59 protein-coding genes, 2 tRNA genes and 3 pseudogenes (1 of these 64 running past the window's edge) are annotated in these 54,602 nt (G+C 67.5%); 26 read left to right on the forward strand and 38 right to left on the reverse strand.

Annotation, left to right across the window (positions count from 1 at the left end; all coding sequences use genetic code 11):
- Positions 1-40 precede the first annotated feature (40 nt).
- The 4 genes from OQF71_RS00005 to ugpC all read left to right on the forward strand — a co-directional run bounded on the left by OQF71_RS00005 (position 41) and on the right by ugpC (position 4,513).
- Entirely contained in the window at positions 41-1,255 is a 1,215-nt protein-coding gene (locus tag OQF71_RS00005) for an ABC transporter substrate-binding protein (protein ID WP_280585036.1), read from the forward strand.
- A gap of 31 nt (positions 1,256-1,286) precedes the next feature.
- A complete protein-coding gene (locus OQF71_RS00010; protein ID WP_280584937.1) occupies positions 1,287-2,327 on the forward strand; it encodes a sugar ABC transporter permease in 1,041 nt (346 codons plus the stop codon).
- On the forward strand, positions 2,324-3,271 hold the full coding sequence (locus OQF71_RS00015; protein ID WP_280584939.1) for a carbohydrate ABC transporter permease: 948 nt from the start codon (positions 2,324-2,326) through the stop codon (positions 3,269-3,271). Before OQF71_RS00010 ends, OQF71_RS00015 begins: the two co-directional genes overlap by 4 nt.
- A gap of 96 nt (positions 3,272-3,367) precedes the next feature.
- A complete protein-coding gene (ugpC, locus tag OQF71_RS00020) occupies positions 3,368-4,513 on the forward strand; it encodes a sn-glycerol-3-phosphate ABC transporter ATP-binding protein UgpC (RefSeq protein WP_280584941.1) in 1,146 nt (381 codons plus the stop codon).
- A gap of 49 nt (positions 4,514-4,562) precedes the next feature.
- On the opposite strand, the gene OQF71_RS00025 is transcribed toward ugpC, so the two are convergent.
- The 3 genes from OQF71_RS00025 to OQF71_RS00035 all read right to left on the reverse strand — a co-directional run bounded on the left by OQF71_RS00025 (position 4,563) and on the right by OQF71_RS00035 (position 6,369).
- Positions 4,563-5,243, reverse strand: a complete 681-nt coding sequence (locus tag OQF71_RS00025; RefSeq protein WP_280584943.1) for a DUF4013 domain-containing protein — start codon at positions 5,241-5,243, stop codon at positions 4,563-4,565.
- A gap of 154 nt (positions 5,244-5,397) precedes the next feature.
- On the reverse strand, positions 5,398-5,808 hold the full coding sequence (locus tag OQF71_RS00030; protein WP_280584945.1) for an SHOCT domain-containing protein: 411 nt from the start codon (positions 5,806-5,808) through the stop codon (positions 5,398-5,400).
- 81 nt (positions 5,809-5,889) lie between these two features.
- Entirely contained in the window at positions 5,890-6,369 is a 480-nt protein-coding gene (locus tag OQF71_RS00035; RefSeq protein WP_280584946.1) for a DUF192 domain-containing protein, read from the reverse strand.
- A 61-nt stretch (positions 6,370-6,430) separates the two neighbouring features.
- On the opposite strand from OQF71_RS00035, the gene OQF71_RS00040 reads away from it, so the two are divergent.
- A tRNA-Val gene (locus OQF71_RS00040) sits at positions 6,431-6,504 on the forward strand.
- A gap of 118 nt (positions 6,505-6,622) precedes the next feature.
- Here OQF71_RS00040 and OQF71_RS00045 read toward each other — a convergent pair.
- Positions 6,623-7,552, reverse strand: coding sequence for a hypothetical protein (locus OQF71_RS00045; protein ID WP_280584947.1), 930 nt, complete (start codon positions 7,550-7,552; stop codon positions 6,623-6,625).
- 152 nt (positions 7,553-7,704) lie between these two features.
- On the opposite strand from OQF71_RS00045, the gene OQF71_RS00050 reads away from it, so the two are divergent.
- A complete protein-coding gene (locus tag OQF71_RS00050; protein WP_280584949.1) occupies positions 7,705-8,787 on the forward strand; it encodes a hemolysin family protein in 1,083 nt (360 codons plus the stop codon).
- Positions 8,788-8,844: 57 nt separating this feature from the next.
- Here the strand turns inward: OQF71_RS00050 and OQF71_RS00055 are convergent, their stop codons facing one another.
- Complete coding sequence (locus tag OQF71_RS00055) at positions 8,845-9,654, reverse strand: SDR family oxidoreductase (protein WP_280584952.1); 810 nt, start codon at positions 9,652-9,654, stop codon at positions 8,845-8,847.
- A 6-nt stretch (positions 9,655-9,660) separates the two neighbouring features.
- The gene (locus OQF71_RS00060) at positions 9,661-10,344 is read right to left on the reverse strand and encodes a haloacid dehalogenase type II (RefSeq protein WP_280584953.1); all 684 of its coding nucleotides are present in this window, start codon (positions 10,342-10,344) and stop codon (positions 9,661-9,663) included.
- A gap of 122 nt (positions 10,345-10,466) precedes the next feature.
- Between OQF71_RS00060 and OQF71_RS00065 the strand changes: the two genes are divergently transcribed.
- Positions 10,467-11,567: a HAMP domain-containing sensor histidine kinase gene (locus tag OQF71_RS00065; protein ID WP_280585037.1), complete on the forward strand. Its 1,101-nt coding sequence runs from the start codon at positions 10,467-10,469 to the stop codon at positions 11,565-11,567.
- A gap of 131 nt (positions 11,568-11,698) precedes the next feature.
- Here OQF71_RS00065 and OQF71_RS00070 read toward each other — a convergent pair whose 3' ends face one another.
- From OQF71_RS00070 to OQF71_RS14590, 3 genes and pseudogenes are all read right to left on the reverse strand, one after another.
- Positions 11,699-11,824 carry a hypothetical protein gene (locus tag OQF71_RS00070; protein WP_280584954.1) on the reverse strand — a complete coding sequence of 42 codons (126 nt, stop codon included), beginning with the start codon at positions 11,822-11,824 and terminating at the stop codon, positions 11,699-11,701.
- 353 nt (positions 11,825-12,177) lie between these two features.
- Positions 12,178-12,522 carry a hypothetical protein gene (locus OQF71_RS00075; protein ID WP_280584955.1) on the reverse strand — a complete coding sequence of 115 codons (345 nt, stop codon included), beginning with the start codon at positions 12,520-12,522 and terminating at the stop codon, positions 12,178-12,180.
- A gap of 238 nt (positions 12,523-12,760) precedes the next feature.
- Positions 12,761-13,065: pseudogene (locus OQF71_RS14590) on the reverse strand (putative quinol monooxygenase).
- A gap of 282 nt (positions 13,066-13,347) precedes the next feature.
- On the opposite strand from OQF71_RS14590, the gene OQF71_RS00090 reads away from it, so the two are divergent.
- The 5 genes from OQF71_RS00090 (at position 13,348) to OQF71_RS00110 (ending at position 18,932) form a co-directional block, all read left to right on the forward strand.
- Positions 13,348-14,940, forward strand: coding sequence for a HAMP domain-containing methyl-accepting chemotaxis protein (locus OQF71_RS00090; RefSeq protein ID WP_280584959.1), 1,593 nt, complete (start codon positions 13,348-13,350; stop codon positions 14,938-14,940).
- A 123-nt stretch (positions 14,941-15,063) separates the two neighbouring features.
- Positions 15,064-15,429 (forward strand): hypothetical protein, encoded by a 366-nt coding sequence (locus OQF71_RS00095; protein ID WP_280584960.1) that lies wholly within the window; start codon positions 15,064-15,066, stop codon positions 15,427-15,429.
- 135 nt (positions 15,430-15,564) lie between these two features.
- Positions 15,565-17,991, forward strand: a complete 2,427-nt coding sequence (locus OQF71_RS00100) for a PAS domain S-box protein (RefSeq protein ID WP_280584962.1) — start codon at positions 15,565-15,567, stop codon at positions 17,989-17,991.
- A gap of 91 nt (positions 17,992-18,082) precedes the next feature.
- On the forward strand, positions 18,083-18,514 hold the full coding sequence (locus tag OQF71_RS00105; protein WP_280584964.1) for a helix-turn-helix domain-containing protein: 432 nt from the start codon (positions 18,083-18,085) through the stop codon (positions 18,512-18,514).
- Entirely contained in the window at positions 18,507-18,932 is a 426-nt protein-coding gene (locus OQF71_RS00110) for a helix-turn-helix domain-containing protein (protein ID WP_280584965.1), read from the forward strand. Before OQF71_RS00105 ends, OQF71_RS00110 begins: the two co-directional genes overlap by 8 nt.
- Positions 18,933-18,970: 38 nt before the next feature.
- Here OQF71_RS00110 and OQF71_RS00115 read toward each other — a convergent pair whose 3' ends face one another.
- The gene (locus OQF71_RS00115) at positions 18,971-19,219 is read right to left on the reverse strand and encodes a hypothetical protein (protein ID WP_280584966.1); all 249 of its coding nucleotides are present in this window, start codon (positions 19,217-19,219) and stop codon (positions 18,971-18,973) included.
- A gap of 159 nt (positions 19,220-19,378) precedes the next feature.
- Between OQF71_RS00115 and OQF71_RS00120 the strand changes: the two genes are divergently transcribed.
- The 3 genes from OQF71_RS00120 (at position 19,379) to OQF71_RS00130 (ending at position 20,930) form a co-directional block, all read left to right on the forward strand.
- Entirely contained in the window at positions 19,379-19,723 is a 345-nt protein-coding gene (locus OQF71_RS00120; protein WP_280584967.1) for a thioredoxin family protein, read from the forward strand.
- Positions 19,724-20,044: 321 nt separating this feature from the next.
- Positions 20,045-20,239 carry a hypothetical protein gene (locus tag OQF71_RS00125; RefSeq protein ID WP_280584969.1) on the forward strand — a complete coding sequence of 65 codons (195 nt, stop codon included), beginning with the start codon at positions 20,045-20,047 and terminating at the stop codon, positions 20,237-20,239.
- Between the two features lie 277 nt (positions 20,240-20,516).
- The gene (locus OQF71_RS00130; protein WP_280584970.1) at positions 20,517-20,930 is read left to right on the forward strand and encodes a hypothetical protein; all 414 of its coding nucleotides are present in this window, start codon (positions 20,517-20,519) and stop codon (positions 20,928-20,930) included.
- A gap of 23 nt (positions 20,931-20,953) precedes the next feature.
- On the opposite strand, the gene OQF71_RS00135 is transcribed toward OQF71_RS00130, so the two are convergent.
- From OQF71_RS00135 to OQF71_RS00170, 8 genes are all read right to left on the reverse strand, one after another.
- Complete coding sequence (locus tag OQF71_RS00135) at positions 20,954-21,700, reverse strand: NAD(P)H-hydrate epimerase (protein WP_280584971.1); 747 nt, start codon at positions 21,698-21,700, stop codon at positions 20,954-20,956.
- 69 nt (positions 21,701-21,769) lie between these two features.
- Complete coding sequence (locus OQF71_RS00140; RefSeq protein ID WP_280584972.1) at positions 21,770-22,126, reverse strand: hypothetical protein; 357 nt, start codon at positions 22,124-22,126, stop codon at positions 21,770-21,772.
- A 101-nt stretch (positions 22,127-22,227) separates the two neighbouring features.
- Positions 22,228-22,797, reverse strand: coding sequence for a hypothetical protein (locus tag OQF71_RS00145; protein ID WP_280584973.1), 570 nt, complete (start codon positions 22,795-22,797; stop codon positions 22,228-22,230).
- Positions 22,798-22,877: 80 nt separating this feature from the next.
- A complete protein-coding gene (locus OQF71_RS00150) occupies positions 22,878-24,344 on the reverse strand; it encodes a dihydrolipoyl dehydrogenase (RefSeq protein WP_345781990.1) in 1,467 nt (488 codons plus the stop codon).
- A 180-nt stretch (positions 24,345-24,524) separates the two neighbouring features.
- Entirely contained in the window at positions 24,525-24,818 is a 294-nt protein-coding gene (locus OQF71_RS00155) for a hypothetical protein (protein WP_280584975.1), read from the reverse strand.
- A gap of 3 nt (positions 24,819-24,821) precedes the next feature.
- Positions 24,822-25,253: a hypothetical protein gene (locus OQF71_RS00160; protein WP_280584976.1), complete on the reverse strand. Its 432-nt coding sequence runs from the start codon at positions 25,251-25,253 to the stop codon at positions 24,822-24,824.
- Between the two features lie 284 nt (positions 25,254-25,537).
- Positions 25,538-25,975 carry a hypothetical protein gene (locus OQF71_RS00165; protein ID WP_280584977.1) on the reverse strand — a complete coding sequence of 146 codons (438 nt, stop codon included), beginning with the start codon at positions 25,973-25,975 and terminating at the stop codon, positions 25,538-25,540.
- Between the two features lie 81 nt (positions 25,976-26,056).
- Positions 26,057-26,572 (reverse strand): redoxin domain-containing protein, encoded by a 516-nt coding sequence (locus OQF71_RS00170; RefSeq protein ID WP_280584978.1) that lies wholly within the window; start codon positions 26,570-26,572, stop codon positions 26,057-26,059.
- A 177-nt stretch (positions 26,573-26,749) separates the two neighbouring features.
- Between OQF71_RS00170 and OQF71_RS00175 the strand changes: the two genes are divergently transcribed.
- Positions 26,750-27,535 (forward strand): TSUP family transporter, encoded by a 786-nt coding sequence (locus OQF71_RS00175; RefSeq protein ID WP_280584979.1) that lies wholly within the window; start codon positions 26,750-26,752, stop codon positions 27,533-27,535.
- A 46-nt stretch (positions 27,536-27,581) separates the two neighbouring features.
- Here OQF71_RS00175 and OQF71_RS00180 read toward each other — a convergent pair whose 3' ends face one another.
- Both OQF71_RS00180 and OQF71_RS00185 read right to left on the reverse strand, forming a co-directional pair.
- A complete protein-coding gene (locus OQF71_RS00180) occupies positions 27,582-27,812 on the reverse strand; it encodes a hypothetical protein (RefSeq protein ID WP_280584980.1) in 231 nt (76 codons plus the stop codon).
- The gene (locus OQF71_RS00185) at positions 27,809-28,399 is read right to left on the reverse strand and encodes a DUF547 domain-containing protein (protein WP_280584981.1); all 591 of its coding nucleotides are present in this window, start codon (positions 28,397-28,399) and stop codon (positions 27,809-27,811) included. The genes OQF71_RS00180 and OQF71_RS00185 overlap by 4 nt, the downstream gene beginning before the upstream one ends.
- Before the next feature lie 30 nt (positions 28,400-28,429).
- Between OQF71_RS00185 and OQF71_RS00190 the strand changes: the two genes are divergently transcribed.
- Positions 28,430-28,879 carry a redoxin domain-containing protein gene (locus OQF71_RS00190; RefSeq protein WP_280584983.1) on the forward strand — a complete coding sequence of 150 codons (450 nt, stop codon included), beginning with the start codon at positions 28,430-28,432 and terminating at the stop codon, positions 28,877-28,879.
- 401 nt (positions 28,880-29,280) lie between these two features.
- On the opposite strand, the gene OQF71_RS00195 is transcribed toward OQF71_RS00190, so the two are convergent.
- A complete protein-coding gene (locus OQF71_RS00195) occupies positions 29,281-30,819 on the reverse strand; it encodes a histidine kinase (RefSeq protein WP_280585038.1) in 1,539 nt (512 codons plus the stop codon).
- Positions 30,820-31,104: 285 nt separating this feature from the next.
- A pseudogene (locus OQF71_RS00200) lies at positions 31,105-31,500 on the reverse strand (isochorismatase family cysteine hydrolase); the annotation flags it as partial.
- Between the two features lie 95 nt (positions 31,501-31,595).
- On the opposite strand from OQF71_RS00200, the gene OQF71_RS00205 reads away from it, so the two are divergent.
- The 3 genes from OQF71_RS00205 to OQF71_RS00215 are packed head-to-tail and all read left to right on the forward strand — an operon-like array spanning position 31,596 to position 32,510.
- A complete protein-coding gene (locus OQF71_RS00205) occupies positions 31,596-31,955 on the forward strand; it encodes a helix-turn-helix domain-containing protein (protein WP_280584985.1) in 360 nt (119 codons plus the stop codon).
- A 28-nt stretch (positions 31,956-31,983) separates the two neighbouring features.
- Positions 31,984-32,130, forward strand: a complete 147-nt coding sequence (locus tag OQF71_RS00210; protein WP_280584987.1) for a hypothetical protein — start codon at positions 31,984-31,986, stop codon at positions 32,128-32,130.
- Positions 32,131-32,186: 56 nt separating this feature from the next.
- A complete protein-coding gene (locus tag OQF71_RS00215) occupies positions 32,187-32,510 on the forward strand; it encodes a DUF3179 domain-containing (seleno)protein (protein ID WP_280585040.1) in 324 nt (107 codons plus the stop codon).
- 524 nt (positions 32,511-33,034) lie between these two features.
- On the opposite strand, the gene OQF71_RS00220 is transcribed toward OQF71_RS00215, so the two are convergent.
- The 5 genes from OQF71_RS00220 to OQF71_RS00240 form a co-directional block, all read right to left on the reverse strand.
- Positions 33,035-34,522: a TrkH family potassium uptake protein gene (locus OQF71_RS00220; RefSeq protein WP_345781991.1), complete on the reverse strand. Its 1,488-nt coding sequence runs from the start codon at positions 34,520-34,522 to the stop codon at positions 33,035-33,037.
- 177 nt (positions 34,523-34,699) lie between these two features.
- Positions 34,700-35,410, reverse strand: coding sequence for a TrkA family potassium uptake protein (locus tag OQF71_RS00225; RefSeq protein WP_280584990.1), 711 nt, complete (start codon positions 35,408-35,410; stop codon positions 34,700-34,702).
- Positions 35,411-35,415: 5 nt separating this feature from the next.
- Entirely contained in the window at positions 35,416-37,758 is a 2,343-nt protein-coding gene (locus OQF71_RS00230; RefSeq protein ID WP_280584991.1) for an amino acid permease, read from the reverse strand.
- Positions 37,759-37,821: 63 nt separating this feature from the next.
- Complete coding sequence (locus tag OQF71_RS00235; protein ID WP_280584993.1) at positions 37,822-38,241, reverse strand: universal stress protein; 420 nt, start codon at positions 38,239-38,241, stop codon at positions 37,822-37,824.
- 3 nt (positions 38,242-38,244) lie between these two features.
- A complete protein-coding gene (locus OQF71_RS00240) occupies positions 38,245-38,697 on the reverse strand; it encodes a zinc ribbon domain-containing protein (RefSeq protein WP_280584995.1) in 453 nt (150 codons plus the stop codon).
- A gap of 338 nt (positions 38,698-39,035) precedes the next feature.
- Between OQF71_RS00240 and OQF71_RS00245 the strand changes: the two genes are divergently transcribed.
- Positions 39,036-39,779: an Lrp/AsnC family transcriptional regulator gene (locus OQF71_RS00245; protein ID WP_280584998.1), complete on the forward strand. Its 744-nt coding sequence runs from the start codon at positions 39,036-39,038 to the stop codon at positions 39,777-39,779.
- Positions 39,780-39,936: 157 nt separating this feature from the next.
- On the opposite strand, the gene OQF71_RS00250 is transcribed toward OQF71_RS00245, so the two are convergent.
- Positions 39,937-40,009 (reverse strand) — tRNA-Arg (locus tag OQF71_RS00250).
- Positions 40,010-40,563: 554 nt separating this feature from the next.
- Between OQF71_RS00250 and OQF71_RS00255 the strand changes: the two genes are divergently transcribed.
- The 5 genes from OQF71_RS00255 (at position 40,564) to OQF71_RS00275 (ending at position 46,304) form a co-directional block, all read left to right on the forward strand.
- Positions 40,564-41,901, forward strand: coding sequence for a PAS domain-containing protein (locus OQF71_RS00255; protein WP_280585042.1), 1,338 nt, complete (start codon positions 40,564-40,566; stop codon positions 41,899-41,901).
- A gap of 82 nt (positions 41,902-41,983) precedes the next feature.
- The gene (rimI, locus tag OQF71_RS00260) at positions 41,984-42,457 is read left to right on the forward strand and encodes a ribosomal protein S18-alanine N-acetyltransferase (protein ID WP_280585000.1); all 474 of its coding nucleotides are present in this window, start codon (positions 41,984-41,986) and stop codon (positions 42,455-42,457) included.
- 96 nt (positions 42,458-42,553) lie between these two features.
- Positions 42,554-44,353 (forward strand): oligoendopeptidase F, encoded by a 1,800-nt coding sequence (pepF, locus tag OQF71_RS00265; RefSeq protein WP_280585002.1) that lies wholly within the window; start codon positions 42,554-42,556, stop codon positions 44,351-44,353.
- Between the two features lie 178 nt (positions 44,354-44,531).
- Positions 44,532-44,945 (forward strand): heme-binding protein, encoded by a 414-nt coding sequence (locus OQF71_RS00270; protein ID WP_280585004.1) that lies wholly within the window; start codon positions 44,532-44,534, stop codon positions 44,943-44,945.
- 168 nt (positions 44,946-45,113) lie between these two features.
- Positions 45,114-46,304 (forward strand): aminopeptidase, encoded by a 1,191-nt coding sequence (locus OQF71_RS00275; RefSeq protein ID WP_280585005.1) that lies wholly within the window; start codon positions 45,114-45,116, stop codon positions 46,302-46,304.
- A 129-nt stretch (positions 46,305-46,433) separates the two neighbouring features.
- On the opposite strand, the gene OQF71_RS00280 is transcribed toward OQF71_RS00275, so the two are convergent.
- The 10 genes and pseudogenes from OQF71_RS00280 to OQF71_RS00325 form a co-directional block, all read right to left on the reverse strand.
- Entirely contained in the window at positions 46,434-46,598 is a 165-nt protein-coding gene (locus OQF71_RS00280; protein WP_280585007.1) for a hypothetical protein, read from the reverse strand.
- Between the two features lie 108 nt (positions 46,599-46,706).
- The gene (gene pheT / locus OQF71_RS00285; RefSeq protein ID WP_280585008.1) at positions 46,707-48,506 is read right to left on the reverse strand and encodes a phenylalanine--tRNA ligase subunit beta; all 1,800 of its coding nucleotides are present in this window, start codon (positions 48,504-48,506) and stop codon (positions 46,707-46,709) included.
- Entirely contained in the window at positions 48,506-50,014 is a 1,509-nt protein-coding gene (locus OQF71_RS00290) for a phenylalanine--tRNA ligase subunit alpha (RefSeq protein WP_280585010.1), read from the reverse strand. Before OQF71_RS00290 ends, pheT begins: the two co-directional genes overlap by 1 nt.
- Positions 50,015-50,319: 305 nt before the next feature.
- A complete protein-coding gene (locus tag OQF71_RS00295; protein ID WP_280585011.1) occupies positions 50,320-51,021 on the reverse strand; it encodes a M48 family metalloprotease in 702 nt (233 codons plus the stop codon).
- Between the two features lie 59 nt (positions 51,022-51,080).
- Entirely contained in the window at positions 51,081-51,731 is a 651-nt protein-coding gene (locus OQF71_RS00300) for a chromosome partitioning protein ParA (protein WP_280585012.1), read from the reverse strand.
- A complete protein-coding gene (locus OQF71_RS00305) occupies positions 51,728-52,483 on the reverse strand; it encodes a hypothetical protein (RefSeq protein ID WP_280585014.1) in 756 nt (251 codons plus the stop codon). The genes OQF71_RS00300 and OQF71_RS00305 overlap by 4 nt, the downstream gene beginning before the upstream one ends.
- Positions 52,484-52,535: 52 nt before the next feature.
- Complete coding sequence (locus tag OQF71_RS00310) at positions 52,536-53,306, reverse strand: hypothetical protein (protein ID WP_280585017.1); 771 nt, start codon at positions 53,304-53,306, stop codon at positions 52,536-52,538.
- On the reverse strand, positions 53,303-53,641 hold the full coding sequence (locus tag OQF71_RS00315; RefSeq protein ID WP_280585019.1) for a hypothetical protein: 339 nt from the start codon (positions 53,639-53,641) through the stop codon (positions 53,303-53,305). The genes OQF71_RS00310 and OQF71_RS00315 overlap by 4 nt, the downstream gene beginning before the upstream one ends.
- Positions 53,642-53,809: 168 nt before the next feature.
- Positions 53,810-54,052, reverse strand: a pseudogene (locus OQF71_RS00320) (hypothetical protein); the annotation flags it as partial.
- Positions 54,053-54,602, reverse strand: partial view of an LAGLIDADG family homing endonuclease gene (locus OQF71_RS00325; RefSeq protein ID WP_280585022.1) — the final stretch only. 2,972 nt of this gene lie beyond the right edge of the window; only the last 550 of its 3,522 coding nucleotides appear in the window; its start codon lies off the right edge, out of view; the stop codon is at positions 54,053-54,055. It lies immediately after the preceding pseudogene.

The following is a 54,602-nucleotide window of genomic DNA, read 5'->3' on the forward strand; positions in this document are numbered from 1 at the left end:
CTGCTGCGATGGCAGCGTCGTCTTCGACGTCAGCAAAAGAATCAACAACAGCAACCACAGCGACGGCAGCGACGGCGGCTCCGGCGACCCCGTCGAAGTGCTCCACGGCTGGACCGGCGGCGACGGCGCCGCGGCGGCCGAGGCGCTAGAGGAGGCGTTCAACGAGGCCAACCCCGACGTCGGCCTCGAGATGAACCCCATCGGCGGCGGCGGTAACGAGAACCTCGACGCCGTCGTCGCGAACCGGCTCCAGAGCAGCGATCCGCCGGGAGCGTTCGCCAACTGGCCCGGCCCGAATCTCCTCCGCTACGAGGGCGTCCTCGGCAGCGTTGACGACGTCTGGGAGGAGAACGGCTTCGAGGACGCGATGGTCGACGAAGCGATCGACCTCCACCAGCAGGGCGGCAGCTACCGCGCCGTCCCCCTCGGCTCCCACCGTCTGAACTGCCTCTTCTACAACGTCTCCGTCGTCGAGGACGCGGGGATCGACGTCGACTCGCTGAACAGCCCCTCGGCGCTCATCGACGCGTTCGACACGGTCGCCAGCGAGACCGACGCGACCCCGATGACCCACGCGATGTCCGGCACCTGGACGACGACGCAGCTGTGGGCCGCCGTGATGCTCGGCGAGAACGGCTATCAGCCGTACATGGACTTCATCGCGGGCGACGGCGACGAGGCGGCCGTGCGCTCGGCCTTCGAGCGGACCGCGGAGATGCTGGAGAACTACATCAGCGACGACGCGGCCTCGATCGGCCTGACGGAGTCGAACCAGAAGATCATCAACGGTAACGCCGCCTTCATCCACCAAGGCAACTGGGCGGCCGGCGCGTTCCGGAACGCCGAGGACTTCGAGTACGAGGACGACTGGGGCTTCAAGACGTTCCCCGGCACCGAAGGGATGTACACGCTCCACTTCGACTCGTTCCTCTACCCGTCCGACAACCCGACTCCCGAGGCCTCGAAGACCTGGGAAGCGTTCGTCGGCAGCGAGGAGGCCCAGGTCGCGTTCAACCAGTTCAAGGGATCGATCCCGACCCGAACCGACGTGAGCATGGACGAGTTCGGTCCGTTCCTTCAGGAGACGGCCGAGGACTTCGCCAACGCGGAGTACCGGCCGCCGAACCTCCAGCACGGTCTCGGCGTCACCTCGGAGACGCGGACGGCGCTCAACGAGGTTATCTCCTCGGAGTTCACCGGCCCGTACAACGTCGACGCGGCGACCGAGGGCTTCTTGGACGCGGTGTCGAACTGAGCTCCACGCGATGCTCGATTTTTATCGTCGATTGTACCGGACGATCAGGCCCTCCTCGGGGGACGACGACGAGGCCCGCCCAGGCGACGCCGAGGTCCGTGCCGACGGCGGCGTCGTAAGCGACGGCGCCGCCGGGTCCGCGGCCGAACCGGAGCGGGACCTGGTGACTCGTATTAAGTCGGCGCTGGACCGTCGCTTCGGGAGCGACTTCATGGAGTCGTCCGTCTTCTGGCTCCCGCCGTTCCTGTTGATGGGACTGTTCGTTTACGGTGCGGTCATCTGGAACCTGCTGATCTCGCTGACTGACTACGAGCGCTTCGAGAACGCGCCTGACTACTCGAACCTCGACTTCGAGATGTACACCCGGGCGCTCGCGGACTCCGGTTTCATCGACGCCGCGATCAACACACTCATCCTGCTGATCGCGTTCACCGCCGGGACGCTCGCGGTCGGTCTCGTGCTGGCCATCCTGATCGACAGGGGAATCCGGTTCGAGAACACGTTCCGGACGATCTACCTCCTGCCGATGAGCCTCTCGTTCGTCGTGACGGCCCAGTTCTGGCTGTGGATCTACAACTACAACAACGGGATCGCCAACAGCCTCATCGGAACCGTCGGGCTCGGACCGGTGAGCTGGCTCGGTAATCAGGACATCGTCCTCTACGCGATCATCTTCGCGTTGATGTGGCAGTTCTCGGGGTACGCGATGGTCGTGTACCTCGCCGGCCTCCGCGCGATCCCGACCGAACACTACGAGGCGGCCAAGGTCGACGGCGCGTCGACGCTGAAGATGTACTGGCGCGTGATCATTCCCCAGCTGAAGGGTGCGACGATCAGCGCCGCGGTCGTGCTAATGGTGTTCGGAATGAAGGCGTTCGACTTCCTCTACTCGCTGGTGGGGGGGTACCGACCGCCGAACGGCGCCGACATCCTAGCGACGAAGATGGTGCGCGAGGCGTACGCAAATCTCAACTGGGCATACGGGTCGGCGATCGCCATCGTCCTGTTCGGGATGGCGCTCAGCGTCATCGGCCCCTACCTCGTGTACGAGTACCGGAGGGACAACTTATGAGCGACACAGAACCTCGGACCGACGGCGGCGCAACGGCGACGACGACGGCGCGGCTTCGCCGGAAGATCGACCGGCTGACGGTCGAAGACGTCGGCCTGTACGTCGTTTTGACCCTCGCGGCCGCCTTTTACCTCGTCCCGATCGAATCCGGGCTGGTGACGTCGTTCAAGACCGGCACCGCGATCATCGAAACGGCACCGTTCGCCCCGCCCGGCCCGTCCGGGCTCACGTTCGAGAAGTGGCGGACGGCGATCGACGTCCTGTTGCGCGGCATGGGGAACAGCCTGCTGTACGCCGTGCCCGCGACGGTGATATCGGCGTTCGTCGGGAGCATCACGGCGTACGGCCTGACGATTCCGACCTGGAAGAAATCGTACAAGGCGTTGGTGCTCATGCTCATCATCGCCGGGATCTTCATCCCGTACCAGGCCGTGCTGGTCCCGCTGACCCAGTTCTGGTCGCAGTGGGCCCAGCTCACCGAGGTGTTGTCGTTCGTCTGGGCGCTCGGGATCAACGACGACTACGTCGGTATCATCGAACTGGTGATCACCCACGTCGCCTACGGGATCCCCATCTGTACGCTCCTGTTCCGGACGTACTACAAGACGATGAGCGACGAGATGATCGAGTCGGCCCGTCTCGACGGGGCGACGCTCCGGCGGGTGTACCGCCGGATCGTCCTCCCGCTCTCGGGACCGATGTTCGCCGTCGTGCTCATCTATCAGTTCACTCAGATCTGGAACGACCTCCTCTTCACGCTGGTGATCGTCTCCACGGAGTCGAGCCCCGCGGCGCCCGTCGTGTTGATCCTGGCGGGCCTCGGGACCTCGATGGAGGGGCAGGACTTCGCGCTCCGGATGGCCGGAGCGTTCTTCGCGGCGCTGCCGACGCTGGCGGTGTACATCTTCTTCGGCGAGGAGTTCGCCGAGGGGGTGGCGGCGTGACCCGCACGCCCGCCCCGGCCGGCGGCGGAGACCGTTCGGCAGGAGATTCGGCGCGGCGCACAAACGACCACTCGACACCGACCACAACTCAAAGATATGGCAACGCTTGAACTCGACTCGATAACGAAGACGTTCCAGGACGGCGACGAGGAGATCGTCGCGGTCGACGATGTTTCGCTGTCGATCGACGACGGCGAGTTCCTCGTCGTCGTCGGTCCGTCCGGCTGCGGGAAGTCCACGACGCTCCGGATGATCGCCGGCCTCGAGACGATCACCGCCGGCACGCTCAGCATCGACGACCGCGTCGTCAACGACGTGAAATCCCAGGACCGGGACATCGCGATGGTGTTCCAGTCGTACGCGCTCTACCCGCACATGAGCGTCCGACAGAACATGTCGTTCGGCCTCGAGGAGTCGACGGACCTCCCGGACGACGAGATCAACCGGATGGTGTCCGAGACGGGCGAGATGCTCGGTATCTCGGACCTGCTCGATCGGAAGCCGAGCGACCTCTCCGGCGGCCAGCAGCAGCGCGTCGCGCTCGGCCGGGCCATTGTCCGTGACCCCGAGGTGTTCCTGATGGACGAGCCGCTCAGCAACCTCGACGCGAAGCTCCGTGCGGAGATGCGCACCGAACTCCAGCGGCTCCAGAACGAGCTCGGCGTGACGACGGTGTACGTCACCCACGATCAGACCGAGGCGATGACGATGGGCGACCGGATCGCCATCCTCGACGGCGGCGAACTCCAGCAGATCGCGACGCCGCTGGAGTGCTACCACGAGCCGGCCAACCGGTTCGTCGCGAGCTTCCTCGGCGAGCCGTCGATGAACTTCTTCGACGTGACGCTCGACGGCGATCGCCTCGTCGGCGAGCCCTTCGAGTACCCGATCGACGAGGAGACCCGGTCGGACCTCGGCGGCGTGACCGACCTCGTCCTCGGGATCCGTCCCGAGGCGGTGGAGCTCGTCGACGGCGGGGGCGCCCACGAGTTCGAGACGACCGTCGACGTCGTCGAGCCGATGGGCGACGAGAACACGGTGTACCTCCACTTCGACCCCGACGCGGACCCCGAGACCGCGGCGACGCTCGTCGCGACGATCGACGGGTTCAATCGCGTCAGCGAGGGCGACGCGGTGACCGCGCGGATTCCGGAGGACGCGATCCACCTCTTCGACCGAGCCACGGGCGAGGCGCTCCACAACCGGTCGATGGCGGACGCGGCCGAGCAGATCGACCTCTAAATCCCCGCTCGTCGTCGCCGGTCCGTCTCGTCTCCTCTCTTCTTGCCGCTCACCAGTACCGCGTCCGGTCGACGCCCTCCGCGAGCAGGGCCGCGGCGGCGACGTGGGCGTAGGCGCCCCACGCGAGCGCGAGGAGCGCCGCCACGCTTCTCGCGGCCGTCGCCGCGAGCGCGGTCCACGCGACGACGACGAGGACGGTCGCGCCCACCCACGCGAGGAAGTACGAACTCGAGGCCGTCCCGCGGAGGGCGTCTCGCCGGAGTCCGGCGCGGAGCCCCTCCCGTACGCTCGCGGCAGCCGCCGACGGGAAGAGGTACGCACAGACGACCGTGACGAGCAGCGCGACGGTCGCGAGCGTCGCGAGCGTCACGCCGCCCAACGCGCCCGGGGCCGTCCCCCTCGCCACGACGTAGCTAACGGCGACGACGGTGACGACCGCGGGCGAGAGGTAAACGGCGCCGACGCCGAGCAGGCGGGCGGCGAGCCGCGTCGTGGCAGCCGACGCGACGGGCCCGAACCCCTCGCCCGCGAGGACGCCGCCGACGAGGCCGAGAAACGCGACGAGCGGGCCGACGGCGAGCAGGAGAGGGGCCAGCAGAGCCCAGTCCGGCCAGAGCCCCGCCGCCGTTCGGAGCAACGCGCCGCCGAGCAGCAGCGCCGCGAGGCACTTCGCCGTACCGTTCCGCCGCGCTCGATCGGCGAACGGGTACCGGAGGGCATCGAGGAACATCACTCGCCCTCCGTCCGCTCGACGGCGGCGCATCTCTGTCGCTCGTCGGCGCCGCGTCCCGACCGGCCGGCCGTCGATATCGACGCGTCCGATCGCGTCGGCGCCGGCTCGCGGTCCGGTGTCGGTCGCGCCCGCCGCGGGAGACGCCGGTCGGTCACTCTCGGAGCCGTTCGACTTCGCGCCGGACCCCCTCGCGGACCCGGTCGGCGACGTCGTCGCCGGCCCGGTCGACGGTCTCGGCGTCCTCGGTCTCCAGCAGGCGGTCGAGCTTCCGCTCGAACTCCCGCTCGTCGATCTCGCCGCGCGCGTAGCGCTCACGGAGGGCGTCGAGCGCGGGGTCGGCGTCAGAGCTCTCGCCACCGCCGTCTCGGTCCGGGAGAGGTCGCGTCAGCGTGTGGAGCACGGGGAGGGCGACGAACAGCCCGAAGAACCAGACCAGCGGGAGGGTCCACCAGAGCCCGGTGACGAGCGGGGCGGCGACGCCGCCGCCGAGAACGAGGAGCGCGAACACCCGCCGCCAGCGGTGGCGGAGGTTCCACGCGATCCGTGCGGGGAGCCCGGTCATGCTCGGCTCGACGCCTGCGAGGGGGAAATCGGTTTCGTCGCGGGGCGGCCGGGGGCTCTCGGCCGCCGCGCGCTCGGGCCTTCATCCGAGATCGACGACGATCCGGTCGCCCGGCTCGACGCCGTTGCGCTCGCTCCATCCCTGCGGCACTTCGAGGACGTACCGCCCGCTGCCGCGGTGGCGCGTGTACGGAGGCGACTCCACCTCCGCCTCGTGGACCGTCGTGACCGTCCCGTTCGGGGCGACGAAGACGATGTCGAGCGCGAACGCCATGTCCCGCATCACGTAGGCGCGCTCGCCGGCGTCCGCGTGGACGAACAGCATCCCCTCGCCCTCGTTGAGTTCCTCGGTCGCGGAGAGCCCGACGTACCGCTTCACGAACCCGTCGGCGACGCGGGCCTTCACCGTCGCGAGCGACTCGTCGGTGTCGCCGTCGACGGCCTCGACGGTCGTCGTCTCGTAGCCGGCGATCAGGAGGGCCGGGTTCGTCGCGGCGACCGCGACGGCGACGAGGACGAGCAGCGCGAGGCCGGCGGCGACCGCGACGAGACGACGGTTCACGGGCGATCGTCGCGCCGGAGAAAGAAACCGTTTTCCGCTCCGGGCGGGTTCAAGCGGGTGAGGGCTCGTGGTCTAGCTGGTTATGACGCGGCCTTTACAAGGCTGAGATCGGCGGTTCGAACCCGCCCGAGCCCATACCTGCGGCGAACGAACAGTGAGCCGCAGGTATGGAGCGGGTTCGAAGCAGGGAACGGAGCGAGCGAAGCGAACGGAGTGAGTGAGGTTCGAACCCCCCCGAGCCCATTTCCCGCCGTCAGCCCAGATGGCCGAAGTACCAGTCGCCGCCGTACCGGACGAGCGGCGCGGCCTCGTCGCCGCCGGTCGAGAGCCGCTTTCGGAGGTCACTGAACGGCTCCGAATACGGTTCACACTCGGCGTACGTCCCGTCGATCGCCCGCTCCACGATCTCCCGTTGGTCGGTCGGAAGCGAGTCGAGAACGACGCCGCGTCGCTCGCCGACGTATTCTCTGAACTCGCTCGGTGAGGTCGCGACGAGTTCGGCGGCGACGGTCGTGCTCGCGATCGCGACCGTTCGTCGCTCCTCGAAGGTCAATCGGAGCGGTACCCCGTCCCATTCCAGATACCGCGTGTCCGTTCCCGGGATAAACGCGGACCGGTCCCGTGCTCCGACCTCCTCGTACGCGAACACGACCGAGAACGACGTGTAATGCGGCGCGTGAATGAGTCCCGCGTTCCCGATCGCGCCGCGGAGCGACTCGCGGTCGTGAGCGGGTAGCTCCGCGAACGAGCGGACCGCCTCGCGGTCGAAGAACACGGGATAGTCGGCATCGATCTCGACCGCGTACTCGTAGCCGGTCGTCCGAACGCGGTCGTGGTCGGTCGTCTCGAGACGGTAGTAGCGCGGTTCGGGCCCCGTGACGACGAACTCCGACCGTGGATCGGGGCGGTAGTACCCGCGGGCCGTCGCTTCGCCGGGCTCGGTTTCCAGCGCGTCCGCGACGGTGACCCGCGTCGCGTGCGGCAGCGCGTCGAGCGGGCTGCTGAACTCGTTGGAGACGCCGGTCGCGGTCGCGTCGTCCAGGTCGAGGGTCCCCTCGTCCGAGCCCGGACAGCGGTCCGACCGGGAGGTCGGCGAGAGACACCCCGAGAGCGCGGCGACGCCGACGCCGCCGATCGCCCGCAGCGCTCGTCGGCGAGTGCTGTCGCGTGGAGGGCACGCCATAGCGACAGGTCGTCGCTCCACCGTGATATATCGGGCGTATATCTCCGCCCTCTCGCACGCGACGAGCGGGCGATTTCCACGGCGGACGTCTCCGCTCCGATCGGCGGGCATCGTGGTCACCTATTTGGTCCCCACGGAGCCAACGCTCTCGTATGAACGGGATCGAAGTCTCCCTCCGCCTGACGGCCGGGGCCCTGCTCATCCTGGCGAACGGGTTCTTCGTCGCCATCGAGTTCGCCCTGACTCGCGTCCGGCAGTACCCGAAGTCGGCGTTCGACGCGCCCGGGCTCCGGCGCGCGTGGGAGATGACGCAGAATCTGGAGATCTACCTCACGAGCTGTCAGGTCGGTATCTCGGCGACGAGCATCGCGGTCGGGATCGTCGCGGAGCCGGCGCTCGCGTCGCTGATCGAGCCGCTGTTCGCGAACACGGCGCTCGCGTCGGTCGGCGTCGGCGCGGTCGTCGGCTTCGTGATCATCAACCTGCTCCACCTCACGCACGGCGAGCAGACCCCGACGTACCTCGGCGTCGAGCGCACGAAGTTCGTCGCCCGGTACGGCGCGACGCCGCTCTACTGGTTCGCGAAGCTGCTGTACCCGGTCATCGTCGTCGGCGACGCGGTCGCCAAGTGGACGCTCCGCCGCTTCGGCGTCGAGATGACGGGGGCGTGGCTCGAGACGGAGACCGACCGCGTCGAGTCGCGCGCGGAGCTACGGAACCGGCTCGGCTCGCTCCTCTCCCGCAGCGACCTCACCGTCGAACGACGCGAGGAGGTCCTCAACGCCCTCACGATCGGCGAGATCACGGTCGATAAGGTCATGACGCCCCGCGAGGAGGTCGTCTTCCTCTCGACGACGGCGGGCGTGGCGGAGAACCTCGACCGGATCGGCGGCAGCCCGCACACGCGGTTCCCGCTGGTCGACGACGACCTCGCCGATCCGGACGGCTTCCTCGGGATCGTCTACGTCCCGTCCGTCGTCGAGCGGATCGACGCGCTCCGCGAGGGCGCGGCCGCGTTCGAGGATCTGGCCGCCCCGCCGATGACGCTCGACCCCGGGGTGCACATCAGCGAGGCCGTCGACCGGTTTCAGGACGCCAGCCAAGAGCTCGCGCTCGTCGTCGACGACGGGCGCGTCGTCGGACTGATCACGGCGACGGACGCGCTGGAGGCGGTCGTCGGCGAGATCGAAGACCCCCTCGACATCGCGCTCGACGACCGGCCGAAGTCGGCGTGAGATTCCGCTTAGCCGTCGGAGGCGTGAGGCTCGGGGCGTCGCGAGCGTTTCCCGCGCTCACCGCGCGGTCCAGCCGCCGTCGGCCGCGAGCGTCTCGCCGGTGACGAAGCTCGCCGCGTCGCTGGCGAGGAATGCCACCGGCCCGGCGATCTCCGTGGGGTCGGCGAAGCGGCCCAGCGGGGTCCGGTCGAGGATCGACCGACGCAGTCGCTCGTTTTCCTGCAGGGTCTCCGTGAGATCGGTCGCGACGTAGCCCGGCGCGACCGCGTTCACTCGCACCTCGGGAGCCCAGTCGATCGCCGCGCTCTTCGTGAGCCCGACGAGGCCGTGTTTCGAGGCGACGTACGGGTGTTGCCTCGGGAGACCGACCTCTCCCGCGACGCTGGCGACGTTGACGACGCTTCCCCCCGCGTCTTTTAAATGTGGGCCGGCCGCCCGGAGCGTCCGGAACGCCCCCCGGAGGTTCACGTCGAGCACGTCGTCGACCGCCTCGGGCTCGATGCCTCCGGGGTCGCCGAGCGCGCCGTCGGGGTTGAACCCCGCGTTGTTGACGAGCACGTCGAGCGAGCCGAAGCGCTTGACGGTCTCCTCGACGAGCGCCGAGACGTCGCCGTCGTCCGTCACGTCCGCGACGATTCCCCGCGCGTCGACGCCCAGCCCCCGAGCCGCCTCGGCGACCGACTCGACCTCGGCCGCCGTCCGCGCCGCCGGAACGACCGTCGCGCCGGCCGCCGCCAGCCCGAGCGCGATCGCCCGCCCGATCCCGCGACCACCGCCGGTGACGACGGCGACGCGCCCCGAGAGGTCGGGGAGGGCGTCGGCCGGGGAGCCGCCCGCTCCGCCCGCGGCCGCATCGCTCTCGGGCATCGCGGATCAGACCCCCAGCGCGTCCGCCAGGTCGTGGATCGACTCGATCGTGTCGTCCGGGTCGCCGTCGAACGGCTCCCACGGGGCCCCCTTCCGATCGACGCGGACCGCCTGCATCCCGGCGTGCGCGGCGCCCATCACGTCGAACCAGCCGGCGGTGACGTGGACGACCTCGTCGATCGGGGTCCCCGTCCGGGCGGCGCCGTGGCGGTACAGCTCCGCGGCCGGCTTGAACGTCTCCACCTCGTCGGCGCTGATCGTATCCGCGACGAGGTCGCCGATGTCGGCGTGTTCGACCATCGAGTCGAGCATCTCGGGGTTCCCGTTGGAGAGCACGTACGTCTCGTAGCCGCCGTCGCGGAGGCGCTCGATCCCGGACCGGACGTCGTCGAACACCTCCAGCTCGTGGTACACCGCGAGGATCTCGTCGCGTTCGGCGGTCGGGAGGTCGGCGCCGTGGGCCGCCAAGGCGTACGTCAGCGCGTCGCGGTTCATCTCGTAGAACGGCTGGTAGGCGTCGATCGCGTTCGCGACGAACGTGTACGCCAGCGATCGCGACCGCCAGAGCCGCGACACCGGCTCGGGGTCGGGGACGCGGTCGGCCAGCGCGGCCTCGGCCGCCTCGACGTCGACGAGGGTACTGTACGAGTCGAACGTCACCGTCCGGACGTGCTCGGGATCGAACGACATTCGCGTCGTCGTTCGGTCGCCGCCGTCATTACTCCACGTGGTCGCTCGCGGCGGGCGGCGTCCCCTCGTCCCTCACGAATACTTATCACCGGTTGGGCTCTCCGTCCGGCAACGTGCCTCCGATGGAGCCATCCGAGAACCCGATCCACGTCCTCCTCGCGTCCGCCGACGCGGGCGACGGCGCCGGCGACACGGTCGCGGCGACGCCCACGGCGCGGTCGCTCGAACGCCGCGACGACCGGTTCACCGTCGAGACCGTCCGGGACCGCGACGCCGCGGCGACGCTGCATTCGTCCGATCGGTTCGACTGCGTCGTCGTCGCGGCCGACTTCGCGGACGGCGACGGCCTCGGCTTTCTCGTCGACGAGGTCGAGGGTCGGGAGGCGCTCCCGCGCCTCCTCGTCGTCGGCGTCGACCGAGTCGCGGATCCGTCGGCGGTCGTCGCCGAGGCGCTCGCGGCGGGCGTCACCGACGTCGTTCGGATCTCCGATGGCGTCCCGGCGTCCCGGCTGCTCGCGAACCGGATCGCCAACGCGGTCGAGTCGCGCCGCGCCGCGACCGAGGCGGACCGCCAGCGCGAGCGGCTCGACCGCTTCGTGAGCGGTGTGTCACACGACCTCAAGAGCCCGCTCAACGTCGCACAGGGACGGCTGGCGCTGGCTCGGGACGACCCCGAGGGCGAGCACCTCGACGTGGCGGCGACCGCGGTGGACCGCACCCTCGAACTGATCGCCGACCTGCTCACCCTCGCGAAGCAGGGAGAGAAACCGCGAGAGTTGGAGTCGGTCGGGCTCCGCGACACCGTCGAGGAGTGCTGGGCGACCGTCGCCACCGGCGACGCGACGCTGGTCGTCGAGAGCGACCGGCGCGTGCTGGCCGACCCGAGCCGACTGAAACAGCTCCTCGAGAACCTGATCGGCAACGCGGTCGCCCACGGCGGCGACGACGTCACCGTCGGCGCCGTGATTCCGATGTACACCGCGACGCGCGCCGACACCGGCCTTCCGACCGGATTCTACGTGGCCGACGACGGGCCGGGAGTCCCCGAGACGGAACGCGACCGCGTCTTCGAGGAGGGGTACACGACCGATAACGAGGGCACCGGCTTCGGCCTCAACATCGTCCGCGAGGTCGCCGCCGCACACGGCTGGGACGTCCGCGTCACCGAGAGCGCCGGCGGCGGCGCCCGCTTCGAGGTTACCGGCGTCGACAATGCGGAGTGACCGAACGCCGGCGAGCGCTCTGCGGTAAGTCTCGGGCGACCGAAAAATCGTGGCGGCGCCGGACGGCCGGATCGTTGTGGCGGCGCCGGACGGCCGGATCGTTGTGGCGGCACCGGGCGGGCGGATCGCCGTCACGGCGCCCGCGTCTCGGTCGCGATCGGCGCCGCGTCGGACTCCTCGGCCGTTTCGGTCGGCGGGATCCGGGTCCGCGTGCCGATCGGCGATTCCTCGGTCGTCGTAGGGTCGTCGTTCGACATCGCGAGTGGGAACGATTCACACACAGGGGAGAGTCTTCTGTGCGATCATTGAGGGATCGGTCTGCAGACAGGAAAGTGTACTAGGGCATTCGTGATCGTTGAAATGACAGTGTGCGAACTACTCACCTCGTCTGTCGACCACCGAAAACTGTCGACGTCTTCTCGGTGGGGCCGTCGCCTCCGTCGGTGTTCTCCGCTCGTCTTCCCCCTCTCTTTTCAATAAACCATAATTCATTATCGTAGACTGCTCTGTTGAATCCGCAGACGGCAGCGGGATAGCGTCGCTCTGTCCATTCGTACTCCGCGGATTTAACAGGGCACACTGCGCGTATCGGCCCGGGTAGAGGCTTGCTTCAGACGATCTCTTCAAGCACTGACTCGCCGCTGCCATCCTGTGATTCCCATTCCCACTCGTCTTCGATACGCACGCGCCCGTCGTCAAGTAGTTCGACGGTGCCCACGGAGTGACCACTCGCAGTTTCATTCTCCGAGTTGATCTGGGAATACCTGATGTCCCATTCGTTACCATCGAACGTTCCGACGAGATGCCCGTCGACGATGTTTCCGCCTGTGTAGTGTGCGTGAATCCGTTCGCCCTCCTGCTCGAACTCGAAGCGAGTATCTCCACTCACTTCCCCGGCATCGGTGTTTGCAACGCCGACAAGCGTCCGACCATCGAGTGAGATCTCTTCTGTCATGGACTGGTGTGCTACCCATGAGACCAAAAACCCCCGAATGCAGTTGCTGACGACAGCTTCTGTGGCTCTCACACGATTTTTGACACGTTCCAAGCAGATCGGTTCTCTACGGCTGGACGTGAGTCACGGCAGTGAATAGATTCCCAGTTGTCGGCTTCATCCCACCCGTGAACGGGTGGGCTTTCGCCTCGCTACCGCTGTAACTCGGTTCGGCACCCAGAAACCGGCTACGCCCGCCTCAGAGATCCGTCTCGGCCGCCGAGTCGACCTCGAACCGGGTGACTTCCGGTTCGCCGGCGAGCAGGTCGGGCAGCGCCGCCTCGAACTTCCGGAAGTGATCCGTCTCCGAATGCGCCTCGAACGCGGCCTCGTCCTCTACTGTTCGAAGCACCGAACCACGTTCGGATCGTCCACGTCCGTCGCCGGCCGGTAGTCGATCACGCCCGGCTCGGCGCGGGACTTCTCGGCGAGGTCACCGATCAGATCGAGCGACTCGTCGCGCTCCTCGGGACGGAGCGGAGAGACGGCGTGTACCGCGATCATGCCATTCCCGGTCGTCGGTTGCGACGAATAAACCCCCGCCGCGAAGGCGTTCGGCTCGGGCAGACGGAGCCATCGGTCGCGAAGACCGATGACGCGAGCCGTGGGAAACGACGTTACGCCGGCGTTACCCATGAGACCCGTGTGTGATAATCGGCACCGACGAATTAAATTGGAGACCCTCACAGCCACGCACATGGATTCGCGACAGATCGCCGTCTGCGTCCCGTTTGACCGTCAGAGGAGGTGGGGAGCGTGACGTCGGATCGAAACCGCCTCGGAGCGGTGCGAAGCCGGCTCGTCCCCGCTGTGGTGGAACAGAACCGGCTCGTCAAGTTCGGTCTCTCGATCGCCTTCGTCATCGCCGCGATCGCGGTGACGGGCCTGTTCACGATCCGACAGACGGCCGGGGTAGTCGACCCGGCCGCCCACGCGGCCGTGACGCGGAACATTCTCCTGATTATCGGCGTCGCCATCGTCGGTCTCGGGACCGTGGGGATGGGGCTCGCACGCCCGACGATCCGCGAGCTCGACGAACTGGGGCGGCGGGCGGAAGCACTGGAAAACGGCGATCTCGACGTCGACCTCGAGCCGAAGACGGACGACGAGATCGGCCGGCTCTACGAGTCGTTCGACGCGATGCGGACCGCCCTCAAAACCCGCATCGAGGACGTGGAGGCGGAGCGGGAGCGCGCCCGCGAGGCGAAACGCGAAACGGAGGGGTTCGCGGACACGCTCGAGGCGCGCGCCGAGGCCTTCGCAGGAACGATGGGAGAGGCCGCGGACGGCGACCTGACCGCTCGGCTCTCCGTCGAGAGCGGCGACCCGGAGGCGCTCCACGAGATCGCGGACGCGTTCAACGAGGCGCTGTCGGAGCTGGAGGCCACCGTCTCCGACGTGCGCCGCTTCGCCGACGAGGTGGCCGACGCGGGCGACGCGATGACGACGAGCGCGGAGGAGGTCGCCGCGGCCGCCCGCGAGACGAGCGGGTCGATCGACGAGATCTCCGCCGGCGCGGATCAGCAGAACGACCGGCTCGTGGAGATCGCCGGCGAGATGGAGACGATGTCCTCGACGACCGAGGAGGTCGCCGTCTCGGCCGAACAGGTCGCGGCGACCTCGGAACGTGCGACGGAGCTCAGCGACGACGGGCGCTCGGCGACGCGGCGCGCCGTCGAGGAGCTCCACGCCGTCGAGGAGCGCTCTCGGTCGGCGACGGAGGCGGTCGGACAACTCGATGACGGGATGGAACGGATCGGCGTCATCGTCGACACGATCACGGAGATCGCCGACCAGACGAACCTGCTGGCGCTGAACGCCTCGATCGAGGCGGCGCGGGCCGGCGAGGCGGGCTCCGGGTTCGGCGTCGTCGCCGACGAGGTGAAGAGCCTCGCCGAGGAGACGAGCGCGGCCGCCGCCGAGGTCGAGTCGCTCATCGCGGAACTCGAGGAGCGGACCGACGAGAGCGTGGCGGAGATGGCGGCGATCCGCGAACGGATCGACGCGGGCGTCGACACGGTAGAGGCGGCGGAGGCCGCACTCGTCGACATCGACGCCCGCATCACGGAGGCGGACGACGGAGTCCAAGAGATCTCGGACGCGATGGACGAGCAGGCCCGCGCGGTCAACGACGTAACGACGTCGGTCGACGACGTCGCCGAGATCAGCCAGCGGACCTCGACGAACGCCTCGTCGGTCGCGGCCGCCGCGGAGGAGCAGGCCGTCTCCTCGGACCGCGTCTCCGAGAAGGTGGAGGGGCTGGCCGAGCGGACGACCCGCCTCCGGGAGTCGCTCGCGACGTTTCGGACGCGCGACCGCGCGGGGGCGGCAGGGACCGAGGAGAACTCCGGCGGCTCGGTATCGGCAGCCGACGACTGACGCTGCGTCGATCGGTCCCGCGCATCTCGATTCCCGTCGGTCCGCTCTCCCACGGTAACCGGAGCGTAACGACGTAACCGGGTTCCCCGATAGCGTTTATATCGGCTCCGCCCGGCAGTCCGTATGGGAAAGTACGCGGTGTTGCTCAGTGCCGGTCCCGACAGGACCGGGAGCGCGCTCAACGGAGTGGAGTACGCGCTCCGGCTCGCCGACGGCGGCCACGACGTGCGGGTGTACCTCGACGGGCCGGCGACCCGGTGGCCGGGGGAGCTGGCGACGCGGGCCGACCACCCGCTTCGCGACGGGCTCGACCGGGCGGTGGCCGGGGAAGTCGGGATCGCCGCCTGCGCGTACTGCGCGGCCGCGTTCGACGCGACGGCGGGCTGTCGAACGGCGGAGATCCCGCTCCTCGGAACGGCCGGGGAAGAGCATGGGCCGGACGTCGCGGCCCTCGTCGACGACGGATACGAACTGCTCACCATGTCCTGAGCCCCGCACGGACAGAGCCGATCTGAGCCTAGTCCCGATGCCTCGCGCGGTTGGTTTCTTAACTGTGTGTCTCGAACGGTCAGTTGGAAGGGGACTCCGAATGACCGACAGACATCCCGCGCTTCACCCGGCGTCATGAGTGACGCTCCCGAGTCCGGTTCGGCGGCGGACGACGGGTCGGAGTCGCCCGCCTTCGAGCGGCTGTTCGAGCGCACCCCAGACGCCGTCCTCGTCATCGACGCCGCGGCGAACCGGATCCGACGCTGTAACGATCGCGCCTGCGAGTTGCTCGGGTACGACCGGGAGCGCCTCCTGTCGCTCGGACCGCCTGATATCCACCCGCACGATTGCGACGTGTTCGAGGCGTTCGTCGAGCGCGTCCGCGACAGAGGGAGCGGGTTCACCGCCGAGCTGTCGTGTCGCACGCGGGACGGCGAGGTCGTCCCGGTAGATGTCACCGCGACGACTGTCCGGTTCGAGGGGCGCGATCGGATACTCGCGATCCTGCGGGACGCGTCGGCGCGAACGGAGCGCGAGCGCGAACTGCGCCGTCGGTCGGCGGCGATAGCTGCGGCCGACGACGGGATCGCCGTGCTCGACGCCGACGGTGCCGTCGTCTACGCGAACGGTGCCTACGCCTCGCTGTTCGGGTACGACGACCCGGACGCGCTCGCCGGCGCGACGTGGGAGGAGCTGTACGCGACGCCGGGGCGGTTCGAACTCGACTGCCGGCCCACGGTCGCCGAGTCGGGAGAGTGGCGCGGGGAGCTGACGGCGCCTCGGGCGGACGGCGACGACGTGCCCGTTCGAGCGTCGGTGACCGCGCTCGAGGGCGGCGAGTTCGTCTGCGTCGCCCGCGACGTGAGCGAGGAGCGCCGCCGGGAACGGCGCCTCACGGGGTTGGCGGAGTCGAGCCGCGAGCTCCTCACCGCCGCCGACCGGGACGACGTGAGTCGGATCGCGATCCGGACGGTCGCCGACGCCCTCGGCCACGAACTCGCCTGCGTTCGCCTGTACGACGCCGAGGCGAACGAGCTCGTGCGAACGGCCACGACGGACGCGGCCGCGGAGCTCGTCCGGTCGGCGGTCGCGTACGACCTCAAGTCGTCGAACGCCGGCGGGGCGTACCGAAGCGCCGAAACGGTCAGAAACGAGTCGTCCGCGGCCGACGCGTACACCGACGACCCGTGTCGGGCCGAAGTCCACGTGCCGATCGGGGAGTTCGGAGTCCTGAGCGTCTTCGACCGCGAGGCGCCGCTGACGAAGGTGGACGTCCAGCTGATCGAGCTGTTCGCCGGCGTCGTCCGCTCGGCGTTGACCCGCGCCGAACGCGACGAGCGGCTTCAGTCCCGCCGGAGCGAGCTGGAGCGCCGCCGCGAGGAGCTCGCGGCGGGCGACCGGTTCAACACGCTCGTCACCGAGGTGATCCGGTCCGTGCTGCGGGCGACGAGCGGCGAAGAAGTCAAGCGGAGAGTCTGCGAGGAGTTGGCCGGAGCGTCGCTGTACGAGGCCGCGTGGATCGCCTCCGTAGGCACCGGTGGCGATCCCGAGGCCGTGACGATCGACTCCAGTTCGGTCGCGACGGAGCCGTTCGCCGAGAGCGACGCGGAGTCGTTCGTCACGTCGCCGTTCGCGCGGCGACTGGTCCGGAAGGCCCACGAGGCCGACGCCGCGGTCGTCGAGCGGCGACGCTTCGAGTCCGAAAACGGGACCGAGGCGGACGCGGACGACGAGTCCATCGCCGCCGCGGTCCCCGTCGCCTGCGGTCGCCAACGCTTCGGTGTGCTCGCCGTGGCCGGGACCGAAGAGAGCGGGTTCGCCGAGGCGACCCAGAGCGGCCTCGAACTACTCGGTGAGACGCTGGGATTCGCGATCATCGCCGACCGGCGCCGGAACACGCTGATCGAGAGCGACGCCGTCGAGCTGGAATTCTCCTTCGAAAGCCCGCTTGGGGACCTCTCGGCGGCGTTGAACTGCCGGTGTGACCACCTCGGGAGCGTCACCGACGCGGGGGACGGCCACGCCTACGAGACGCGGATCACCCACGGCGACTTCGCCGAGATCCGTGCGTTTCTCGACGACTATCCCGCGGTCCGAGAGTGTGGTCTCGTCGAGCGTCGCGGCGGGACGTGTGTCGTCGAGATCACGGTGGCGGGCGCCCCACCGGGGCTGCTGGCCGAGGCTGGGTTCAGCCTGGTGTCATTACACGCGAGCGACGGCGATACGAGACTGATCGCCGAGGTCCCGAGCGACGAGGACGTCACGCGCGTACTCGACACGCTCTCAGAGTACTGGGACGACGTCGAGCTGGTCGCCAAGCGCCAGACCCCGACCCGCGGGGTGGACCTCGCGGTCCCGGCTGACGGCGTAGCGGGCCTCACCGACAGGCAGCGGTCGGTACTGGAGACGGCCTACGAGAAGGGATACTACGACTGGCCCCGCGGGCACACGGCCGAGGAGGTCGCCGAGAGCCTCGACATCGCCTCCGCGACGCTCCATCAACACCTGCGCGCGGCGGAGCACGCGCTCGTCTCGTCGTTCGTCGGCGACGAGCGAGAGTGACGGATCGAACCGGCCACCTACGTGTCTCGGTACCCCTCGCCCGAGACACGTAGCGTGGGTGACCATACCACTGGGCCGTGATCGCAGTTGTATGAGCACCGAACGGATCCCGATATCGCGGCTCGACGGCTCACACGAGCGCACGCAGCGCCTCCTCATCGAGGTCGCCGACGTCCTCGGCCACAAGTGGCATCCGGTCATTCTCACCCAGCTACTGAGCGGGGAGCCCCACACCTTCAGCGAGCTCGGGGCGGCGATCGACGACGTGTCGAACAAGATGCTCTCGGACAGCCTCTCGACGCTCGAAGAGCGGGGGCTCGTCGACCGCGAGGTCGTGAGCGAGAAGCCGGTCCGGGTCCGGTACACCCTGACCCGCCGCGGGCGGGAGTTGGAGGCGGTCCTCGATCCGATGCTCCGATGGGGCCGCGAGCACCTCGCCGCCGACGCGGTCGACCGCTCGCGAGAGCCCGCCGGCCCGCGTCTCCCGGGTCACCCCGGCGAGGAGGGGGTCGCCGATGAGTAGCCGCACCGATTCGCGGACGGACGCCTCTCCCGACGGACGGTCGGAGCGCGAAATCGGTCGCCGCGGAGCGGAGGCCGACGCGGGCGAACTCTCCGTGAAGACGCCGACTCGCAAGGGGGTGCTTCGGACGGTGTTCGGTCTCGGGGAGCACGACGTTCGGACGTACGACGGGGTCGTCGAGGTCACGGGGGCGACGACCAGCGAGCTGGCCGAGCGCCTCGACCGCGACCGCAGTAACGTGAACCGGTCGCTGAATCGGCTCCGCGAGAGCGGGCTCGTGACCCGCGGGCGCCGACTGCTCGACGAGGGCGGCCACGTCTACCAGTACTACGCCGTCGACGAGTCGACCGAGGACCTCGTCGCCCGGGCGGTCGATCGGTGGCGGTCGGCGGCGCTCGACGCGATCGCGCCGGAGTAGCGCCGGCCTCTTTGCGGCGTCTCGTTCCCCGCTCCCGGTCAGTCGCTTTCGCCGTCGGGCGCGAGTCCGAACGCCTCGTCGCGGACGTGATTCTCGACGAGGAGCAGGTACGTCGCCTGACTCCACTGGAGGTTCGAGTTCCACCTGACCCGGCCGCTCCCGTCGGCGCGCTCGGGGTCGTCGTATCGGTTCGCGGTCAACAGGACGTTCGCGCCTTCCTCGCCCGGAGCGCTGAGGATCGCGTCCTTGTCGCTCGGGACCGACGGCGCGTTGGACTCGGCTGGCATGGTTCGTAGACGGCCGACGAGCCGGTAAGGACGAGGCAAAAATGTGTCCGCGTTACCATTTGGCACGGAAAGGCGAGCGCGGCTCGCAGTGAGCCGAGGGTAACCCGTTTACCATCTGGTTCGGGAAAGCATATGCCGGTGCGGGACCTCATATCACGTATGTCATCCGACGCGGCTTCCGGCAACGACGCACAGGCGGGCGGAATCATCGACGTTGAGAGCGCGGCGACCTTCGAGGAGACGGTCGCAGAGAATCATCAGGTCGTCGTCGACTACTTCGCGGACTGGTGCGGCCCCTGTAAACAGCAGACGCCCATCCTCGAGGAGCTGTCCGGCGCGATCGACGCGCCGGTTCTCGGCGTCGACACCGACGAACACAACGGACTCGCCGCGGAGGCGGGTGTCCGATCGATCCCGACGGTCGCCATATACCGCGACGGCGAGGAGGTCGAGCGGTTCGTTGGTGTTACCGGCGCCGACGAGATTCGGGCGGCGCTAGAGTAGGGACAGCCGGCGCTGAGACGAGCGGCCTCGAACCGAGCGAGCGGCGACGACCGCTCGCCGGACCGCTCTCACAGACACCCGACGACCGCGACGTGTGTATCGTTCATCTCGCGTGTGCGACGGAGGCGCACGTCCGTGGCGATTGCTTACGGTAACGCTACGTCTCCAACGACGTGGACGAACGCACAGACGACACGGACGCGGACGTACCTCGCCGCGACCGGCGTCTCCGGCGCCCCGGGGCGGCGTCCCGAGGCCGCGTGTGTATCGCCACCGCACTGACCGACCATGTTTATCAGTTAACAAGTTGTATGGCTGTGTATGTCTGACACACTCGAGTGTCCGGAGTGCGAGGCGAGCATCGATTCGACCGACGACCTCGAAACGGAGGGCGAGGTCACGGAACTCGAACCGGAGGACGACGGTTCGTTCCAACTCTACGAGAACCACGACCTGTTCCTCTGCAAGAACTGCAGGAAGCCGCTCGGTATCTCTCGGCCGTCAGAGCGGCGGTAGCACGCGACGGGGCGAGGGAAGGGCTGGCGCGTCGCCGCCGACCCTCACGGCATCTCATCCTCCATCGAGCCGCGGCACTACCGCCCCGTCTCGGACCCGCATTCGACGTATTCGGCGACGACGGCGTCGACGCTGGCGCGGTTCATCTCCCGGCGTTCGAGGCGGTCGATCGAAACGGTGGGGCACGACCGACGGGTGTGTGAACGCGTCACGCGGGCGTAACCCGGTCACGCGGCTCTCAGACAACGCTTATGAGCGGTATCGCGTCGGGAGTGACATGGCAACCGAGTCCGAGACGGCCGCGTTGGAGCCGCTCACGACCGCGGAGATGGAATCGACGATGGCCGGGATCAAGCGCATGCTCAAAGTCGGCGCGGCGTTCGCCGCCGTCGGCTACCTCCTCGTCGGGTTCGCGCTGTTCGTGGAGATCACCGCGTTCCACCCGCTCTTAGAGGAGTACTTCGCCACCCACACCGGGTGGAGCCTCGCCGGAGGCGGCGCGGATCGGGCGGGCGAAACCGCGCTCAACTCGCAGCTTGCGACGATCCACTCGTTCCCGTCGGTGCTGCTGTGGCTGAAGCTCGGCGGCGTCGCGCACGTCCTCGTCGGGATCTTCGTCGCGCTCGCGGCGATCGTGCGAACGCTGGCGCTGATGCCGCACCGACTGGCGTACGAGATGGCGGACGAATAGGTCCGTACCGCACGCTCCTCGCGTCACGTCGTCGACAGCGGGATGGCGAACCCGTCGCCGAACGGGTTGCCGTACTCGATGTCGAGGCACTCGTACACTGTTTGGGGAATCGAGAGGTCGATAAGGAGGAGATCGCCGCTGACCGTCCCGAGCCCCGTCTTCGGCAGAGCGAGCGTGGCCGTGAGGTCCGGTTCGACCGCGGCTCCCGGTGTCTCCCCGGTCGTCGCGGTCGTACCGGAGGGGACGTCGAGCGACACGGTCGTTTCCGCCGCGCCGCCGACGGCCTCGATCAGTTCCGCGGCGGCACCGCGGGGCGGGCCGGTCAGTCCGTAGCCGATCAGCGCGTCGACGACGACACCCCTGAGCGCCGCGTCGGCGTCGAGGCCGGAGGCGCCGTCGACCGATTCGATCGGCACGTCCATCGCTTCCAGTACCCGGAGCTGTTCCGCGGTGACGCCGTCGACTTCGGTCGGGGCTCGGTCGAGAACGACTTGGACGGGGAGGTCGCGATTCGCCAGGTGCCGAGCACACGCCAACCCGCCGCCGCCGTTCCCGCCGTTGCCGGCGAGCACCGTGACGGGAGGTTCGCTCCGGTCGGTCGGTCGAGCGCGGAGGACGGCCTCGGCGAGGCCTCGACCGGCGTGTTCCATCATCCGAGGGAGGTCGAGACCGACCTCTTCGACGGCAGTACGGTCGACTGCCCGCATCTCTTCGGCCGTGACCGCCGTGACGGGGCGACCGTCCGGATCGACGAATGTGGACGTGTCCATGCGTTGCTGTTTGAAACGAGTTTTAAAAGCGGTGGTCGTTCGCGAGGCGGTGAGGCTCCCTTCGACGGCTCAGAACGTGATGATCTCGTAGTCGTCGTCGACGAGCGAGCGGACGCTCGGATGGCCGTCGTACTCGTCGAGCGTGACGAGCCCGGAGTCGGCCACGGCGTCCTCGACGCCGAACGCGCCGGAACAGAAGTCACAGACCGCCGCGTCGTCGCGGACCGCCTGGTAGAGGTCGTGGTAATCGCTCTCCTCGTCTTCGAGCTCCGGGATCCACTGTGTCCCCGCGCCGTCGAAGATGAGCTCGAGCTCGTCGCCCTCGGTTTCGGCGAACTCCTTCGCGGCCTCAAGCGCGTTCGCGAGGCGACCGTAGTCGGCGTGCGATTCGTTGCCGGCGAGAATCACGATTGCTGCGTTTGCCATCGTGTTCGCTTATAAAACACACACGTACAAAACCCGTCCGCGGGTGTGTGTTCGGAATACCTTCTCGGCACGCGATAGCGTGTCAGGTTCGGCGGAGCGCATTACGAGAAGTCCTCGGCGTCGAAGGACCGCGGCTCGGGCCCCTGATCGACGAACCGAACCGACCCGTCGTCGAGGGCTACGAGGGCCGCCACCCCGCCGTACCCGTGCGTCTGGTCGTGACCGCGGACGACGACGCGGGTGACATCGTCGTCGGGAATCGCGACCGTCTCTGAGCGCGTGAACGGCTGCTCGGAGTGGGCGTGGAGCAGCTCCCGGCGGCCGATCCGTGTCCCGTCGAGCCGCTCGACCTGCCACCAGTTCGCGTAGCCCTCCTCGCCGTCGTCGTCGTGATGGAGCGTCGCGTCGAACGCGTACCCGCCGTCCGTCGCCTCGGACCCGACGTCGACGACGTTCGCCTCTTGGAGGTCGAGTTCGTCAGCAGCGGGCGGTTCCGAGCCGGTTCCGTCGGTCGCGTCGCTCTCGCTTTCGGTGTCGCCGCCGTTCCCGGAGTCGGTACCGCCTTCGGTAGCGGTGTCGCTCTCGGCACAGCCGGCCAGCGCTGCCAGTGCGCCACCGCTCGCGAGGACGGCCAACAGTCGACGCCGAGGGAGGTGAGCGCGGTCGTTCATAAGGGGAGTTCGGTGGGGAGCGACAAAACCGCTCGGCCGGGCGGGAAGTCGCTGTAATGGCCGCAGAGTAGCTGTGACGGTCAGCCGCGGTGGTGATGTCCGTGCTCGTGATCACCGCCGCGCGAGAACTGCCCAGAGAAGGTCCGGGAGACAACTTCGGAGAGTGCGGGGTGGACGTGGACCGCGTCGCGGATGTCCGCGACCGTTCCCGAACCCGCGGTCATCGCGACGACGACCTCCTCGATCAGGTTCGACGCCTCGGGGCCGACGATGTGACAGCCCTCGATGTTGCCGTCCAGGTCGATGAGCGCCTTCACGAACCCGTCCGCGCCCATCGCGCTGCCGCGGGCCGTCTCGTCGTACGCGTACGTGTTGGTGGCGTACTCGACGTCGGCCTCGCGGAGGTCCTGCTCGCGCGCCCCGACGCCCGCCACTTCGGGCGAGGCGAACACCGCGAACGGCATCGCCGAGTAGTCGACCGGTTCCGGCTCGTCGCCGAGCAGGTTCCGAACCGCGGTCTTCGCCTCGTGGTTCGCGCTGTGTTTGAGCAGGTACTCGCCGACCACGTCGCCGAGCGCCCACACGCCCTCGGCGTCCGTCCGGAGGTACTCGTCGGTCTCGACGAATCCGCTCTCGTCGGTGCCGACGCCGGTCGCATCGAGATTCAGCGAGTCGGTGTTCGGCCGCCGACCCGCGGCGATCAACAGCGCGTCGCCCGCTACGGTCACGTCTTCGGCCTCGTCGGGCGCACCGGCCGTCTCGCCGCCCGCCCGCACCGAGTCGGCCTCTGGGTACGGTCGGGCCTCGATCGTCACCTCGCCGTCGGCCTCGTCGACCGCGACGGCCTCGTAGCCGGTGTACACGTCGAACCGGTCGGCGTAGCGGTCGGTGAACGCGTGTCCGACCTCCGCGTCCGCCTCCGGGAGGAGGTGCTCGCGCCGGCCGACGATCGTCACGCTGGTCCCGAACGTCCCGAAGAAGTGGCCGAGCTCGGCCGCGATGTATCCGCCGCCGACGATCGCGAGGCGGTCGGGCGGCGACTCCAGCCGGAGCGCCTCCGTGCTCGTGAGGAAGTCCACGTCCTCGATCCCGTCGATCGGCGGGAGCGAGGGACGGCTACCGGTGGCGACGAGGACGGTGTCGGCCCGCAGCGTGGCGCCCTCGTCGTCGCCGTCGACGATCTCGACCGTGCGGTCGCCGACGAATCGTCCGGTTCCCTCGAACAGGTCGTGGCTGTTCGAGGACGTGAGCCCCCGACGGATCGACTCGGAACTCCCGGAGACATCGTCGTTTACCGTTCGGACGATCTCCGCGAAGTCGACATCCGTCACTTCGGCGTCGATCTCGAACGCGTCGGCACCCTCGATCGTCTCCAACACCTCAGCGTGGTAGAGGAGCTGCTTCGACGGGATACAGCCGCGGTTGAGACAGGTCCCGCCGAGCCGCCCCTCCTCGACGACCGCGACCGAATTCCCCCGCCCGGCCATCGCGTTCGCCACGTCCAGTCCCGATCCCGACCCGATCACGAGAAAATCGAACTCCTGCATATCCCGGTCGACGGGTCCCACCGGCATCAAGTCCCGTCCGACGTGGCGCGAGCCACACACGACCGCAGCGGGTCGGTGTGAGAACCGTTCAGACCCCGAACCTCGTCACGTGGACGATACCGCCGACGGTCCCGAAGGCGACGCCGAGCCCGCGTTCCGTGAGCCCGCTCGGAACGTACCTCACTCCGGGTGGTGAGCGCCGTGTCCGACCCACAGCAACAGCAGGTGCGTCGCGATCGCGAGCGGGAGCCAGCCGACCGGCAGCGCCGACGCGAGCGGGTCGACCGCGCCGACGACGTAGACCGCCGGGAACGCGATCGCCGTCCAGAACGCGGCGCGTCGAACGGTCGCTTCTATCCCGCGACCGACCGCCGAGCCGGCCGCCGCGGTACAGCGGCGCACGGGGCGGTCGTCGCGAAGGCACTGCGGCCCGCGCCCGTCGGCGGTCGCGTCCGTGTTCGTGCTCGTCCCCACGCCTTACACCGGGAGCAGCGCGATTCCCGCTCCCAACACGACGCCGTAGACGACGTGGAAGAAGCCGAACGCGCCCATCGTCTTCGGGTCCGGTTCCATCGCGAGGACGATCCGCATCCAGAAGGCCATCCCGCCGACCATCAGGACGAGCCCGAAGGCGAGCGCCCAGAGCACGCTCCCGACGAGGACGCCGGCGCCGACGTCCAGCCCGAGCGCGGTCGCCCCGACTGCGAAAGCGGCCCCCGCGCCGATTCCGTACAGCATGTGGAGCAGCACGCCCTGTCTCATGTACGCCTCGGGGCCCTCGTCACCGACGTACCTCGCCCAGAGCGCGGCGGTCGGCGGCGGCGAGTCGTTTCCCATCGTCATCATGAACATCGTCATGACGACGGTCGCGACCAGTCCAGCGATCAGTCCGGTGAGTGTGCTTACCATGATGTGTGACACGCGCCGGCGAGCCGACGCAGGTTACGTCTAGTAACCTAGACACCGGCTCATCGTATAAACACGCGCGAACGAGCCGGTAACCGGGTTACCGGTCGGTTACGGAAGTGCAAGGAGAAGTCTCCGCTCTTCAGGTTGGGAAGAATGGTAGGAGGCGGTCGGTGACGGCAGTGACGCGTGCCGGCAAGCGATCGACGGGGCGTGGGGCTCCGGAGGGCTGAGATGCCGTTCTGGTGCGCTCAGGCGGGTTCGGCGGTGGTCAGCGGAAGCATCGGTCACTCCATCGCGCCTTTTGAAGGCGTCATGTCCCGGCGTGCAGTCATGATGGCACCACTAGCAAGCATCAGAAGCGCGATTGCGACCATCCCCGCGTCCCAACCCATACCGCCCGCTACCGAATTCACTTCGTTCATCCCGTTCATTCCGTCGCGCATTCCGGAGTTCCCCATCGATATCATCCACAGCTGAGTGAAGAGCATCAACACTGCGTAAACGAGCATTAGTAGACCGCTGGCACTGCCGAGTCGAGCGGCGAGCGGCGTGAGGAGGACGGCACCGTGGACAAGCACTACGGCTCCCAAAACGAGCATCAGCCACGCCGACGTGGCCATCCCGCTCCCCGTTGTCGCCAGATGTATCGAATACCCCCCGGAGACGAGAGCGATGACACTTCCGTACAGTCGCATCGTGGAGAGACGCGCTGACATCGCCATGACGGACGGAACGTCCCTGACGGACATATAACCCGTTGAAAACGGGTCTCGTAACAGTCAACCGTGACACCGCAGGTGGCCTTATAAATACGACGTTCCGTCTGGCAGGTCGCACTCGTCGCCGTGACACCCCGCGGCGTGCTCGACGGCCGCGAGGTCCGGCTCGTCGGCGGTCTCCTCGCTCCGCCACGCGTACTGGACGGTGCGGTCGGGGTCGACCACGAAGACGGCCGAGCGCGCGACCCCGCGGTGGTCGTCGATCTCGTCGGCGCGCACGCCGTACGCCTCGGCGACGCGCCCGTCGCTGTCCGAGAGCAGGGGGAAGTCGATCCGGTGCTTCCGAGCGAACGCGCGGTGGCTGTAGACGCCGTCGGTGGAGATCCCGAGCACGACGGTGTGCTCCAACAGCGACAGCGCCTCGCTGTCCCGCAGGGTGCACATCTGCGTCGCACACACGGGGTGGAAGTCGAACGGGTAGAACACCACCACGACCGCCCACCCGTTGTCGGCGTACTCGGCCAGCCCGTGCGTGTCGATCCGCCCGCCGCCCGCGCCGGGGAGCTCGAACGTCGGCGCCGTCTGTCCGGTCTGGAGCATGCGCGAAACACGGCGGTCGACCGGTATGAGCCTCGGCCGATTGTGCGGTGTGATCGCACACACCGCAATGCGGCCGAATCCGAGACGGACCGGTCCCGACAACCCGGCTTCGCGCGCCCGTGCCTCGCCGCCGCACAGACAACGGTCGTTTATAAACGGCGGTCACGTCCCGAACGTATGACTCTCGCGCTCTCCGTCGAGCTGGTGGCGACGATCGCCGCCGTCGTCGCGGTCGCGGGCGCCGTCAACGGGGTCGCGGGGTTCGGCTTCGCCGTCGTCGGGACGATGGTGCTGGCCACGACGCTCGACCCCGCGACGGCCGTCGCGTTCATGATCCTCCCGATGTTCGCCGTGAACGTCGCGCTGGTCGGCGACCTCACCCGCGAGGAGCTCCGCAGTTGCGGCACCCGGTTCGCGCCGCTGCTCGTCGCCGCGCTCGTCGGCACCATCCTCGGGATGGCCCTGCTCGATCGCCTCCCCGAGGCGCCGGTGCGCGTGCTGCTCGGGCTCGTCTCGCTCGGCTTCGTGGCGAGCGCTCAGCGCGCCTTCCCGTTGCCTCCCCTGCCCGTTGTGAGCGACCGGGAGGTCGCCGACACGCCGCTCGTCATGGGAGCCGTCGGCGCGGTCTCCGGCGTCCTGTTCGGCGCCACGAACGTCGGGGTCCAGCTCGTCGCGTTCGTGCGGAGCTTCGACCTCTCCCACGGGCTGTTCGTCGGCGTCGTCGCGCTCGTGTTCGTCGGGATCAACGGCCTGCGCGTCGTCGCGGCGGGCGCGCTCGGGCTCTACCCGGACCTCGGGCTCGCCCTCGCCTCGGTCGCCGCCGCGGTCCCCGCCGTCGCCGGCGTCGCCCTCGGGAAACGCCTCCGAGCGCGGGTGAGCGAGCGGCTCCGGCGCGGGGTCGTCCTCGGGCTGTTGACGGTCATCGGCGTCCGGCTGATACTCGGCGGCGCGGGAATCGTCTGAGGTCCGTTAGCGGCGACGCCAACGGCGCCGATGTCGCCGCCCGCGCTCACCGGTTCAACCGCCACCGGATCGCGACGGCCGCAATGAACACGGTCGCGAACGTGACGCCGCCCGATATCAGCGCGCCGCGGGCGCTGGACGCGCCCGTGGTAACGACGGTGGCGGATGCGCCGCCGCCGGCGAGGAGCGCGCCGCCCGCGATCCCGCCGAACCCGATACAACAAAGGCTCAAGAGACCGACGACCGACAGCGACTCCAGCAGGCCGTCGTCGCTCATCGGTGTTGCCCCTCGCTCCGGAACGCGTCGAGCGCGAGCGACCAGTCGTACTCGCGGTAGCGTATCCGGGAGATAACGTCGGGATCGATCGCGTCGTACTCGCGGAGGAGCGCGCGGAGCCCCGACCGCCCGCCGAAGTCGCCGCGGTACCACAGGAGGAGGCGCGGCACGCGGGCGGTCCCGTCCTCGAAGACCGTCGCGCTCCGTAAGTACGAGCCTGCGACGCGGTCGAGCTGGTCGTCCACGTCGGTCGCGTCGTACGCGGCGACCGCGGGACAGGAGGCGGCGCCGCAGTCGAGCGCGAAGTGGACGCGCGGGTCGGGGGCGGCGGCGCGATGGCGCCGGACGAACGCCGAGGGGAAGGGATTCGGTACGTAGCCGAGCCAGTACTTCCACTGCGCACCCCGGAGTACGCCGTGTTCTACCTGGTCGAGACTCAGGTCGGCTCCGGCGACGGCGACGATCGGCTCACCGAACAACCGGCGCGAGCCCGCGACGAGATCGGGGCCGTCGGTGGACCCGGAGTCGGAACCGTCCGTGGAACCCGGTGCGGAGTCCGGTACGGACGTCGACTCGGGGGCGGCCATGAACGACCGTTGTCCGCCGCGTGCGAATAGGTGACGCGGTCTGGCACCTCACGCGTCAGACCGACCCGGCGTGACGCCACGGCTTCGCGTACTGCGTCCACGAGCGATACGACCGCGCCCTCGACGGCGGACGGTGTACCGGACGTCGAACTGCCGAACGCCGGTGCCGGACCCGACCCGTTCTCACTATCCGTAATTGCATCCGACTCCGGCACGGACGCCGTGGTGCCGCTGTTCCGGCGGGGCTACCCCTGCGGGAGCTGCCGGAAGCAGGTCCAAGCGATCGGCGACAGGCACGACGAGTTCCAGGCGTTGAACGCCGCCGCCGTCTCGATTCTGCCGGGGCCTCTCGAACGCGCGGCCGAGTGGCAGAAGTCGTACGACCTCCCGTTCGCGCTGCTCGCCGACCCGACCACCGACGTGAGCGACGCGTACGACCAACGGTGCGGTTCGGCGTCCTCGGTTCGCTCCACGACTTAGTGGGTCGGATGCCCGCCGGCCGGCCGGAGGTCGACGGCCTGCTCGACGAGATCCGGGCGTTGCGTGCGGAATGAGGTGAGTGGGATCGAATCCCCCGACGATAGGAAGGCCGACGAGCCGGACCGTCCTCGGCGCGCTGTGGCGGATGTCGCGTCCCGCACAGCTCGCCCTGATGCGCTCGTGTACGTCCTCGGCGTCGCGATGGCGCTCGGTCTCGTCCCGGGACACCGGCGATTCACGCGCCGTGAGGCGCCGCTCCTTGCGGTCGCGACTGTGGTAGTCACGGCCGTGCTGACGACGGCTTCGTGAGCCGCCGTCGCCGTCGGACTCCTCGGACTCGTCGGCTGATTTCGACCGTTGCTGGCCTCCCGAGACCCCACATCGGTGTCGGCTTGAGCCCCTCATCGACCGATAACGGCCAACAGCCGGTCCCGAACCGCTTGCCGGTCGGGAGGCGGCGGGAGCGTCGCCGAGAGCGCGCCGACGAGTCCGCCCCACAGGAGATGACCGACGAGGGAGGCCGAGTCGAGGTTCGGGATCGGTGTCGCGATCCCCACGGCGTTCAACCAGAGGCTCATGACCACCCCGGCCATGACGAACCACAGGAAGAGCCCGTACGCGACCCCCGCGGCGACGGAGACACCGACGGTGTCGCCGAAGAGACCGTCGGTGAGCTCCGACCGGGCGACGGTGAACACGGTCGCGAACACGGCGCTGTGGAACAGGTGCGCGATCCACCCCACCGACGAGACGGACGCCCCGTACAGCGCGCCGATCACGGGGAGCGTTCCGGTCGTTCCCTGAAAGAACGCCCCCATCGCGACACCGGCCGCCAGCCCGATGCCGAGCGTCCGCCAGAGCGTCCCGCTGGCGATTCCCGGTGTGTCGCTGCCTGCGACGGTGCGGTCGGTCCGTGGGAGCCGCACCCGGACGGTCGTCGCGTCACCGGTCGCGTCGACGCCGAGATCTCCGTCGTATCTGGCCGCGAGGAGCCGCAAGACCGGAACGCCGTAGTCCACGTCGTTACGCTCCTGCTCGGGGACCCCCTCGACGAGCACCTCGCGTTCGCGAGCGCTGAGCCACGCTCCAGGCGCGGTGACGGACAGCTCCACGTAGCGGTCCCGGACGTCGACCGCGAGGGGATCGGCAACGGCGTCCGCCCAGCCAGGGAGCGCGACGAGTTCGTCGAGCAGCCGGTCCACGTATCGGTCCGCCCTGACCGTCACCGACCGGACCGATACCGCCGACTCGGCGCGGCCGGTGCGTTCCGCGTGTCTCCGGATCGCCTCGTCGAGCCGTACCGGCCCGAGCGCGCTGCCGCCGTCGACGGTGCCGACGGTGAGGAACCGCGTCTCGTCTACCGCCCGTTCGATCCGAGCGATCGCGTCGGTGATCGCCGTCTTGCTCCGGTCGGCGGTCTCCTCGCGCTCTTCGAACAGGAGCTCCGAGTGGCCCCGCAGGATCGTGACGGAGTTCCGGACCTCGTGTCTGAGGATTCGATTGAGTAGCCGCGCCTGTTCGATCTGCCGGTCCACGGTCGCCTGTCGCCGTTCCGCCTCCGCCCCGCGGATTCCGACGAGCAGTCCCGCGCCGCCGCCCACGATCCCGACGGCAGCCACTACCGCGGTGGCGTTCCCCGGCGACGACGCCGTCATCAACGGTCCGAGCAGAACTCCGACCCCCGCAGCGCCGGCGACGAACCAGACGAGGACGGTCCGGGTGTACGTCCGATCTCGGGCGCTGACTGCGAGGTTGATACCGTACAGGACGACGCCGAACCCAACGGCCAACACGAGTACCGCGCTCACCTCCGTCGCGAATCCACTGTCCGTCGCCAACAGGTCGGCGACCGTCCCTCGCGTCAGCGCGAACGCGACGACCGCTATCACGACACCCTCCGATTTGAACGCGAGACGGTCGCTCGGAGACGGTCGGTCCATACGTCCGATTATTGTATGTTTGTAAAGAAGTATACCGGTTGTGTGGCTCGGCCGCGCTACCCCACGAGGAGTCGCGGCGTTCAGACGTGTGTCGACCACAGACGGGTCACATGACGAACGGCGCCGCGTGGCCGCAGGTCTCCTGCGACGGAGATGCTCCTCCGCCGCCGCCAGACGCTCGACGACATCGTCGGCCTCTGCGGTCTCGTGGGCGATAACCCCGTAGTTCGAGAGCGCCGCCTGGAGGGCCTCCTCGCCGGCAGCCGCCGCGGCGTCGGTCACGGTGAGCGCCTCGAAACCGTTCCCGACGGCGTCGCGCAGATGCGACTCCACGCAGAGATCTGTGCTCATCCCTGCAAGCACGATGGTGTCGATGCCGCGCTGGCGGAGCCGTATCCCGACATCGTTGCTCCAGAACCCCGAGAGCTGCTTGTGTGGCGAGAGGACGAACGTGTTGTCGTCCGGCTCGAGTTCCGGGACGAAGTCAGCACCGTCGCCCGAGACATCGAACGTCCGCGTGTCAAACGTGATCTGATCGGTAATGTTCAGATGCGCTCGGCTCTCGTACTCGGCGTCCTCGTACTCGTGTGGCGAGTAGAACACGGGGACGTCGCCCTCGCGGGCGGCGTCGCGGTGCCGTGTGACGGGGTGTGATCGGCCTCGGCGGCCCCGCCGCTTCATTCGAGTTCCCTGGAACCGGCGGCTCCGATCGCGATTTTGTCTCCTCACCTACTTACCAAACGTACCTTTATTTCCGTGGCAGTCGTGGATTTAATATGAGTACCGATCCGGAACCGTTAGAGGTGTGGTGTGCGGGCAGCGACTGGTGTCCGATCACGACGACCGCGACGCTGATCGGCAAGAAGTGGCATCCGGTCGTCATTCACCGGCTCTTGGAGAACGGGCCGCTGGGATTCAACGCGCTCAAAGAGGAGGTCGACGGGATCTCGGGGAAAGTCCAGTCAGATGTCCTCGAGGATCTTGAAGAGCACGGGTTCATCGACCGGACTGTTCTCAGCGAGAAGCCGTTCCGCGTGGAGTACTCGCTGACCGACCGCGGGCGGTCGCTCGAACCGGTGATCGGCGCCATGCGCGACTGGGGACGAAAACATCTCACCGCTCCGGAAGACCGGTGAGCCACCCCCGCGCTCAGTCGTGAACGTCATGTCCGTCCTCCCGAAGGCTGCGATCCCGAGTGTTGACGGTCCGATCTTCGGCGAGGAGTACCTCGGTGACTCCGACGACGAAGTGTTGGTCGTTGAGCCCGACGGTGAGACATCTCCGGCGCACGCCTACCCGGTCCGGATCTGAACTCCCACGAGGTAGTCGACGAGACGGTTGCGGCCGCCACCGGGAGTGACAGGCCGATCGCCGTCGCGTGGTGCCCGATCTGCGGCAGCGGCGTCGTGTACGACGCGGCGATCGACGACTGCCGGCTCCCCTTCGGCGTCTCGGGGAAGCTGGCCGACGACGGCCTCGTGTTGTGCGACCGCGAGACCGAGTCAGAGTGGAAGCAGTCGACCGGCGAGTGTGTCGCCGGCGTTGCGTGCGGGGCTCGTCTGCGGGTACGGCGTCGACACGTCCTTCCCGGCTGCGCTCCCCTCGCAGATCCGCACCCACGAGTCACATTCGGGGCAACGGTGGGCGCGATCGTCGTCGTCGCCGTGAACCCGACCGAAATCCGGCGGTAGGTGGGTACTGCATTCGAGACAGACACCTTACTCACCGGGTGCTATCCGGTAGTCCATCATGCGAACGCCACCCCGAAGGTTGTCGGGGAGATCGCTCGACGCGAGGGGGTCGTGATCGGCGGCGTATGGAACCCGATTTCAGGAGCCGGTTCGGAGCGAGCCGAATCCGCCGATAACGTGACGTAGCGAGTCGCTACGGCAGAATCGGCAGTAGTCGTGAAACGGTTCGTGAGAAGGCGGGCGCGACGGGCGCTGGTTCGACCGTCGAACGAATCGACCTTTCAGGCGTGAGACGGTCGAAATCGGCCGGCTCAATCCCGACATTTCTGACAATTAATTAATATTTTTCCATCCGTGTGAGAAACAGCGCGTGTATCTTGCATGAAATCATCTCACAAGGTAGTCAACCTAGATCAGCTAACACAGGGAGAGATGGATCTCTACTGTGTTGATATTCGCTAGCTTGAGGGACCTGATACCAAAATGACGTTGAGAATAGTGACTTTTTGCAGTCTCGTTCCATCTTAGCGGTATAGATTGAGCCGCTGCAGGACTGATCCGATTAGCACCGCTATGGGTATGATCTCAAGCCGTCCGACCCACATATTGAGTATCAACATCGCTTTTGCGGTATCCGGCATGTCTGGTCCGGTGATACCGCTACTAAGGCCAACGTTGCTCTGTGCACTCATCACGTCAAAAATGACGTACTCAAGCGGGTAAGCCGGTGAGAGCACACGGAGAAGTGCCGCAACACCGACTACCAGGAAGGTAATCCAGAGAATGAACACGACGGTCGCTTCCGTGTACTCACGTTCCGCTTGGTCTTCACTGAGACGTCGGTCGCCGATCTGGAGGTACCTGATTGCGGATTGCGGACGAAACACGTCCTGAATCTGCCAAACGGTCCCCTTGACCAACGTTATTACACGAATGAGTTTGAGGCCGCTGACTGTCGAACCCGCTGCAGCACCGGTGAGCATTCCGAGACAAGCCCATAGTGTCGCTCCAGCACTCCAGACCTGCTCGGTCCCGCCACCGATTGCCGCGCTGCCAAAGCCAGTGTTTGAGGTGGCGGAGACAAACTGGAAGAGCGCAACCCTGAACGTCTCTTCAAGCGTCGCGTACTGGCCGTTAGCGTGTAAAATTCCGGTGAGAACGAGTGACCCGACGGCGAACCAGATGAACACCCACCGCGTCTGCAGGTCGGTGTACAGATTTCGCACCTCGCCTTTGAATATCAGATAGTGGATGGGGAACGCGATACTTCCCGCGATCATGATAGGCACAGTCGCGTACTCGATCAACGGACTGTTGTAGAATCCAATCGACGCGGCGTGAACGGAGAACCCGCCCGTGGCGATCCCAGTCATCCCGTGGTTGATGGCGTCCCATAACGGCATACCAGCCAGCAGGAACAGGCCGATCGAGGCGAGCGTCAGGCCGACGAAGATTTTCCATATCTCTTGGACGGTGGTCACGATGCTCGGATGGATTTTTTCTGAGCGGGCTTCGCTCTCATAGAGGGTATATGAGCCGCTACTGCCACCCCGATGAAGAATAGCCACGGTCAGGACAATGACGCCGACACCGCCGACCCACTCGATGAACGACCGCCACCAGTGTAACGACCGGGGCAGTTTTTCTTCGACGGCAGCCACCGTCAGCCCGGTTCCAGTGAACCCGCTCATGCTCTCGAAGACTGCATCGAGCGGGTTCAGAAACACCGCAGTCGTCTCGTCCATCGCCGGTGTGTTCATCCAAACCGGCAATGGATCAAGCTGGATCGTCCACGCGATGAAGAGGAACGGGAGACTCCCGAGAACACCGATAAGCCCCCAGGCTGTGGCTGCAGTGACCATCGCCTCGCGTTTCTCCGGCGACTCGGCGTCCTGATAGCGCCAGACGAGTGCACTCCCGATACCGGCCATGATGAACGCTGAGGCGACGAACGCCGGAATCGCAAAGAATTCGCCGTTTACTGCTGCCACGACGATAGAGATCACCATCATCAACGAGATAGCTTGCACGATGCGACCGACGTCACGGCCGACGGTTCGTCTGTTTACGATCTGGCTCATGATAATCGAGGGGCTGTCAGATGGGCTATGTTGACGCGGAGTGACTGTCGTCCAAGCGTGAGTGCTGTCATGGATGGTACGCGATCTGGTGGACAACCAACAGATTGCTCACAAGCTGAATCCATTCGAGTTGTTCGTCTCGTGATCTTCGTAATGACCGAATATGTCGGTCACTTCGGGTGTCGCACCGGTGCCGGAGTACACCGTCAACAGGTCTCCTTCTTCTATACGTGTTTGACCCCGCGGAGTGATGGGTGACTCCGCCTCGTCCCGTTCGATCGCAACAACGAGCGTCTCTTCGTCAAGCAATCCTTCCTCGTCCGCTTCGATGAGGGTCAGACCGGCGATCGGTGCGTCCTCTCCGACCGTGATCTCGAACACTTCGGCGACATCGCCGACCCGCATGTAATCGACGATGGACGGGCGATCCACAGATCGGAACAGCGATTCTGCAATGAGGCGCTGTGGATTCTGCATCGTGTTGACGCCGATTTGACTAAAGACGGACATATGCTCCGGGTTGTGAACCACCGAGACGATTGCGGGAATATCGAGTTCCTTTGCGAGCAAGCAGATCATGATGTTGGTCGCGTCCTGATCCGTCGTCGAAATAATGGCGTCTGCGCGGTCGGCCCCCGCGTCTTCCAACGTCTCTTTGACCGTCGCGTCCGCGTTGATGACCATACAGTCGAACTCGCTGGCGACCTGGTCTGCCCTCGCGGCGTCTCTTTCGATGACGACGACTTCGTATCCGGTTCTCGTTGCGATTTCGATGAGCGGGGTTCCGATATCGCCCGCCCCGATGATGATAATGTACATGTTGATCACACCTCCAGTCGCCGCAGCAGCGCTTCACGAATTGACATCGCCGATTCTTCCGGGCCACGAGCCATCACGACGGTCCGATCGACTTCTGCACCGACCGTCTCCGGGAGCGACCCGAATACCGCTTGAGAGATCGTCCCAGATCGGGTGGCTCCGACACAGATCGTATCGTATTCTTCAGCGGCGTCGATGATCGCTCGTTCGGTATCCTCAGCAACTCTGATCTCGGTATTGTATGTCATGTATTTGATTCCAGCACGTTCGGCTAATTCTTCGATCACTGCTTCACCACGCTCGGTGGGAGAACTGTCCTCGTCACTATCCGTCTCCGGAGGCTGGACGTTGAGCAACGTCAGCGACGACTCGTCGTCGGTTGCGGACACGAATTCGGCCGCTCGCCGAGCCGCAACCGGTGCATGGGGGCCTCTTCCGGCGAGGACCATGATATCGCCCTCGCCACGTCCGTCCTCCGGACCGAGCTTCACCAGCGTTGCGTCACACGGAGCCCGTCCGATGACGGGATCGATGGTCGATCCGAGGACGTGTTCGCGCCGGCTGCGGGTGCCCTGCCAACCGAGGAGAACGTGATCCGCGTCCTCCTCCTCGATGACGTCCAGTATGACGGAGCCGGCGTTTCGACCGACAATTGCTCGCGTCTGCAGACCGATATCAAGGTCGGCGGCGATGTCCCGAGCGGAATCCAGCAGCTCCCGTTGCCGCGTGACTCGCTCCTCCTCGAAGGTGAGGTCCTGTGAGAGCGACGTCTGGCGAGGGACCTCGATGACGTTCACGGCGATAACCTCGGCCTGATCGTCTTCGTGGGCGTGAGCGCTCGCTGCGGCCATTCGAAGGAGATCCTGTTCCGTCTCCGGATTCGCAACCGGAACGACCACGCGATAGTGATCTTCGCTATTCGTCGTCGCAGTCGGCTCGGGAGCGATCGCTTCACCGACGAGGCTCTCGCTCAGGGCGCGGTCGCGCGCGTACACGTAGTACCACCCGATACCGAAGAGGACGAGGACCGTTCCGATCGTCCCGACCGCCGTCGGGGTAACCGGAAGAGCGAGCGCGATTGGCCCGGCTGAGAGGACCATCGGGACGAAATCGATCGACATCTGCACGAGAACGGCCAGACAAGCGAGCATTCCGACGATCGGAACGACTGGATACAGGATCGACGGGATCTGGAAGGCAGGATCGTACGCGTCCGGATTCGCTCGGCGCAGGACAACGACGGTAACGTGAACGAGAGCGTACGTCACGAGATACATGAAGCTCGCCACCTCAGCGAGCGTGCCGATCCCGACACCGATAGCGATCAGCACGAGAGTAATGATACCGGTCGCCGTGATCGCCCGGTAGGGCGTTCGAAACCGCTCGTGCACTTCGTTGAGCCAGTTGACGAGAATGCGGTCCCGGCCCATTGCGAAATTAACGCGAGCGGCCGAAAGGATGCTCGCGTTCGCGCTCGAAACCGTTGCCAAGACGGCACCGACGATCATCGCTAGCGCGCCGATCGTGCCCATGAACTCCGTCGCCACGTCGGCAACCGGAATCTGTGAGGCGGCCAACGCATCGATCGACAGCGTGCCCGTTGAGACGAACATTACACCGACGTACATCAGCGTCGGCGTCACCACCGAGGCGATCATTGCGAGCGGGAGATTCCGGCTGGGGTTCTTGATCTCCTCGGCACTGGTTGCGATCACTTCGAACCCGATGAACGTCACGTACACCGTCCCGATTGTCGCTGCAACGGCCGGCCAGCCGTTCGGATTGAACTCTCCGATCGTCGGGCCGCTGATGATACCGAGCGCGAGGAACGCGACGATAAGGCCCACAAGCGTGAGGACGATGACGTTCTGCAGCGAGCCGGTCTCTTTGACACCGTAGTAGTTGACAGCGGTCAACAGCGCCGCCATCACGAGCGCGGCGACGGTGATCCCGATCTGGCCCCAGCCGGCGAGGAAACCGATGTACTGCCCGAGTCCCGGGAGGAGGTACTGGCCGAAGCCGATCATGTAGAAGGCCGAGGCGAACGTCAGCCCGGCCCACATCCCCCACCCGACGATACTCCCGAAGAACGGGCCGAGCGCACGATTGACGTAGTAGTAGCTGCCACCGGCCTTCGGCATCCCAGTCGCCAGCTCCGAGAGCGAGAGCGCGGCTAACAACGACACGATTCCCCCAGCGAAGAACGAGAGCATACTGGCGGGACCGGCCTGTTGGGCGGCGATGCTCGGAAGGACGAAAATCCCCGCTCCGATCATCGTGCCCAGACCGATCGTGTACGCCTCAAGGAAGCCGAGGTCACGAGCCAGCTCTTGGTCCGTTTCACTCATCGTAGACCACCCTTGTCGTTGTGGGCGCCGCTCCGTGTGTGCATATTCGAGTCGAATCGACCGTCATTCGCTTCCGTCCTCCTCTGGAAGTGCGATAACCGGCCTATCTGCGTCCGTGATCAATTTGAGAGCGACATCGCCGGAGAGGAACTGGACGATCCGGCTCCCTCCCCGGGGACGGAACGCGACCGCACTGGCGTCCACATCCGCCGCGACATCGATGATGGCCTCAACCACATCTCTCCGATAGGTGAGTTCCTCATCTGCCTCCGGGATGATGTCTCGAAACGCAGCAAACGCGTCTGCAGCTCGTTGTTCTGCCTGTTCAACCGAGAGCTTGTCAGGAACTCCTTCACCCTTCTCAACGACGTGAACGACAGTTACCTGACCGTACTCGTAGGCGCTGAGGATGCGTGCTGTCGCTCGCGCATCTTCCTCGTTTGCAACCGGGACGACGAGATGGTCAGTTAGTGGTTCATGCATGATTTATTCCTCCGTCTCAGTATCGACGTCGTCACTCCCGCAATTCGGACAGACGTCTACCCCGCGGTCGAACGTCCGTCCACAGCTTTCACACCGTGCCTCCGCCACGTTATGGAGATCCCCGAGATACGCCCAGTGCAGCGATTCCGTCCCGTCGTACTGCGGTTCACGTCGAACGTGGTACAGTGACGTAATATCCGTATTCACGCCGGGACCATCCGGATCCGGTGGGTGCTGTCGCACGAGTGCGTACGCCCCGTGGGTCTCGATTTCGAGGACTTCCCCGGCGGCGTCCGCTTCGATCTCCGCTTCGATTGGCGATCGAAGTGATTCGATGCGCCGCTCGATGTACGAAAGGAGCGATTTCAACTCGGGGAGTTCTAACGCATCGACCCGTTGAATCAGCTTCTGGGGGAGGTCGTCCGGTGGCGTCGGATCCTCATTGGTGTCACTCATGGTCTCACCTCCGTCTCGGGGAAGTATCGGGCCCATTCGGTTCGCGGGGCGCTCCGTTCGAGACGCGATCCGTATCTGTCGCCGGTGCACCGTGAGTGAACATCGTGTACGAACGGATATTACGGAACAATAAATATCTGCCGTATCAATCAACGATTCCGTAATTGAAATACTAATTTCTTTCTTATCGTTCAACCCCACTTTCAGAGTATCTATTGCGTATTGAGCCGCGTTTTCAGCAGGTCGGCTACCGATTGGCGGAGACAGCAAGCCAAGAATAGAACAGATACCAAATGACAATTTAAAAGTCTCTACGGAGCCAATTCCAACGTATAAATATGGCCCTTCAGATCGATACGATCGACGAACAGATCCTGTATTATCTGACCGAGGAAGCCCGACACACGTCCGCTCCGGATATCGCGGAGAAAGTAGATGTCTCAGCTCCGACGGTCCGAAACCGGATTCGGCGGCTCGAAGAGGAGGGAGTTATCCGAGGATACCATGCCGACGTTAATTATCAGAAAGTCGGCGGACGGCTGACTAATCACTACGTCTGCAGTACGGGAAACCGTGACCGAAAAGAGATGGCACAGCGCGTCCTCGATATTCCGGGCGTGATTAACGTCCGGGAGATCATGTCCGGGAAAGGCGACCTCCGAATTACGGTTGTCGGAACAGATACCGATGACCTCACGCGGATCGCTCAAGGAATTATTTCGCTCGGTATTGAGATCGACGACGAGGACTTGGTCCACCGGGAGTATTTCCGTCCTTATGCCCCGTTCGGGCCTCGGGATGAAGAGGTAGCCTCACCAGTCACCGGGGTCGCAGGTCTCGCTGGCGACGCCGACGTCGTCGAAGTTATTGTCAGAGAACGAGCGCCCATCGCCGGGAAAACGCTCCAAGAAGCAAACGAGGAGGAACTTATTCCCCCAGATGTGTTGGTCGTCCGGATCAACCGCGACGAGGGAACGATTACGCCAACTGGAGAGACGCTGATGAAGGAGAACGATTTCGTCACGATCCATTCCCGGTCAGGCGTCACTGAAGAGACACTCGAAGCGTTTACTGGTGACTGACCGATCCGCCAGCCGGCACTCAGATTTTCTCTACCGCGTCCGGTTTGGATGGACCCGAACCACAGATCTACCAGTGGATGGCCACCTATCGAACGAAAGCAAACACCTCGCAGTATCACGGTGTATGCCCCGCCGCAGTCATGCGATTATGACGGTACGGGCGCGACGGGATTTGAACCCGCGGCATCTTGGTCCGGAACCAAGTGCTCTGTCCGCTGAGCTACGCGCCCTCACGACCGGATATCCGCGGCGAGCGTTTAACGCTTCTGACTCGGGGCGTCGAGATCGCTCGACTGCGCTCTCTTCTCGCCCCGCTGGATCCCGTCTCGATGGAGCCACCGCCTCCGGCCTCTGTCGTCCAGTTGAGCCCGTCGACCGCCTCCTTCCACAGTCCCGTCGTCAGTTCCCACGTCGTCGACGCGATTGCCTCTCTACTGCTCTCTACCGGCTCGCCGGTCGCTCCGCCGCTCGTCGGTTCGCAGTGCCGGGATCGACCGTAGATTATTATTTTTGATAACCACGGCACGCGAGTTTATACCCCCGCGTCCATAGCGTGGACAGAGCCACCGTGACTCTCCGCCCCAGCGACCGACCGTCCGCCCCGCGGAGCGATTCCTCGTGTGGCGACGAGGATCAGACCCCGACGGGAGGGCGGCGATCGGCCGCCGCTGTGGGATCGAGACCCGGCCGAAGTGATGACACCGACACGAAGGTAGCGGGCCGCACGGCCGCGGCCGACCGCGGTTCCGACCGCTTCGTCGCGGCGGTCGCCGTCGACGGCGAGGTGTTGTTCGCGGGCCCGTCGGTGCCCGCGGTGCTCGGTATCGAGCGCGAGGCGCTGCTCGGCGACGATCTGCTGGAACACGTCCACCCGAACGACCGCACTCCCGTCTCCGACGCGCTCTCCGCGGTCGCGACCGACCGGACCGTCACCCACCGGCTCCGGCACGCGAGCGGCGGCTTCATCTGGGTCGAGTCCGTCGTCGACGAGGAGCTCGCCCCGGAGTTCGGTGGTCGCGTCGTCACTGCCCGTCGCGTCGACATCGACCGAGCCTTCCCGGAGCGATTCCGGCAGTTCCTGGAGTACGGCACCGACATCGTCACCGTCGTCGACGCCAACGGGCTGGTCCGGTACGAGAGCCCGTCGGTCGAGGAGGTGTTCGGCTACGAGCAGGGGTCGACCGTCGGCCGGTCGCCGCTCGGGTACGTCCACCCCGACGACCGCGAGCGCGTGACGGAGCGGTTCTACCGCGCCCTCGCCGATCCCGAGGCGGCGCCCATCATGGAGTACCGGTACCTCACCGCCGACGGCGACTGGGTCTGGCTGGAATCGCGGACGCGATCCCTACCCGACGACGCCGCGGTCGGCCGACTCCTCATCAACTCCCGGGACGTGAGCGAGCGGAAGGCGCGCGAACGCCGGCTCACCGACCGCAACGAGCGGCTCGACCGGTTCACCAGCATCGTCTCTCACGACCTCCGGAACCCGCTGTCCGTGATCCGCGCGTCGATGGAAATGGCGCGGCTGAAGGAAGACACCGACCCGCTGGAGCGCGGCGAGCGCGCGGTCGACCGGATCGACCAGCTCGTCTCCGAGCTGTTGACGCTCGCCCGACAGGGGTCGGGGATCGACGAACCGACCGAGTTCGACCTCGAAGGGGCCGTCCGCGAGGCGTGGGCGACCGCCGGGAGCGACGACGCGACCCTCGTCGTCGACGCCGACGCCCGCGTTCGCGGCGACCGCGGGCGCCTCCGGCAGGCGCTGGAGAACCTGTTCCGAAACAGCGTTGAACACGCCGGCGAGCCCGCCGGTGCCCTCACGGTCTTCGTGAGCGCGACCGAGGAGGGGTTCCTCGTCGTCGACGACGGTTCCGGGATCGACCCCGAGGACCGCGAGGACGTGTTCGACCCCGGCTTCACAACCAGCGCCGACGGAACGGGATACGGGCTCGACATCGTCCGGGAGGTCGTCGAGTCCCACGGGTGGTCGATCGAACTCCGCCCGGACGCGGACGCCGTCGACTTCTCGCCTCATGTCCCGCGGCCGAACGGCGCGTGCTTCGTCGTCGAGGCGCCGGACCCCGACGCGGTCACGGCGGCAGAGCCGTGGGTCGACGGGTGAGACCGGCGAATCCGTCTGAAGCGCAAGCGGCACCGTGTCGGCGTCCCGTCGCGTTTATTTCTCCCGGCCGCCAATCCGGACCGTGACCCCTCTCGACGCCACGATCCGCCGGGTCGAGCGCACGGACCTGCTCGCGGTGGTGCGGATCGAGCGGGCGTGCTTCTCGGACCCGTGGCCGTACGACGCCTTCGAGCGGCTGCTCGACGAGCCCGCGTTCCTCGTTGCCGAGCGCGACGGCGGGGTCGTCGGCTACGTCGTCGCGGACGCCACGCCGAACCACGGCCGCGATATCGGCCACGTTAAGGATCTCGCGGTTCACCCGTCGGCGCGGGGCGAAGGGCTCGGCCGAGGACTCCTCCGCTCGGCGCTCGCGCGGCTCCGGGGCGTCGGCGTCGCGGTCGTTCGGCTGGAGGTCCGCGAGAGCAACGCGGTCGCCCAGTCGCTGTACGCCGACGAGGGGTTCGAGCCGGTCCGCCGCGTCTCGAACTACTACCAGGACGGCGAGGACGCGATCGTCCTCGTCGTCGATCTCGCCGAGTGGACGGCGGTGGAGTGATCGCCGGCGGAGCGATCTGGCCGCCCGCTCCACCGGTTCCGCCCGCGAGGCTCCGCTTTTGACAAGCCTTAGTGTTCGGCGCGCGAATCGATCGATATGAGTTCGGTGCCCGAGCGAGCGGAGATCGACGAGGCGTACAAGTGGGACCTCCAGAGCATCTACGAGGACGACGAGGCGTGGGAGGCCGCCTACGAGTCGGTCTCTGACCGGGTCGACGAGCTGCGCGACTACGAGGGACGCGTCACCGAGGACGCCGCGACCCTGCTGGAGCTGCTCGAGCTCCGCGAGGAGATATTCCGGGAGCTCCAGCAGGTGACGACGTACGCCCGGCTCCGCAGCGCCGAGGACACGCGGAACCAGGAGTATCAGGCGATGTCGGCGAAGGCGTCCTCGCTGGGTTCCGAGGCGTCGAGCGCGCTCTCGTATCTCGAACCCGAGCTGCAGTCGCTCACCGAGGCGGCGGTCGCGGAGTTTCTCGACGCCGAGCCCGACTTGGAGACGTACGAGCACTACCTCGACGATGTGTTGCGGATGAAAGCGCACACGCGCTCGGCGGAGATCGAGGAGGTGCTCGCCGACCTCTCCGAGGTCACCGACGCGCCGAGCGAGATCTACTCGATGCTGACGAACGCCGACATGACCTACGGCGTCGTCGAGGACCCCGACGGCGAGGAGGTCGAGATCACGCAGGCGAACTTCACGAAGCTCCAGACGAACCCGGACCGCGCGTTCCGCCGTCGCGTCCACGAGACGTTCTACGAGCAGTGGGGCGACGTCCGCAACACGGTCGGCACCTCGCTCGAGAAGGCCGTCCGCGAGCACGCGACGAGCGCTGACATCCGCGGCTACGACTCCGCCCGCGCGGCCTCGCTCGACGGCTCGAACGTCCCGGTCGAGGTGTACGACACCCTCGTCGACACGGTCGACGACAACCTCGACGTGCTCCACCGGCACGCCGAGCTGAAGGAGGCGGCCCTCGGCGTCGACCAACTCGAGAGCCACGACCTCTACATGTCGCTGACGGGCGATCAGGGCCCCGACGTGGAGTACGACCAAGCCCGCGAGTGGGTGATCGAGGCGGTCGCGCCGCTCGGCGAGGCGTACCAGGATCGGCTGGCCGAGGGGCTCGACTCGCGGTGGGTCGACGCCTACGAGAACCGCGGGAAGCGCTCCGGCGCGTTCTCGTCGGGCACCTACGACACCCAGCCGTACATCATGATGAACTACCAGGACGACATCGCCTCGATGTACACGCTGGCGCACGAGCTCGGCCACTCGATGCACTCCGAGCTCGCGGGCGACGCCCAGCCGTGGCACGACGCGAGCTACGAGATCTTCGTCGCCGAGATCGCCTCGACGGTCAACGAGACGCTGCTCACCCACCACCTGCTCGACACCGTCGAGGACGACGAGCTGCGGACGCACGTGCTCGACGAGTACCTCGAGCGCTTCCGTTCCACCCTCTTTCGGCAGACGATGTTCGCGACGTTCGAACAGCGGATCCACGAGCGCGTGGAGGCCGGCGACGCGCTCACCCCCGACGCCTTCGACGAGATCTACGCCGAGCTGAAGGGCGACTACTACGCGCCGGGCGAGCTGACCGGGGGTATCGAACGCGAGTGGGAGCGGATTCCGCACTTTTACTACAACTTCTACGTCTACCAGTACGCGACCGGCATCTCCGCGGCCGCCGCCGTCGTCGAGCGCGTCCTCGACGAGGGCGAGCCCGCCGCCGCCGACTACCGCGAGATGCTGTCGGCCGGCGGCTCCGACTATCCGCTGAACGTCGTCGAGCTCGCGGGCATCGACATGGCCTCGCCCGACCCGATCGAGTCGGCCGTCGGGATCTACGACGACTACCTCGACGAGATCGCGGCGCTGCTCGACCTGGAGTAGTCGGTTCGAAGCGATCTCGTGACGCTCTGTTTATAAATCGCTCACGCCGGGCGCATCGCCCTTTCTTCCCTGCCCTTCGTCCGCTCGCCGCTCCCCCTCCTCGTCTGCTCGCCGACACCAATATTTGTCATGTTAATTTATTATACTACCGCGAGACCGGGTAGACGGACCACACGCTATGACTCACGTAACACTAGACGTCGCCAAGGAGATCATCGCGGCCGCGGAGGAGGAGGCCGCGGCGATCGACGTGCCGATGTGTATCGCGGTGATGGACGACGGCGCGAACCTCGTGGGGTTCCACCGGATGGACGGCGCGCTGCTCGGGAGCGTCGACATCGCCCAGAACAAGGCGTACTCCTCGGTGTCGCTGAAGTTGGACACCGAGGCGATCCACGAGGCGTCACAGCCGGGCGAGTCGCTGTACGGGATCGGGAACACGAACGACGGGCGAATCGTCACCTTCGGTGGCGGGTTTCCGCTAGAGGCCGACGACGGAACAGTCGTCGGCGGCGTGGGCGTCTCCGGTGGCAGCGTCGACGAAGACATGGCGGTCGCACAGGCGGGGGTGGAGCGCTTCGAGGAGCTCTGAGGGCGCTGCCGCATTCGGTGGCCTCGGACACCGTCTCACCGGACGCGTCGATGAGCGCGCGAACCGCTCAGTGACGTCCCGCACTCACTTATAAACAGAGACCGATCACGTCCGAACGGCGATCACCGTCCCGGCACCGATTTATCGCTCGCCCGTGAGGCGTCGATCATGGACGAACGCGTACGCGAGCACGCCGCGATGCTCGTCGACTGGAGCGCGCGGGTCGACGCCGGCGACGACGTCGTCGTCAGCGTCGCCGAGGACGCCCACGACCTCGGCGTCGCCGTCGCCGAGGCGCTCGGCGAGCGCGGGGCGACCGTCACGACGCTGTACGGCTCCGACGAACTCTCCCGAGCATATTTAAAAGGCGCCGAGGCGGGAGTCGATAGCGGCGACAGCGACGACAGCGGCGACAGCGACGATAGCGGTGACGCCGACGACGCCGACGACACTCCTATCTTCGACGACGATCTCGCCGTCGACCGCGCGATCTTCGAGGCCGCCGACGCCTACCTCCGGATCGGCGGCGGCCGCAACACCACCGCGACCGCGGACGTCTCCCCCGAAACCCGACGGGCGTACGCGAAAGCGCGGAAGGGCGTTCGCGAGGCCCGGATGGACACCGACTGGGTGTCGACGGTCCACCCGACCCGGAGCCTCGCGCAGCAGGCCGGGATGGCGTACGAGGAGTACCGCGACTTCGTCTACGACGCCGTCCTCCGCGACTGGGAGGCGCTCGCCGCCGAGATGTCGGAGATGAAAGCGGTCCTCGACGCGGGCGAGGAGGTCCGGCTCGTCACCGAGCGCGACGACGCGCCCGACACCGACGTGACGATGTCGATCGCGGGCCGCACCGCGGTCAACTCCGCCGCCTCCGTGGCGTACGACTCGCATAACCTCCCGTCCGGCGAGGTGTTCACCGCCCCGTACGACACCGCGGGCGAGGCGTTCTTCGACGTCCCCATGACGATCGACGCGACCCGCGTCCGGGACGTGCGCCTCGTCTTCGAGGGCGGCGAGGTCGTCGACTTCGCGGCCGAAGCGGGCGAGGACGCGCTCGCAGACATCCTCGACACCGACGCGGGCGCCCGCCGGCTCGGCGAGCTCGGAATCGGGATGAACCGCGGGATCGACCGGTTCACCGACTCGATCCTCTTCGACGAGAAGATGGGCGACACGGTCCACATGGCGGTCGGCCGCGCCTACGACGCCTGCCTCCCCGAGGGGGAGTCGGGCAACGACAGCGCGGTCCACGTCGACATGATCAGCGACGTGAGCGAGCGCTCCCGAATGGAAGTCGACGGGGAGGTCGTCCAGCGCGACGGGACGTTCCGGTGGGAGGACGGGTTCGAGGAGTAGGCGGAATGCGAGGAGGAGACGGAATGCGAGGAGGAGACGGAATGCGAGGAGGAGACGGAATACGAGGAGGAGACGGAATACGAGGAGGAGACGGAAGTCGGAGCGTGGGCGCGGTTCCGGGTCGCCGGACTACTGCAAGACGGGCCGTTCCCCGGAGGCCGCGGGCGCCACCGTGTCCGGACGCTCCGCAACCGCGTCCCAATCCTCGATACACGTCACGCAGAGGTAGTACGCGAACCCGTCGACGTCGCAGTGATGGACCGGTGCGTCGATACCGCACTTTTCGCAGTTCATACGGAGTTCCTTCGACAACCAACAGAAATACTTTCTGTTCCGGATCTCACGATCCTGAACGGGCCTAAGATCAGTTGATCCGGCGGTTCCGCCGCCGGTCCAGTCCGATTACCGCAGCGCGTCGAGATCGAACTCGAAGGCGGCGACTGGCACCTCGAGGTCGTGTTCGACGAGGACCGCGGGGTGGAGCTCGCCGATGACGCCGACGCGTTCGCCGTCGATCTCGACCGCGGCGGTCCGACCGTCGATGAACGTCGGGTGCTCGATGCGGGGCGTCGCCAGCTCGGCGCCGAAGTCGTCGCACACCGCCTGCAGGCGGCCCTTCGCGGCCTCGTAGGAGGCGTCGCGCCGGGCCACCGCGCCGGCGACGTGACGGCGCTCGGCGACGTTCGTGCTCTCCGCGTCGTCGCGCTCGGCGACGAAGCCGACCTCCGCGACGTCCTGCGGGTACGCGTTGTGGGTGTTCCGCTCTAACAGCATGACGAGCGAGGGGAGCGCCCACGTGCGGAGCTGGGTGTACTCCTCGCTGTACGGCTCCGTGATCTCGACGGGGGCGCCGCCGCCGACGATACCGGCGCCCGCGAGCGCCGGGCGCGCTCCGGAGTCGGCGTCCGCCTCGGCGACCGCGGCGCCGCCGGTCCCCGGCTCCACGTTCATGCGGTCGTAGTTCTCGGGCCCGCTCGTCATGTGGAAGTTCAGCAGGTCCTCGAACCCGAGCCCGACGAGGCTCGTCCGAACCGCGTCCTCCAGTCGGGAGCGCTCGTGTCGCCCGCCGACGGTCCCCACGTCGGGATAGCGCGGCTCCAACTCGTCGAACCCGTACGCGCGACCCACGTCGTCGACGAGATCGAGCGGGTGAAGCACGTCGACGCGGTACGGCGGGATCGCCACCTCGTAGGTCACGTCCTCGTCGAGGGTGTAGGAGGCGTCGAGGCCGGCACGCTCGAAGCAGTCGACGACTTCCTCCCGCTCGAAGTCGACGCCGAGCAGCGTCTCGATGCGGTCGTGCGAGACGGCCTTCTCGTCGACGTCGAAGTTCGGCCGGACCAGCTCCGCGCCGTACTCGCTCGGGGCGGTCGCGCCGTCGGCGTAGCTCACCTCGACCGCCTCGATCGTCGCGCCCCGCGCCGAAAGCGCGTAACAGATGATGTTGCACATCCGGTCGATCGTCCACTGGTCGGTGCCGGTGAGCTCGACGAACAGTTCCCGGGATCCCGTCGTCACCTCGGTCCGCTTCCCGTTGATGACGGGCGGGAACGAGAAGAGGCCGAGCTCGTCGTAGATCGCGGGATACCGATCCAGACCTTCGACGAGGTCGGCGTACGTCCGGCCGGTGTCGTGTTCGGCGAGCACCGCGTCGGGGGTGAGCTCGTTGTTCGCGTCCAGCGGGACGAACGTGTCGCCGTCGGGCTCGACGCCGCGGTAGGTGATCGACGGCTCCGACCCCTCCTGGAGCGGTGCGCCCTTGACCATCGCGAGGTCGTGGATCCCGATCGCGCCCTTCGCGCGGCCCCGACCCATCGTCGCGTGAAGCTTCTCCTGCAGCTGGATCAGGGATTCGAGCGCGCCCTCGTCGAGGTCGACGCCGCGGATCACCGCGCCCGTGACGTAGGGGCGCTCGTCCGGGACCGACTCGTCGACTTCGATCGTCCACTCGGAGTCGTTCGTCTCGGGGACGTAGACGCCGCGGTCGTCTCCGTAGTGGTAGCGCAGCGAGCGCGCCACGCCCTCGACGGAGAGCCGGTCGAGCCTGTCGGGCGCGAACTCGAACTGGAGGAGACCGTCGTCGGTCTCCCCCTCGAACTCCAGCCCGAGCCCGAACAGGTCCTGCTTGAACTCCTCGTCGCTGGTGTCGGTGCGGCCGGTGAGCCCGCGCAGCTCGTCGGTGTCGAGGTCGACGACGGGCATCAGTAGCTCACCTCCGCGTTCCGCAGGAAGTCGATGTCGGCCAAGGTCCCGTGGAGGTCGCGGATGTCCTCCGCGCCGGTGGTCAGCATCGCGAGCCGTTCGAGGGCGAGCCCCCACGCCATCACGTCGCAGTCGACGCCGAGCGGGCCGGTGACCTCCTCGCGGAACACCCCGGAGTTCCCGATCTCGATCTCCTCGCCCGTCTCCGGATGCTCGCCGAACAGCTCGAAGGAGGGCTCCGTGTAGGGGTTGTAGTGCGGCTTGAATCGGATGTCCGTGATTCCGAACTGGCGGTAGAACTCCTCGAAAGTACCCATCAGGTCGCGCACGGAGAGGTCCTCGGCCATCACCCACCCCTCGATCTGGAAGAACTCCAGGAGATGCGTCGGGTCGAGCGTGTCGTTGCGGTACACCTTCTCGACGGAGAAGTAGCGCTGCGGTGGATCCAGTTCGGCGCCCGCGATCCCCGAGAGGTAGCGCATCGACAGCGAAGTGGTGTGGCCTCGGAGGGCGACCTCGCGGGCGAACTCCTCGGACCACGGCGAGTGGTAGCCGTCGCCGTCGAGGCCCCAGCCGTCGCGGTGGGCCGCCTCGACGCGGGCCATCAGCTCGTCCGGGATCCCCTCCATCGGCTCGACGTCGAGCGCGAATCGGTCCCAGTGGGTCCGCGCCGGGTGGTCTTGGGGCATGAACAGGCAGTCGTTGATCCAGAAGTCGCTGTCGGCGTGGGGGCCCTCCATCTCCTGAAAGCCCATGCCGACGAGGACGTCTTTCACGCGGTCGGCGGTGCGGCGGAGGACGTGCTTCCGCCCGCCGGATACCCCGGGCGCGTCGGCCTCGACGTTGTACTCGGCGAACTCAACGTCGCGCCACTCGCCGGTGGCGAGCAGCTCCGGCGTGAGCTCCGAGACGGTCTCGGTCGCCGCGACGCCCCCCATCAGTGCGTCGACGCCGTCGTCCGTCAGGGTCACCGACCGGGTGACCGACTCGGCGCGGTCGACGAGCCCGCGGGAGTCCAGCCGGTCGAGGACCGCCTCGTCGACCGCGGGGTCGTCGCCGTCGGCGAGCGCCGCGAGGACGGACGCTTCCGGGTCGGCGTCGGGGTCGGCGTCGGGAGCGACCCGAAGCTCGCCCGAGTCGATCGATCCGAACCCCTTCCGCGCGAAGTTCGAGAGCGCGATGTCGACCTCGGGTCCGTCGAGAGCGGCCTCACCGATAACCCGCCCCATCGACACCGGCGCCTCGTCGGCGTCGAGCGCGAGGCCGGCCCGGTAGAGCCGGGTCTCCGGGAGCCCGTCGGCGACGTAGCGTCGCCCCTCGTCGGTGAGGTCCACTGTCTCAGCGGTGCGCTCTGCGACGGAGCAGAGCCCCTCGTCGCGGAGGTCGAAGGCGGCGCCGACGACCGTCTCGGGCTTCAACCCGGTCTCCGTCGCGATCTCGTCTATCGTCCGTCCGTCCGTCGCGCTCGCGGCTTCGAGGACCGCGAGCTGTCGTTCCGGGAGTCGCATTCGAGTTGTATCCATACGCGTGTGGCTGGTTGGTAACGGTTCCGGCACGTCGCCGTCATGGGAGCGTGCGGACAGTCTTACTTCCCCTCGTCTGGTCTCCTAGCCGCCGACCCGAACGGTTTCTCCGCCCGGCCGCGGGGCGGGCCCGCCGCGCGTCTGTCAGCCGAAAACGAATCCGAACGCGTCGCCGCCGGCTCTCCGGGCGATACCCGCCGTGACGCGTTCAACTGCCATACGAGAGAATGCCACACGATATCTGTTAACGGTTTCGCTCCGGCTGCCGGGTAGCGACCCCACCGATGCCCTCAGCGCTCGTCTTCCGCCCGTTCTCGAAGCGCTGCGAGCCGATCGCCTAAGGGCGGCTGCACCTCGAACCACGTCGACCAGTCCCCCGTCTCCGGCTCGACTCCCCGGATCGCGGCGACGCGCTCGAAGGCGTCGGCGACGCGCTCCGCACCGACTGCGTCCGCGGCGTGGTCGTCCGCCGCGTACTGCACCCGCCGTCCGACCCAGAACGCGGCGAGTCCGACGGCGATGAGCGAGGCGAAGCCGGCCTGAAACGGCACCGCGACCGTCACGATCGCCGCCAAGATCGAGAGCACCGCCGCGATCGCGACCGCGCGAAACTCGCCGTAGTACGTCTCGACTCTCCCCGCCTCGGCCGCGAGGAGGCCGATGGCGACCTCCTCATCGAGCGCGTTGAGCACGCTCTCCGTGACGAACAGCACGCGTCTGCCGGGCGGGCCGCGGACGCCGACATCGACCCGACCGGTCCCCGACTCATCCCGACCGGTCCCTGACCCGTCCGCCGTCTCTCCGTCGTCGATCTCGATCGCGACTCGGTCGACGTCGAGTCCGGCGGTCTCGCGGAACGTAGCGAGCCGTTCCCGCTCCTCGGCCGTCGGCTCCCGCAGATCGCGGAAGCGGTCGGCGGCGTAGAGCGGCCCGACCTCGACCGCGAGGAGGGCGACGACGGCGACGCCGACGAGGAACGCGCCAGTGATCATGCCCGTTTGTCCGCCCCCAATCGGGTAAAACGACCCGATGTCCCGCGCTCGACCCCCCGTCAGCTGGGGACCCGCCCGGCCAGATCCCGAACCGCTCGCGCGGCGTCGCTCTCGGGCGCGGCGTCGGTGACCGGCCGCTCCGTCGCGACCGAGCGGCCCACACGTGGATCAGCGGGAATCACCGCTGCGGGCGCACCCAGCGCGTCGGCGACCGCGTCGGTCGGCGGCTCCTCGGTTACCCGGTTGAGCGCGCAGCCCACGAGTCCGGCGTCGAGCTCGCGGGCGAGCTCTCGGGTCCGGATCGCGTCGGCCAACGCGAACGCCCGCGGGGAGACGACCAGCAGGCACGCGTCCGCGACCGCGAGCGGGACGCCGGCGTCCGCACGTCGGCCGGCCGGACAGTCGAGGACGGCGACGCCGCGCTCCCGCTCGATCGCCGCCACCGCGTCGTTCAGCGCCGACAGGTCGCAGGCGCGGGCGCCGGCGAGCGTCCGCCCGCAGGGAACGACGTCGACCGGGCCGGTCCGAACGGTCTCGGTCGGGTCGGCGCGCCCGGCGAGCACGTCGTGGAGGTCCGGACCGCGGCCGCCGGGGAGGTCGGCCATGCCGAGGTCCGCGTCGACGACGACCGCGTCGAGCGCGGCGGCGACGTTGTACGCGAGCGTCGTCTTCCCGACGCCGCCCTTGCCGCCGGCGACGGCGAGGATCACGCGAGCCGCTCCAGCGCCCCGACGGGGACCTCGGTTTCGGCCGCGCGATCGGCCAGCGACGCCGCGCGCTCGCTCACCGCTCGGAGTCGCTCCGCGTCGGCATCGACCCGGCTCGCAAGGTCGGCGATCGCGTCGACGCCGCCCGCGTCCGCGACCACTTCGGTCGCCGTTTCCACGTCGGCGTCGGCCAGTCGCTCCGCCCGATCGACCCGAGTCTCGACCGCGGCGAACCAGTCGTCGACCGCGTCTGGCGTCGCTCGTCCGGACTCGCCGGTATCGCTGCGCTCACTGTCGGCGCCGTGTGCGTCACCGAGCGGAGTAGTGTCGTCACGGCGCTCGCCGACACCGTGAGCCCCGTCGACCGCCGCGCGCGGCGGCCGGTACTCGGCGAGGTCGCGGAGCGCGTCGGCCGGCGTCGAGTCGGCGTCCCCGCCATCGCTGGTGGAGCCGGCAATTCCGCGAGCGGACTCGTCCGGATCGACCGATGTGATCTCGACGATCTCCACCGGTGGATCGACGGGTGGAGCCGGTACCGCGAAGCCGAACCCGCGCCGCTCGCCCGGGCCGATCTGCAGGGTCACCCCGCTCGCGTCCCACCCGTCAATCGGTACGCCGGCCCGCCGCGGGGGCAACACCGGCGCGTCGAATCGGCTCTCGACTCGCACGCGCCGCGGAACGGCGTCGTCGTTGCGTGCCCGACAGCGCACCAGCGACGCGTCACCCGCCCGGTCGACGGTCCACGAGAGATCCATACGCGGGCTGTCGCGGCATCCGATGTAAACGTCACCACGTCGTCGCCGCTCGTCACGAGTTCCGCGCGGCGTCCGGACGAGCGACCGCCGTGTCGAGCACCGTCTCCGGCGACGCCGACCCGCGCTCGGCGAGCCAACGCGCGGCCTCGACGCCGAGCGTGACCGGCCCGTCCAGGCCGGCGATCCGAACCGCCGCGAGCGACGCGGCGAGCCGCGGCCCGTCGTACTCCGACGGCCCGGCGCCCCCGTCGGCCCGCTCACCGCCGGGGACAGCGACGAGCGCGTCACGAAACGCCGGGTACACCTCGACCGCGAGCTCGCGGCGCGCCTCCCGCTGACGATTCCGCAGTCGGTCCTCGCGTTCGAGCCGCCGGTCGCGCTCGTCGCGGGCGCGGGCGGCTCGCTCGCGAGCCCGTTCGAGCGCCTGCTCCGCCGCGATCCGTTCGGTCTGAGCGTTCGAGAGTTCCGCCGCGGCGGACTCGAGATCACCGAGCGCCTCGTCCGTCTCCGCCTCGACGGCCCGGCGCGCCCGGACGTCGCCGCGGAGCGCCGCGACGCGCTCTTTCAAGCGTTCTTCTTCGCCGCTCGCCGCCGCGACTCGCCGACGGGCCGCGGCGAGATCGACCGACTCCACCTCGATAGCCGCGATCTCGTCGCGGAGTCGACGGAGTTCGTCGCTCACCGACGACTCGTATCCGCGCGCCCGGGCCGCCGCCGCGAGTTCCCGTCGAAGGCTGGTCCCGGTCGGTATCCGATCGAGGACGGTCGCTGGCGCGGGAATCGGGGGCTCCCGCGGCCGCTCCGACGGTGGCTCGCCGGTCACAGCTCCTCGCCCTTCAACTGGTCCGGATCCGGATGCTCCGTCCCGGCGGCGAACGCGGCGTACGGCGTCGCAGCCGCCTCACGATTCGCGTACGCGCTCGCCGCGTCACGGACCGATTCGTCGAGCGCGACGAACTCGTTGAACGGCTCCGTTCGCTCGATCTGGACGTCCCCGCCGTGCGACTCGCGGAGCCGCACGGCGAGGAACGCGGCGTACTCCGTCGCGTCGAGCAGCGCCGCCCGTCCGAACCGTCGGACAACCGGTTCTCGGTGGCGTCGACACAGGTTCCGGAGGCCGGTGCGGGCCGCCTCGGAATACGTCACGATCAGCAGCACGGACGCGGCTGGTCGAGGGTCGAACTTATCTGTTCCGGACTACTCCGGATCGCCTACCCGTTCGACCTCGAACTCGGGTACTGCGTCGTTTTTAGAATCTATCAGATCGTCAGAATCATTCGTCGATTTCGCTTCGTTCGACGACGGTGTTCCGTTCGAGCGGCGCGAGTCGATCCCGGAGAGCGCGAGCACGCGCTCCCGCGCCGCCGGCGCGGAGGGCGCCACGACGATCCGACCGTCGACGGGGTCCTCGCCGACCGCTCGGAACACGTCGTCTTCGCCGTCGAACTCCGTGGCATAGGTCCGGAGCACCGCGGCCACTCGTCGTTCCGTGTCGGCGAGGTCGGCCTCGCCGCTCTCGAACGCGCGCAGGGCGTCCTCGACGTTCCGTATCGCGGAGATGCGGTCCATCTACGTCGTCCGCAGGTGACCCTGCTTCGGCTCGTACACCTCGCCCTTCGTGCGGAGCTTCTCGATCTCCTGTTCGGCCTTTCCGGGATCCATCCCGATCTCGCCGGCGCGGTCGAGCACCTCCTCGACGGGCGCGCCCTCCTGGTACTCCTCCTCGATGTCCGCGATGAGGCCCTTGATGTTCTTGATGCGGTCGCGCTGGCTCTTGGAGGTCCCCGTCTCCACCACGTCGGCGTCGAACTGCCCCGTCTCGGGGTCGACGCCGATGTCCTTGAGACAGGATTCGACGATGTCGGTCGCGCGGTCGGCGTCCTCGCGCTCGACGGTGTCCGAGAGACGGAGCCGCGCGCTCGCCTCCGCGAGCCGCACCATCGCCTCCAGCTTCCGGGCGGTGACGGGCACCGGGGCGTCCTCGTCGGCGCCCTTCGAACGCAGGTCGACGTAGAACTCCTCGATCAGCCCCTTCGCCTCCTCCGTCATCGTCGGGTAACAGGACCGCTTCGCGTGGGCGATGTACTTCCGGAGCAGCTCGGCGTCGATCTCCGGGGCG

The organism is Halorubrum sp. Boch-26 (genome assembly GCF_029889805.1).
Taxonomy (GTDB): Archaea; Halobacteriota; Halobacteria; order Halobacteriales; family Haloferacaceae; genus Halorubrum.

What these genes read in the sequence shown, in the direction of transcription:
- OQF71_RS00015 (WP_280584939.1), top strand. Translation starts at nt 2,324, where the DNA reads ATGAGCGACACAGAACCTCGGACCGACGGCGGCGCAACGGCGACGACG.
- ugpC (WP_280584941.1), top strand. Translation starts at nt 3,368, where the DNA reads ATGGCAACGCTTGAACTCGACTCGATAACGAAGACGTTCCAGGACGGC.
- OQF71_RS00025 (WP_280584943.1), bottom strand. Translation starts at nt 5,243, where the DNA reads ATGTTCCTCGATGCCCTCCGGTACCCGTTCGCCGATCGAGCGCGGCGG.
- OQF71_RS00030 (WP_280584945.1), bottom strand. Translation starts at nt 5,808, where the DNA reads ATGACCGGGCTCCCCGCACGGATCGCGTGGAACCTCCGCCACCGCTGG.
- OQF71_RS00045 (WP_280584947.1), bottom strand. Translation starts at nt 7,552, where the DNA reads ATGGCGTGCCCTCCACGCGACAGCACTCGCCGACGAGCGCTGCGGGCG.
- OQF71_RS00050 (WP_280584949.1), top strand. Translation starts at nt 7,705, where the DNA reads ATGAACGGGATCGAAGTCTCCCTCCGCCTGACGGCCGGGGCCCTGCTC.
- OQF71_RS00055 (WP_280584952.1), bottom strand. Translation starts at nt 9,654, where the DNA reads ATGCCCGAGAGCGATGCGGCCGCGGGCGGAGCGGGCGGCTCCCCGGCC.
- OQF71_RS00060 (WP_280584953.1), bottom strand. Translation starts at nt 10,344, where the DNA reads ATGTCGTTCGATCCCGAGCACGTCCGGACGGTGACGTTCGACTCGTAC.
- OQF71_RS00065 (WP_280585037.1), top strand. Translation starts at nt 10,467, where the DNA reads ATGGAGCCATCCGAGAACCCGATCCACGTCCTCCTCGCGTCCGCCGAC.
- OQF71_RS00070 (WP_280584954.1), bottom strand. Translation starts at nt 11,824, where the DNA reads ATGTCGAACGACGACCCTACGACGACCGAGGAATCGCCGATCGGCACG.
- OQF71_RS00075 (WP_280584955.1), bottom strand. Translation starts at nt 12,522, where the DNA reads ATGACAGAAGAGATCTCACTCGATGGTCGGACGCTTGTCGGCGTTGCA.
- OQF71_RS00095 (WP_280584960.1), top strand. Translation starts at nt 15,064, where the DNA reads ATGGGAAAGTACGCGGTGTTGCTCAGTGCCGGTCCCGACAGGACCGGG.
- OQF71_RS00100 (WP_280584962.1), top strand. Translation starts at nt 15,565, where the DNA reads ATGAGTGACGCTCCCGAGTCCGGTTCGGCGGCGGACGACGGGTCGGAG.
- OQF71_RS00105 (WP_280584964.1), top strand. Translation starts at nt 18,083, where the DNA reads ATGAGCACCGAACGGATCCCGATATCGCGGCTCGACGGCTCACACGAG.
- OQF71_RS00110 (WP_280584965.1), top strand. Translation starts at nt 18,507, where the DNA reads ATGAGTAGCCGCACCGATTCGCGGACGGACGCCTCTCCCGACGGACGG.
- OQF71_RS00115 (WP_280584966.1), bottom strand. Translation starts at nt 19,219, where the DNA reads ATGCCAGCCGAGTCCAACGCGCCGTCGGTCCCGAGCGACAAGGACGCG.
- OQF71_RS00120 (WP_280584967.1), top strand. Translation starts at nt 19,379, where the DNA reads ATGTCATCCGACGCGGCTTCCGGCAACGACGCACAGGCGGGCGGAATC.
- OQF71_RS00125 (WP_280584969.1), top strand. Translation starts at nt 20,045, where the DNA reads ATGTCTGACACACTCGAGTGTCCGGAGTGCGAGGCGAGCATCGATTCG.
- OQF71_RS00130 (WP_280584970.1), top strand. Translation starts at nt 20,517, where the DNA reads ATGGCAACCGAGTCCGAGACGGCCGCGTTGGAGCCGCTCACGACCGCG.
- OQF71_RS00135 (WP_280584971.1), bottom strand. Translation starts at nt 21,700, where the DNA reads ATGGACACGTCCACATTCGTCGATCCGGACGGTCGCCCCGTCACGGCG.
- OQF71_RS00140 (WP_280584972.1), bottom strand. Translation starts at nt 22,126, where the DNA reads ATGGCAAACGCAGCAATCGTGATTCTCGCCGGCAACGAATCGCACGCC.
- OQF71_RS00145 (WP_280584973.1), bottom strand. Translation starts at nt 22,797, where the DNA reads ATGAACGACCGCGCTCACCTCCCTCGGCGTCGACTGTTGGCCGTCCTC.
- OQF71_RS00150 (WP_345781990.1), bottom strand. Translation starts at nt 24,344, where the DNA reads ATGCAGGAGTTCGATTTTCTCGTGATCGGGTCGGGATCGGGACTGGAC.
- OQF71_RS00160 (WP_280584976.1), bottom strand. Translation starts at nt 25,253, where the DNA reads ATGGTAAGCACACTCACCGGACTGATCGCTGGACTGGTCGCGACCGTC.
- OQF71_RS00165 (WP_280584977.1), bottom strand. Translation starts at nt 25,975, where the DNA reads ATGGCGATGTCAGCGCGTCTCTCCACGATGCGACTGTACGGAAGTGTC.
- OQF71_RS00170 (WP_280584978.1), bottom strand. Translation starts at nt 26,572, where the DNA reads ATGCTCCAGACCGGACAGACGGCGCCGACGTTCGAGCTCCCCGGCGCG.
- OQF71_RS00175 (WP_280584979.1), top strand. Translation starts at nt 26,750, where the DNA reads ATGACTCTCGCGCTCTCCGTCGAGCTGGTGGCGACGATCGCCGCCGTC.
- OQF71_RS00180 (WP_280584980.1), bottom strand. Translation starts at nt 27,812, where the DNA reads ATGAGCGACGACGGCCTGCTGGAGTCGCTGTCGGTCGTCGGTCTCTTG.
- OQF71_RS00185 (WP_280584981.1), bottom strand. Translation starts at nt 28,399, where the DNA reads ATGGCCGCCCCCGAGTCGACGTCCGTACCGGACTCCGCACCGGGTTCC.
- OQF71_RS00195 (WP_280585038.1), bottom strand. Translation starts at nt 30,819, where the DNA reads ATGGACCGACCGTCTCCGAGCGACCGTCTCGCGTTCAAATCGGAGGGT.
- OQF71_RS00205 (WP_280584985.1), top strand. Translation starts at nt 31,596, where the DNA reads ATGAGTACCGATCCGGAACCGTTAGAGGTGTGGTGTGCGGGCAGCGAC.
- OQF71_RS00210 (WP_280584987.1), top strand. Translation starts at nt 31,984, where the DNA reads ATGTCCGTCCTCCCGAAGGCTGCGATCCCGAGTGTTGACGGTCCGATC.
- OQF71_RS00220 (WP_345781991.1), bottom strand. Translation starts at nt 34,522, where the DNA reads ATGATGGTGATCTCTATCGTCGTGGCAGCAGTAAACGGCGAATTCTTT.
- OQF71_RS00225 (WP_280584990.1), bottom strand. Translation starts at nt 35,410, where the DNA reads ATGTACATTATCATCATCGGGGCGGGCGATATCGGAACCCCGCTCATC.
- OQF71_RS00230 (WP_280584991.1), bottom strand. Translation starts at nt 37,758, where the DNA reads ATGAGTGAAACGGACCAAGAGCTGGCTCGTGACCTCGGCTTCCTTGAG.
- OQF71_RS00235 (WP_280584993.1), bottom strand. Translation starts at nt 38,241, where the DNA reads ATGCATGAACCACTAACTGACCATCTCGTCGTCCCGGTTGCAAACGAG.
- OQF71_RS00240 (WP_280584995.1), bottom strand. Translation starts at nt 38,697, where the DNA reads ATGAGTGACACCAATGAGGATCCGACGCCACCGGACGACCTCCCCCAG.
- OQF71_RS00245 (WP_280584998.1), top strand. Translation starts at nt 39,036, where the DNA reads ATGGCCCTTCAGATCGATACGATCGACGAACAGATCCTGTATTATCTG.
- pepF (WP_280585002.1), top strand. Translation starts at nt 42,554, where the DNA reads ATGAGTTCGGTGCCCGAGCGAGCGGAGATCGACGAGGCGTACAAGTGG.
- OQF71_RS00270 (WP_280585004.1), top strand. Translation starts at nt 44,532, where the DNA reads ATGACTCACGTAACACTAGACGTCGCCAAGGAGATCATCGCGGCCGCG.
- OQF71_RS00275 (WP_280585005.1), top strand. Translation starts at nt 45,114, where the DNA reads ATGGACGAACGCGTACGCGAGCACGCCGCGATGCTCGTCGACTGGAGC.
- OQF71_RS00280 (WP_280585007.1), bottom strand. Translation starts at nt 46,598, where the DNA reads ATGAACTGCGAAAAGTGCGGTATCGACGCACCGGTCCATCACTGCGAC.
- pheT (WP_280585008.1), bottom strand. Translation starts at nt 48,506, where the DNA reads ATGCCCGTCGTCGACCTCGACACCGACGAGCTGCGCGGGCTCACCGGC.
- OQF71_RS00290 (WP_280585010.1), bottom strand. Translation starts at nt 50,014, where the DNA reads ATGCGACTCCCGGAACGACAGCTCGCGGTCCTCGAAGCCGCGAGCGCG.
- OQF71_RS00295 (WP_280585011.1), bottom strand. Translation starts at nt 51,021, where the DNA reads ATGATCACTGGCGCGTTCCTCGTCGGCGTCGCCGTCGTCGCCCTCCTC.
- OQF71_RS00305 (WP_280585014.1), bottom strand. Translation starts at nt 52,483, where the DNA reads ATGGATCTCTCGTGGACCGTCGACCGGGCGGGTGACGCGTCGCTGGTG.